At 62.0% G+C, this 56,903-nt stretch carries 51 protein-coding genes, 3 tRNA genes and 1 riboswitch (2 of these 55 cut by a window edge); of the genes, 10 read left to right on the plus strand and 44 right to left on the minus strand.

Features of this window, described 5'->3' with window-relative positions; translation table 11 throughout:
* A protein-coding gene (gene dnaE, locus M2267_RS14590) for a DNA polymerase III subunit alpha (protein ID WP_429115150.1) crosses the window boundary here: on the minus strand, positions 1-548 show its 5' portion. The gene continues 2,950 nt to the left of window position 1, outside the view; the window shows 548 of its 3,498 coding nt (coding positions 1-548); its start codon is at positions 546-548; its stop codon lies off the left edge, out of view.
* Between the two features lie 418 nt (positions 549-966).
* On the opposite strand from dnaE, the gene M2267_RS14595 reads away from it, so the two are divergent.
* Together M2267_RS14595 and M2267_RS14600 are read left to right on the plus strand one after the other, a co-directional pair.
* Positions 967-1,539, plus strand: a complete 573-nt coding sequence (locus M2267_RS14595) for a hypothetical protein (protein WP_429115151.1) — start codon at positions 967-969, stop codon at positions 1,537-1,539.
* A gap of 80 nt (positions 1,540-1,619) precedes the next feature.
* Entirely contained in the window at positions 1,620-2,087 is a 468-nt protein-coding gene (locus M2267_RS14600; RefSeq protein WP_429115152.1) for a DUF5680 domain-containing protein, read from the plus strand.
* 168 nt (positions 2,088-2,255) lie between these two features.
* Here the strand turns inward: M2267_RS14600 and M2267_RS14605 are convergent, their stop codons facing one another.
* From M2267_RS14605 to M2267_RS14735, 27 genes are all read right to left on the minus strand, one after another.
* Positions 2,256-3,566, minus strand: a complete 1,311-nt coding sequence (locus tag M2267_RS14605; RefSeq protein ID WP_429115153.1) for a lipoprotein-releasing ABC transporter permease subunit — start codon at positions 3,564-3,566, stop codon at positions 2,256-2,258.
* A gap of 19 nt (positions 3,567-3,585) precedes the next feature.
* Positions 3,586-3,717 (minus strand): hypothetical protein, encoded by a 132-nt coding sequence (locus tag M2267_RS14610; RefSeq protein ID WP_429115477.1) that lies wholly within the window; start codon positions 3,715-3,717, stop codon positions 3,586-3,588.
* A 238-nt stretch (positions 3,718-3,955) separates the two neighbouring features.
* Entirely contained in the window at positions 3,956-4,642 is a 687-nt protein-coding gene (locus M2267_RS14615) for an ABC transporter ATP-binding protein (RefSeq protein ID WP_043627193.1), read from the minus strand.
* Between the two features lie 16 nt (positions 4,643-4,658).
* Entirely contained in the window at positions 4,659-5,969 is a 1,311-nt protein-coding gene (locus M2267_RS14620; RefSeq protein WP_402316589.1) for a lipoprotein-releasing ABC transporter permease subunit, read from the minus strand.
* 19 nt (positions 5,970-5,988) lie between these two features.
* Complete coding sequence (gene proS / locus M2267_RS14625) at positions 5,989-7,317, minus strand: proline--tRNA ligase (RefSeq protein WP_043626125.1); 1,329 nt, start codon at positions 7,315-7,317, stop codon at positions 5,989-5,991.
* 749 nt (positions 7,318-8,066) lie between these two features.
* The gene (locus M2267_RS14630) at positions 8,067-8,336 is read right to left on the minus strand and encodes a DUF1467 family protein (protein ID WP_043626126.1); all 270 of its coding nucleotides are present in this window, start codon (positions 8,334-8,336) and stop codon (positions 8,067-8,069) included.
* A gap of 130 nt (positions 8,337-8,466) precedes the next feature.
* Positions 8,467-8,871 carry a methylmalonyl-CoA epimerase gene (gene mce / locus M2267_RS14635; protein WP_043626127.1) on the minus strand — a complete coding sequence of 135 codons (405 nt, stop codon included), beginning with the start codon at positions 8,869-8,871 and terminating at the stop codon, positions 8,467-8,469.
* Between the two features lie 57 nt (positions 8,872-8,928).
* On the minus strand, positions 8,929-10,596 hold the full coding sequence (locus M2267_RS14640; protein ID WP_043626129.1) for a ribonuclease J: 1,668 nt from the start codon (positions 10,594-10,596) through the stop codon (positions 8,929-8,931).
* Positions 10,597-10,622: 26 nt separating this feature from the next.
* Positions 10,623-11,387 (minus strand): biotin--[acetyl-CoA-carboxylase] ligase, encoded by a 765-nt coding sequence (locus tag M2267_RS14645; protein WP_043626163.1) that lies wholly within the window; start codon positions 11,385-11,387, stop codon positions 10,623-10,625.
* Positions 11,387-12,829, minus strand: a complete 1,443-nt coding sequence (gene nuoN / locus M2267_RS14650; RefSeq protein ID WP_192447269.1) for an NADH-quinone oxidoreductase subunit NuoN — start codon at positions 12,827-12,829, stop codon at positions 11,387-11,389. The genes M2267_RS14645 and nuoN overlap by 1 nt, the downstream gene beginning before the upstream one ends.
* Positions 12,830-12,848: 19 nt before the next feature.
* Complete coding sequence (locus tag M2267_RS14655) at positions 12,849-14,360, minus strand: NADH-quinone oxidoreductase subunit M (RefSeq protein WP_192447270.1); 1,512 nt, start codon at positions 14,358-14,360, stop codon at positions 12,849-12,851.
* Positions 14,360-16,351 carry an NADH-quinone oxidoreductase subunit L gene (gene nuoL, locus M2267_RS14660; protein ID WP_429115154.1) on the minus strand — a complete coding sequence of 664 codons (1,992 nt, stop codon included), beginning with the start codon at positions 16,349-16,351 and terminating at the stop codon, positions 14,360-14,362. Before nuoL ends, M2267_RS14655 begins: the two co-directional genes overlap by 1 nt.
* A gap of 7 nt (positions 16,352-16,358) precedes the next feature.
* The gene (nuoK, locus tag M2267_RS14665) at positions 16,359-16,667 is read right to left on the minus strand and encodes an NADH-quinone oxidoreductase subunit NuoK (protein ID WP_034803568.1); all 309 of its coding nucleotides are present in this window, start codon (positions 16,665-16,667) and stop codon (positions 16,359-16,361) included.
* 28 nt (positions 16,668-16,695) lie between these two features.
* Positions 16,696-17,310: an NADH-quinone oxidoreductase subunit J gene (locus tag M2267_RS14670; RefSeq protein WP_043626138.1), complete on the minus strand. Its 615-nt coding sequence runs from the start codon at positions 17,308-17,310 to the stop codon at positions 16,696-16,698.
* Between the two features lie 138 nt (positions 17,311-17,448).
* Positions 17,449-17,940 carry an NADH-quinone oxidoreductase subunit NuoI gene (gene nuoI / locus M2267_RS14675; protein ID WP_025426590.1) on the minus strand — a complete coding sequence of 164 codons (492 nt, stop codon included), beginning with the start codon at positions 17,938-17,940 and terminating at the stop codon, positions 17,449-17,451.
* 64 nt (positions 17,941-18,004) lie between these two features.
* Positions 18,005-19,048, minus strand: coding sequence for an NADH-quinone oxidoreductase subunit NuoH (gene nuoH / locus M2267_RS14680; protein ID WP_034803570.1), 1,044 nt, complete (start codon positions 19,046-19,048; stop codon positions 18,005-18,007).
* A gap of 20 nt (positions 19,049-19,068) precedes the next feature.
* Entirely contained in the window at positions 19,069-21,150 is a 2,082-nt protein-coding gene (gene nuoG, locus M2267_RS14685) for an NADH-quinone oxidoreductase subunit NuoG (protein ID WP_043626144.1), read from the minus strand.
* A gap of 111 nt (positions 21,151-21,261) precedes the next feature.
* The gene (locus tag M2267_RS14690; protein ID WP_043626146.1) at positions 21,262-21,912 is read right to left on the minus strand and encodes an NADH:ubiquinone oxidoreductase; all 651 of its coding nucleotides are present in this window, start codon (positions 21,910-21,912) and stop codon (positions 21,262-21,264) included.
* A gap of 6 nt (positions 21,913-21,918) precedes the next feature.
* Positions 21,919-23,223: an NADH-quinone oxidoreductase subunit NuoF gene (nuoF, locus tag M2267_RS14695; protein WP_043626148.1), complete on the minus strand. Its 1,305-nt coding sequence runs from the start codon at positions 23,221-23,223 to the stop codon at positions 21,919-21,921.
* Positions 23,224-23,234: 11 nt separating this feature from the next.
* Positions 23,235-24,365, minus strand: a complete 1,131-nt coding sequence (locus M2267_RS14700) for an NADH-quinone oxidoreductase subunit E (RefSeq protein ID WP_429115155.1) — start codon at positions 24,363-24,365, stop codon at positions 23,235-23,237.
* 16 nt (positions 24,366-24,381) lie between these two features.
* On the minus strand, positions 24,382-24,639 hold the full coding sequence (locus tag M2267_RS14705; protein WP_043626153.1) for a hypothetical protein: 258 nt from the start codon (positions 24,637-24,639) through the stop codon (positions 24,382-24,384).
* On the minus strand, positions 24,639-25,829 hold the full coding sequence (locus M2267_RS14710; RefSeq protein WP_043626155.1) for an NADH-quinone oxidoreductase subunit D: 1,191 nt from the start codon (positions 25,827-25,829) through the stop codon (positions 24,639-24,641). The genes M2267_RS14705 and M2267_RS14710 overlap by 1 nt, the downstream gene beginning before the upstream one ends.
* Positions 25,830-25,886: 57 nt before the next feature.
* Positions 25,887-26,492: an NADH-quinone oxidoreductase subunit C gene (locus M2267_RS14715; protein WP_043626158.1), complete on the minus strand. Its 606-nt coding sequence runs from the start codon at positions 26,490-26,492 to the stop codon at positions 25,887-25,889.
* Positions 26,493-26,510: 18 nt separating this feature from the next.
* Positions 26,511-27,089 (minus strand): NuoB/complex I 20 kDa subunit family protein, encoded by a 579-nt coding sequence (locus M2267_RS14720; RefSeq protein ID WP_034803591.1) that lies wholly within the window; start codon positions 27,087-27,089, stop codon positions 26,511-26,513.
* Positions 27,080-27,445 (minus strand): NADH-quinone oxidoreductase subunit A, encoded by a 366-nt coding sequence (locus M2267_RS14725; RefSeq protein WP_034803593.1) that lies wholly within the window; start codon positions 27,443-27,445, stop codon positions 27,080-27,082. The genes M2267_RS14720 and M2267_RS14725 overlap by 10 nt, the downstream gene beginning before the upstream one ends.
* Positions 27,446-27,744: 299 nt before the next feature.
* Positions 27,745-27,821: transfer RNA gene (locus M2267_RS14730), tRNA-Asp, on the minus strand.
* A gap of 75 nt (positions 27,822-27,896) precedes the next feature.
* Positions 27,897-27,973: transfer RNA gene (locus tag M2267_RS14735), tRNA-Asp, on the minus strand.
* A gap of 459 nt (positions 27,974-28,432) precedes the next feature.
* Between M2267_RS14735 and M2267_RS14740 the strand changes: the two genes are divergently transcribed.
* Positions 28,433-28,508, plus strand: a tRNA-Val gene (locus tag M2267_RS14740).
* Between the two features lie 225 nt (positions 28,509-28,733).
* On the opposite strand, the gene M2267_RS14745 is transcribed toward M2267_RS14740, so the two are convergent.
* From M2267_RS14745 to M2267_RS14755, 3 genes are all read right to left on the minus strand, one after another.
* Positions 28,734-29,132, minus strand: coding sequence for a (R)-mandelonitrile lyase (locus M2267_RS14745; RefSeq protein ID WP_223726962.1), 399 nt, complete (start codon positions 29,130-29,132; stop codon positions 28,734-28,736).
* Positions 29,133-29,217: 85 nt separating this feature from the next.
* Positions 29,218-32,673, minus strand: a complete 3,456-nt coding sequence (locus M2267_RS14750; RefSeq protein WP_429115156.1) for an AAA family ATPase — start codon at positions 32,671-32,673, stop codon at positions 29,218-29,220.
* Positions 32,673-33,950 carry a metallophosphoesterase family protein gene (locus M2267_RS14755; RefSeq protein WP_429115157.1) on the minus strand — a complete coding sequence of 426 codons (1,278 nt, stop codon included), beginning with the start codon at positions 33,948-33,950 and terminating at the stop codon, positions 32,673-32,675. Before M2267_RS14755 ends, M2267_RS14750 begins: the two co-directional genes overlap by 1 nt.
* Before the next feature lie 379 nt (positions 33,951-34,329).
* On the opposite strand from M2267_RS14755, the gene M2267_RS14760 reads away from it, so the two are divergent.
* On the plus strand, positions 34,330-36,168 hold the full coding sequence (locus tag M2267_RS14760) for a HAMP domain-containing methyl-accepting chemotaxis protein (RefSeq protein ID WP_429115158.1): 1,839 nt from the start codon (positions 34,330-34,332) through the stop codon (positions 36,166-36,168).
* Between the two features lie 228 nt (positions 36,169-36,396).
* Positions 36,397-36,873 (plus strand): MarR family winged helix-turn-helix transcriptional regulator, encoded by a 477-nt coding sequence (locus tag M2267_RS14765; RefSeq protein ID WP_043611481.1) that lies wholly within the window; start codon positions 36,397-36,399, stop codon positions 36,871-36,873.
* A 94-nt stretch (positions 36,874-36,967) separates the two neighbouring features.
* Here M2267_RS14765 and M2267_RS14770 read toward each other — a convergent pair whose 3' ends face one another.
* The 9 genes from M2267_RS14770 to M2267_RS14810 all read right to left on the minus strand — a co-directional run bounded on the left by M2267_RS14770 (position 36,968) and on the right by M2267_RS14810 (position 49,577).
* Positions 36,968-39,175, minus strand: coding sequence for an esterase-like activity of phytase family protein (locus tag M2267_RS14770; RefSeq protein ID WP_429115159.1), 2,208 nt, complete (start codon positions 39,173-39,175; stop codon positions 36,968-36,970).
* Between the two features lie 67 nt (positions 39,176-39,242).
* The gene (locus tag M2267_RS14775) at positions 39,243-40,157 is read right to left on the minus strand and encodes a DMT family transporter (protein ID WP_429115160.1); all 915 of its coding nucleotides are present in this window, start codon (positions 40,155-40,157) and stop codon (positions 39,243-39,245) included.
* An 87-nt stretch (positions 40,158-40,244) separates the two neighbouring features.
* Positions 40,245-40,427: riboswitch (FMN riboswitch) on the minus strand.
* Between the two features lie 123 nt (positions 40,428-40,550).
* Positions 40,551-40,826: a DNA-binding protein HupB gene (hupB, locus tag M2267_RS14780; protein WP_034803616.1), complete on the minus strand. Its 276-nt coding sequence runs from the start codon at positions 40,824-40,826 to the stop codon at positions 40,551-40,553.
* Positions 40,827-41,046: 220 nt separating this feature from the next.
* The gene (gene lon, locus M2267_RS14785; protein WP_043611479.1) at positions 41,047-43,467 is read right to left on the minus strand and encodes an endopeptidase La; all 2,421 of its coding nucleotides are present in this window, start codon (positions 43,465-43,467) and stop codon (positions 41,047-41,049) included.
* A gap of 384 nt (positions 43,468-43,851) precedes the next feature.
* Complete coding sequence (gene clpX / locus M2267_RS14790) at positions 43,852-45,129, minus strand: ATP-dependent Clp protease ATP-binding subunit ClpX (RefSeq protein WP_043611478.1); 1,278 nt, start codon at positions 45,127-45,129, stop codon at positions 43,852-43,854.
* Positions 45,130-45,412: 283 nt separating this feature from the next.
* On the minus strand, positions 45,413-46,045 hold the full coding sequence (locus tag M2267_RS14795) for an ATP-dependent Clp protease proteolytic subunit (protein ID WP_034803630.1): 633 nt from the start codon (positions 46,043-46,045) through the stop codon (positions 45,413-45,415).
* 287 nt (positions 46,046-46,332) lie between these two features.
* Positions 46,333-47,892, minus strand: coding sequence for a phospholipase D family protein (locus M2267_RS14800; RefSeq protein WP_429115161.1), 1,560 nt, complete (start codon positions 47,890-47,892; stop codon positions 46,333-46,335).
* Between the two features lie 19 nt (positions 47,893-47,911).
* A complete protein-coding gene (locus tag M2267_RS14805) occupies positions 47,912-48,769 on the minus strand; it encodes an endonuclease/exonuclease/phosphatase family protein (RefSeq protein WP_043611476.1) in 858 nt (285 codons plus the stop codon).
* Between the two features lie 160 nt (positions 48,770-48,929).
* Complete coding sequence (locus M2267_RS14810) at positions 48,930-49,577, minus strand: VOC family protein (protein ID WP_429115464.1); 648 nt, start codon at positions 49,575-49,577, stop codon at positions 48,930-48,932.
* 198 nt (positions 49,578-49,775) lie between these two features.
* Here M2267_RS14810 and M2267_RS14815 point away from each other — a divergent pair, with 198 nt between their 5' ends.
* The gene (locus M2267_RS14815; RefSeq protein ID WP_429115162.1) at positions 49,776-51,014 is read left to right on the plus strand and encodes a cytochrome P450; all 1,239 of its coding nucleotides are present in this window, start codon (positions 49,776-49,778) and stop codon (positions 51,012-51,014) included.
* Positions 51,015-51,053: 39 nt separating this feature from the next.
* On the opposite strand, the gene M2267_RS14820 is transcribed toward M2267_RS14815, so the two are convergent.
* From M2267_RS14820 to M2267_RS14830, 3 genes are all read right to left on the minus strand, one after another.
* Entirely contained in the window at positions 51,054-51,398 is a 345-nt protein-coding gene (locus tag M2267_RS14820; protein WP_043611473.1) for a cupin domain-containing protein, read from the minus strand.
* A gap of 50 nt (positions 51,399-51,448) precedes the next feature.
* Positions 51,449-52,732: an O-acetylhomoserine aminocarboxypropyltransferase gene (locus tag M2267_RS14825; RefSeq protein WP_192447286.1), complete on the minus strand. Its 1,284-nt coding sequence runs from the start codon at positions 52,730-52,732 to the stop codon at positions 51,449-51,451.
* 203 nt (positions 52,733-52,935) lie between these two features.
* A complete protein-coding gene (locus M2267_RS14830; RefSeq protein WP_043611471.1) occupies positions 52,936-53,364 on the minus strand; it encodes a CoA-binding protein in 429 nt (142 codons plus the stop codon).
* 186 nt (positions 53,365-53,550) lie between these two features.
* Between M2267_RS14830 and M2267_RS14835 the strand changes: the two genes are divergently transcribed.
* Positions 53,551-54,387, plus strand: a complete 837-nt coding sequence (locus tag M2267_RS14835) for a DMT family transporter (protein WP_043611503.1) — start codon at positions 53,551-53,553, stop codon at positions 54,385-54,387.
* Positions 54,388-54,390: 3 nt separating this feature from the next.
* Here M2267_RS14835 and M2267_RS14840 read toward each other — a convergent pair whose 3' ends face one another.
* Positions 54,391-55,212, minus strand: a complete 822-nt coding sequence (locus M2267_RS14840) for an enoyl-CoA hydratase (protein ID WP_429115163.1) — start codon at positions 55,210-55,212, stop codon at positions 54,391-54,393.
* Between the two features lie 168 nt (positions 55,213-55,380).
* Between M2267_RS14840 and M2267_RS14845 the strand changes: the two genes are divergently transcribed.
* The 3 genes from M2267_RS14845 to rpsI all read left to right on the plus strand — a co-directional run.
* Positions 55,381-55,812, plus strand: a complete 432-nt coding sequence (locus M2267_RS14845; RefSeq protein WP_043611470.1) for a PaaI family thioesterase — start codon at positions 55,381-55,383, stop codon at positions 55,810-55,812.
* Between the two features lie 223 nt (positions 55,813-56,035).
* Entirely contained in the window at positions 56,036-56,500 is a 465-nt protein-coding gene (gene rplM, locus M2267_RS14850) for a 50S ribosomal protein L13 (protein ID WP_043611469.1), read from the plus strand.
* A 2-nt stretch (positions 56,501-56,502) separates the two neighbouring features.
* Positions 56,503-56,903, plus strand: partial view of a 30S ribosomal protein S9 gene (rpsI, locus tag M2267_RS14855; protein WP_043611468.1) — the 5' portion only. Its footprint extends 67 nt past the window's final position; only the first 401 of its 468 coding nucleotides appear in the window; the start codon lies at positions 56,503-56,505; its stop codon lies off the right edge, out of view.

Raw genomic sequence — 56,903 nt, forward strand, 5'->3', positions numbered from 1 at the left:
AGGGCTTCGAGGCGCGCTTCGGCGAGCGCCGTCGAGCTCGTCTTCATGGCGACATCCACCGGACCGCCGGATGCGCCGGTCAGCGCAATCAGCCCCTCGGTGCCGCACTCGGAAAGCCAGGAGCGGGTGATGCGCGTCGCCTGGCTGCCCTCGCCGCTGAGATAGGCGCGGCTGACGAGATCGACGAGGCGCGTATAGCCGTCATCGGTCGCCGCGATGAGCACGATCGACGGCAGCTTGGCAAGCTGGTGCCCATGGCCGCGTCGATCCCCCTCGGTCTCGTCTTCCATGTCGATCGACAGCTGGCAGCCGGTGATCGGCTGCAGCCCGTCACCGGCTGCCTTCTGCGAGAATTCGAGCGCTGCGAAAAGATTGTTGGTGTCGGCGATCCCGATCGCCGGCTGGTTATCGGCCACCGCCTTGCCGATGACCTTCTTCAGCGGCAGGGCGCCTTCGAGCAAGGAGAAGGCAGAGTGGACGCGCAGATGCACGAATTGCGGATCCGTGCCGAGCGCCTCACTCGATGCTGCCTTGCTGTCGTCTGCCATTGTCGCACCCTGATTCCTGTCCACTCGGAAGGATATCCCGTTTATCACCCGCCATGTCCAGATTCCCCTGGCATGTCGTCCCCCTTATTCAACGGGGATGAGGCGCTTTGCGGAGGTGCTTGAGAGAAAATATCGACGCCCGCCTTCAGAGGCCGAGCGCGATGAAAGAGATGCTTGCGATGAACAGGCTCATCGACGCGAAGGCGGCGAGGTCACGAACAAAATCAGTCATAACATGGCTCCTTTTCCGTTATGTTTTTACTTTGTTCCATTTTTGTTCACGCGTCAAGCAATGCACAGGCGTTCTGTTCACGATGGTTAATACGGCGCGTGAATGCGGGTTAACCGGTGGGCAAGCCGCTTGAGGAAAGTGCCGCGCCCGCATATCAAGGGGAACAACCACGCGGAGCGCTCCGACATGCTTGCACGCCTGATTCTCCCCTCTCTGCTACTGCTTCCTGCCGTTGCTTCGGCGGCCGACGCAATCGACCCCGCCCGTATCGTCTCTGCGACGACCGGCGACTGGGACAAGGACGGTTCTTCCGATCTCGCGCTGATCGTGCGACCGGCCGAAGGCAGCGACGAGGACAACGGCGTCCTACTCTACCTCACCGGCGACAACGGCGCGCTGGCATTGAAATCGGCCATTCCGAACAAGGTCTGGGGTCAGTTCGAACTCGTCGGCCAAGCGCCCTCGATCGAAGCGCTGCCGAGCGGCTCGCTGCTCATCACCAGTCACAACGATGCCATCGGGCGTGACCGCTGGGAACAGAAGCTGACGGTCGCCTATCGCAACTTCGACTTCGTCGTGGCGGGCTACACCTACTCGTCCTACGATACGCTCGATCCCGACAACACCGCGCAATGCGACCTCAATGTGCTGACTGGCAAGGGCAAATCCAACGACAAGCCAGTCGAAGCCAAAGGCGAGCTCATCCTCCTCAAGGACTGGACCGACGATCGCGGGCAGAAGGCTTGCGGCCTGCAATAATTGGGTGAATGTTCCCTATTTGTTCTTTACAACCTCGACGGACCGCTGCATCCTTTTGCGCGAACGTATGAGGAACAATCATGGCCGCGCTCGAACCACTCAAAGAATTCATCGTCGAAGCAAAATCAAACACCTATGTCGGCGGCGGCGGGTGGCGCTCGTCGTCACGCCCAAGTTCCCACGATATCGGCTATGAACGGGATCGCTGGCGCTACCTCGACAGCTATTTCGGCGGGACCGATTTCGCAGGCCAGGAAACCGTTTGGCAGGATGATCGGCCGCAGTGGGCGATGAACTACTTCGGCCGGATCATCCGTCCTGACCTCATCAACGGCGAAAAGGCAGGTGTCGTCATCAAGGCGGCACTTCAGGCGATGTACCGCGACAAGCGGCATTTCCTCGGCGGCACGGAGTTCCGGCACGCCCATGGCTACTATATCGACAACAGCCGCGGCGATACCGCACATTTTTCCGGGCACGAGGTCATCTTCGTCGATGGCGAGGAAGCCTATGAGCTCGACTATCGCGGCGGCCTCATCAGGCCATAGGGCAAGACCCTACGGCCTGTGGCGCAGGAGCGAGCAACGGTCTGCGACGCGGAAGGATCGCGGCGCGCTTTCGGCGCCCTGTGCAGTGGAAGCGCTTGTGACGGTGGCGGTCGCTCGTCGCAAGCGCGCGTTCATTCAAGAGATGCCGTTGTCTGTCGTGGGGTCGGGTCAATCGTAACGCAGGGCCTGCACCGGATCGAGGCGCGAGGCGCGCCAGGCCGGAAAGATCGTGGCGAGGAAGGAAAGGGTCAGCGCCATGACGATGACAAGCGCGGTCTCATGGGCGTTCATGTCGGCCGGAAGCTGGTTCAAGAAATAGAGTTCCGGGCTGAATATCGTCGTCCCGGAGATCCAGGAAAAGAACTGCCGGATGGATTCGATGTTGAGGCAGACGACGACGCCGAGCGCCACGCCCGCGACCGTTCCGGCAACACCGATTGCAGCACCCGTCATGAAGAATATGCGCATCACCGAGCCCGACGTCGCGCCCATTGTTCTGAGAATCGCGATGTCGCTGCCCTTGTCCTTCACCAGCATGATCAGGCCGGAGACGATGTTGAGCGCCGCGACCAGCACGATCAACGACAGGATCATGAACATCACGTTGCTCTGGACCTCGAGCGTCGAGAGGAAGGTCCTGTTGCGGTCGCGCCAGTCGGTGATGAAGATCTGCCGCCCGGCCGCATCCTCGATCGGCTGGCGCAGCTCGTCGATGGCTTCAGGACGCTCGACGAAGATCTCGATCGACTGAACCAGTCCCTCGGCGTTGAAGAACAGCTGCGCTTCCTCGAGCGGCATGAAGAGGATCGTCGCATCATACTCCGACATGCCGATCTCGTAGATCGCCGAGACGGTGTAGGCTTTGACGCGCGGGTTCATGCCGAGCGGCGTCACGTCGCCATTGGGCGAGGTCAGCGTGATCGTTCCGCCGACCTGAATGCCGAGCTGTTCGGCCATGCGCGAGCCGATCGCGACACCTGTGCCGGAGGCAAAGCCGACGAGATCGCCGGACTGGATATGGTCGGAAACCGACTTCATCTTGCTTAGGTCGTCGGCGCGGATGCCACGCACCAGAGCACCCGTCGAGCTGTCGCCGACACCCTGCGCCAGAACCTGCCCCTCGACCATCGGGATCGCCATGGTGACGCCCTTGACGCCCGAAAACTTCGTCGCGAGGTCAGCGTAATTGTCGAGCGGGCCATCGATCGGCTGGACGATCATGTGGCCGTTGATGCCGAGAATGCGGGAGATGAGCTCGGTGCGAAAGCCGTTCATCACAGCCATGACGATGATCAGCGTCGCCACACCGAGCATGATGCCGATGAAGGAGAAGCCGGCGATGACAGAAATGAAGGCTTCCTTGCGCCTGGAGCGCAGGTAACGCCACGCCACCATGCGCTCGAAGGCGGAAAAGGGTCGGCTGGAGGACTTTTCAGGCTGCGTTGCGGCCTGCACCTGATCTTGCACCACGGCGGTCATCCTGCCTTCCCTTGCCTCATCACTTCGCCGCGATCAGCTTGTTGATCGCAGCCTCGACGGTCAGCGTCTCGTGGTCCTCTATTTCGACCTCGCCATTGGCAATCGAACGCGAACCAACGATCGCGTGAACCCGCACAGCGCCCGCTCGCAAGAGGTATCGCCGACCTAGATTGCGCGGCGATGACGTCGAGACCCGCCGTGTGCAGCGGGATCAGGGACGGTTTCATCTCTTCCGCCTGCACGATAGCGGCGCCGGGCGACTGCTGGCAGCGGACTGGCTGAGGAACAGCCAAGCAGGAAAGCGCACGTGGCATTTCAACGGAACAGCGGTTTCCCGCAAGTAACTGGCGAGCGACAGGCCCGGAAGGCGGCGTACACGCCGCCAGACATCAGGCCATCTCGACGACCTTGCCGTCCTCGATCGTCACGCGGCGATCCATCAGCCCGGCGAGTTCATGATTGTGCGTGGCGATCAAGGCCGCGAGCCCTGACTGGCGGGCGAGCGCTTCCAGCGCCTCGAAGACGTAACCGGCGGTTTCCGGGTCGAGATTGCCCGTCGGCTCATCGGCAAGCAGCACGAGCGGCGCGTTGGCGACGGCGCGCGCGATTGCGACGCGCTGTTGTTCGCCGCCCGAAAGCTCCGCCGGACGATGTTCGGCGCGGTGGCCGATGCGCATATAATCGAGCAGAGCCTTCGCCCGTTCCGCGGCTTCCTTCTTTGGCAATCCCCCGATCAACTGCGGCATCATGATGTTTTCAAGTGCCGTGAACTCAGGGAGCAAATGGTGGAACTGGTAGACGAAACCGATCTCGTTGCGACGGATCGCCGTGCGCCGGTCGTCGTTAAGCCCGCCGCAGGACACCCCGTTGACCAACACCTCGCCGGCATCAGGGCGTTCCAACAGGCCCGCGACATGCAGCAGCGTCGACTTGCCGGTTCCCGAAGGTGCGACCAGCGCGACGGTCTCACCACTTCTCAGGGTGAAATCCGCGCCCTTGAGGATGGACAGAAAGGTCTCGCCTTCCCCGTAGTGCCGTTCGACGCCGGAGAGTTGCAGTGCCACACGCGCATTCATTCAAGTGTCGTCCTTGTCATTCGTAACGCAGGGCCTGCACCGGATCGAGGCGCGAGGCGCGCCAGGCCGGAAAGATCGTGGCGAGGAAGGAAAGGGTCAGTGCCATGACGATGACGAGTGCGGTCTCGTCGGCGTTCATGTCGGCCGGAAGCTGGCTAAGGAAATAAAGCTCAGGGCTGAAGAGCGTCGTTCCCGAAATCCAGGAAAAGAACTGCCGGATGGATTCGATGTTGAGGCAGACGATGACGCCGAGCGCCACGCCCGCGACCGTTCCGGCAACACCGATTGCAGCACCCGTCATGAAGAAGATGCGCATCACCGAGCCCGACGTCGCGCCCATGGTCCTTAAGATCGCGATGTCACTGCCCTTGTCCTTCACCAGCATGATCAGGCCGGAGATGATGTTGAGCGCCGCGACCAGCACGATCAGCGTCAGGATCATGAACATCACGTTGCGTTCCACCTGGAGCGCGGAGAAGAAGGTCTTGTTGCGGTCGCGCCAGTCGGTGATGAAGATCTGCCGGCCGGCCGCATCCTCGATCGGCTGGCGCAGTTCGTCGACGACATCGGGATGTTCGACGAAGATCTCGATCGACTGGACCAGTCCCTCGGCGTTGAAGAACAGCTGCGCTTCCTCGAGCGGCATGAAGAGGATCGTCGCATCATACTCCGACATGCCGATCTCGTAGATCGCCGAGACGGTGTAGGCTTTGACGCGCGGGTTCATGCCAAGTGGCGTCACGTCGCCATTGGGCGAGGTCAGCGTGATCGTTCCGCCGACCTGAATGCCGAGCTGCTCGGCCATGCGCGAGCCGATCGCGACACCTGTGCCGGAGGCAAAGCCGACGAGATCGCCGGACTGGATGTGGTCGGAAACCGACTTCATCTTGCTCAGGTCGTCAGCACGGATGCCACGCACCAGGGCGCCGGTCGAGCTGTCGCCCACACCTTGCGCCAGAACCTGCCCCTCGACCATCGGGATCGCCATGGTGACGCCCTTGACGCCCGAGAACTTGGTCGCGAGGTCAGCGTAATTGTCGAGCGGGCCATCGATCGGCTGGACGATCATGTGGCCGTTGATGCCGAGAATGCGGGAGATGAGCTCGGTGCGAAAGCCGTTCATCACGGCCATGACGATGATCAGCGTCGCAACGCCGAGCATGATGCCGATGAAGGAAAAGCCGGCAATGACGGAGATGAAGGCTTCCTTGCGCCTGGAGCGCAGGTAGCGCCACGCCACCATGCGCTCGAAGGCGGAAAAGGGTCGGCTGGAGGACTTTTCAGGCTGCGTTGCGGCCTGCACCTGATCTTGCACCACGGCGGTCATCCTGCCTTCCCTTGCCTCATCACTTCGTTGCGATCAGCTTGTTGATCGCAGCCTCGACGGTCAGCGTCTCGCGCTCGCCGGTCTTGCGATCCTTGAGCTCGATTTCACCATTGGCAATCGAGCGCGGTCCGACGATCACCTGAACCGGCACGCCGATCAGATCGGCCGTTGCGAACTTGGCACCAGCGCGGTCGTCGCGATCGTCGAGAAGCACGTCGAATCCGGCATTTCCGAGTTTCGAGTAGAGCGTCTCGCAGGCGCCGTCGCAAGCGGCGTCGCCTGCTTTCATGTTGATGATCACGGCATCGAACGGCGCGATCGACTTCGGCCAGATGATGCCGTTGTCGTCATGCGAAGCTTCGATGATCGCCGGCACCAGACGGGTCGGGCCGATGCCGTAGGAGCCCATGTGCACAGCGTGCTCCTTGCCGTCGGGGCCGAGCACCTTGGCGCCCATGGCTTCGGAGTACTTGGTGCCGAAATAGAAGATGTGACCGACTTCGATGCCGCGGGCCGACAGACGGTCGCCTTCGGCCACAGCGTTGAAGGCCGCCTCGTCGTGCATTTCCGACGTGGCCGCATAACGCGAGGTCCACTTGTCGAAGATCGTCTTCAGGCCGGCGACGTCATCGAAATTCGTGTCTTCGCCCGGAATGTCGAAGCCGAGGAAGTCCTTATGGCAGAACACTTCGGACTCGCCGGTGTCGGCGAGAATGATGAATTCGTGGCTGAGGTTGCCGCCGATCGGGCCGGTATCGGCACGCATCGGAATTGCGCGAAGGCCCATGCGCGCGAAGGTGCGAAGGTAAGCGGCAAACATGCGATTATAGGCGTGCTCGGCCCCTTCCCGATCGAGATCGAAGGAATAGGCATCCTTCATCAGGAATTCGCGCGAGCGCATGGTGCCGAAGCGCGGACGGATCTCGTCACGGAACTTCAGCTGGATATGATAGAGGTTGAGCGGCAGGTCGCGGTAGGACTTCACGTAGGAACGGAAGACGTCCGTGATCATTTCCTCGTTCGTCGGACCGTAAAGCATCGGCCGGTCCTGGCGGTCCTTGATGCGCAGCATCTCCTTGCCATAGGCGTCGTAGCGCCCGCTCTCCTGCCACAGCTCGGCAGACTGGAGGGTCGGCATCAGAAGCTCGATCGCGCCGGAGCGGTTCTGCTCTTCGCGGATGACCGCATTGACCTTGTCGAGAACCCGCTTGCCGAGTGGCAGCCAGGTATAGATGCCCGAGGATTGCTGCCGGACCATGCCCGTGCGGAGCATGAGACGGTGGGAAACGATTTCCGCTTCCTTAGGATTTTCCTTGAGGATGGGCATGAAAAAGCGGGACAGGCGCATGACGGGTTCCAGAACTTGATGAACGTCGCACTATCGGCGGATTCGGGCGAAATGACGTTGAGCGAGATGCCGGCTTCACCTTTTGATTGATAAAGGCGACCGCTGCTTCTCGGGTCGGACTCTCCATTTTCCATCACCGGCGCAGCCGGCAGGAACCTTTACGAGCCTTGCGTTCATAGCTGCTTCGCAGGCGGAAGAAAACCCTGCTCTCCGTTGTCACGGGCAGAGAAAGCATCCACGGATTTTCAGGGGGAATGCGACGCCGATCCTGCGTCAAAAGAGCACGCTAGTAACAAGATTACGACAGTAATTGTCAACGGGAATATTTTACCCGACTGTAGCAAAAATGCAAAAAAACAGGATGACAGAGCCCAATGTTTGGGCTAGTTTCGGCTCACAAAACAGGCATGAAGACTAAATTCTTGCCGACTTTCGCGGTCAAGTCTTGGGAGGATAAGATCTTAGGCGCGCTTCGTCGCTGCCGCCGGAAACGGATTAAAGATCACGCGAAACTTGAAAAACAAGGCTTTTAGCCTTGTTTTTTTTTGCTTTTCAGCAAGCAGCATCCCCGCGAAGCACCTTGCAAAATTGAACTATGTCAATTTCACGGCGGTCAATCCTACAATTGCCCGGGTCTTGTGCGCAGGCATGCGCGAAGGCGCCGTCAAGGCATGGATGTGCCCATCAGATTGCAGAGAATTTGTCGCAACGAGAACGATCGCCCTCGGGTGGCGGCGACGATGAACTTATCAATAGAATTTTGGGTAGAAACGCGGAATGGAATCGATGCCGTAGCCCAGCCTGACGGACAGGATATACCAGGCGAGTTGAATGACGGCCGCAATTATGGTCGTCAGAAGCACGACCCGCTTGGCATTGAACTTCGCCGGCGCGCTCTCGACACTGCCCGGAACGACGCTGTTTTCTTCCGCCTGGGTGCGAACGCCCAAGGGCAGCACGGCAAAGAGCGTAATCCACCAGATGATGAAGTAGATGGCAAAGGTCGAAAAAAGCGGCATTTCAAGCTCCCGGTGAAGGCGATCGGCAAGACGACGGGCAACCCCGTATTCGCCGCGACTTCCGCGACATTCCGTCCGCCTTATAGCGCCGCCGGCCCGATCGCACAAACCGTCATCGCGCGATCAACTGTCACACCTCTTCGAGTTCGATCAGCGTACCCTGAAAATCCTTGGGATGCAGGAAGAGCACCGGCTTGCCGTGCGCGCCGATCTTCGGCTCGCCATCCCCCAGCACCCGTGCTCCGGCGGCGCGCAACGCGTCGCGCGCCGACAGGATGTTCTCCACCTCGTAGCAGATGTGATGCATCCCACCCGACGGGTTCTTCGCCAGGAAAGCAGCGATCGGCGAGCCCTCGCCGAGCGGCTCAAGCAGCTCGACCTTGGTGTTGGCAAGCGTGACGAACACGACGGTGACGCCGTGTTCTGGCAAAGCCTGCGGCTCGGTGACGGAGGCGCCGAGCGTCGAGCGATAGCTTTCGGCGGCGGCGTGAAGATCCGGCACGGCGATGGCGATGTGGTTCACTCTTCCAAGCATGGCGATCTCCCGCTTTGACGTCCGGCCTCGCTTACAAGGTCGCGCGCGACGGGCCAATCAGACTTTGGTGACAAACACCGTGACGATCGGCTTCTTGCCCCAGATCTGGTTGGCGGTGCTGCGTACGGCGCGGCGGACCGCCTCCTGCAGCATCGCCAGATCCTTGCGCTTGGCCCGCGGGATGCTCTCGACGGCGCCGAGAATGGCGTCGTAGAGCGTGTCCTCCATGTCCTCACCCTCGTCGTCGAACTCCGGCAAGCCGATCGCGACGATATCCGGGTCGCCCAGGAAATCGTAGCGGCTGTCGAGAACGACGTTGACGGCGACATGGCCGGCGAACGAGAGCTTCCGGCGTTCGCCGATGCCCATCTCCTCGAAGTCGCCGATGAGGCTGCCATCCTTGTAGATGCGGCCGTGGGGCGCTTCGTCAATTACTTCGGCGGGACCTGGCGCAAGACGCAGCATTTCGCCGTTCCGAAGACGCGGAACGCTGGCGATGCCGGACTGGCGACCCAGCTCGCCGTGCGCCGTCAGATGCGCCGCCTCGCCATGAACAGGCACAAGGATCTGCGGCCGCAGCCACTGGTACATCTGCTGCAGCTCGGTGCGACGCGGGTGGCCGGACACGTGTACCAGCGCTTCGCTGTCGGTGATGATGTGGATGCCCTGTTCGACGAGGCCGTTCTTGATGTCGTTGATCGCCTTTTCGTTGCCCGGGATCGTGCGTGAGGAAAATACGACCGTGTCGCCAGCCGAGAAGGCGACATTGCGCATCTCGTCGCGGGCGATCTTGGCGAGGGCTGCCCGCGGCTCGCCCTGGCTGCCGGTGAGGATCACCACGACCTTGTCGCGCGGCACGTAGCCGAACTCGTCTTCGGCGAGGAAGGGCTTGATGCCTTCCATCAGCCCAAGGTCCGTAGCGACGGCGACGACCCGCTTCATCGAACTGCCGAGCAGGAGCACATCCCTGCCCGCCTCTTCGGCCGCTTCAGCGATCGAGCGGATGCGTCCGACATTCGAGGAGAACGTCGTGATCGCCACCCGGCCCTCGGCGCTGGCAATGATCTTCGTCAGGCTTTCGGAAACCTCCTGCTCCGACGGCGAAACGCCGTCGCGCATCGCGTTGGTGGAATCGCAGACGAGCGCAAGCACACCTTCATCGCCGATCTGGCGGAAACGTGCCTCGTCGGTCAGCGGTCCAAGCGACGGGTGCAGATCGATCTTCCAGTCGCCGGTATGAACCACGGTGCCCGCCGGCGTGCGGATGATCAGCGACATCGGTTCAGGGATCGAATGGTTGACGCCGACGGCCTCGATCTCGAAGGGGCCGACATTGATACGGTCGCCCTGCTTGAAGATGGTGACGGGGATTTCGCCCCGGCTCTTCTCGAAATCGCGCTTGGCTTCCAGCATGCCCGCCGTGAACGGCGAGGCGTAGACCGGAACGTTCAGCCCCGGCCACAGGTCGTTCAGGCCGCCATAGTGGTCTTCGTGGGCATGCGTGATGATGATGCCCTTGAGATTGCGACGTTCCTCGGCAAGAAAGCCGATATCGGGGAGAACGAGGTCGACGCCCGGAAGGTCGGGCCCCGGAAACGTCACACCGCAATCGACCATGATCCACTGGCGGCTTCCCGGCCGCCCGTAGCCATAAAGGCCGAGGTTCATGCCGATTTCACCGACGCCGCCGAGCGGCAAGAACACCAGTTCTTCTTCCTGCGCCATATCGTGATGCGCCCCTGTTTCCAAATTTATCCGAAAAATACGTCGCCGGCGGCAATCGCCTGCGTCATGCCGTTGCCGGTGTCGAGCACCAGCCGTCCGGCCTCATCAATACCGGCAAAGCGCCCTGAAAGCGACCGGTCCGGCAGGTTCACGGTTATCGTTTCACCAATGCCGCGGGCTGCTGCCCGCCATTGTTCGATCGTCGCGGCGATACCGACGCCCCGATCCCAGACCTGCAGGGTCTCCGCCATCGTCAGGAACAGGCGCGCAAACAGTTCGTCGGGCGAAACCGACGCACCTTCGTTGGCCAGGGACGTCACGGGATAGAGCCCTTCGTCCGGCTGGACAGCGATGTTGATGCCGCAACCGATGACCAGCGCCCGGCGCCCATCTGGGAGGCTTTCGCCTTCAAGCAGGATACCGCAGGTCTTCTTGCCGTCGATCAGGATGTCGTTCGGCCACTTGATCTCGACAGGCGCCGAACCCGGCGGCATTACCTGACGGATTGCCCTGTGAACGGCGACGGCAACGGCAAGCGGCAGCGAATGCAGCTGCTCGACCGGAGCCGGCTCGATGAGGAGAAGCGAAGCGTAGAGATTACCCGGTTCGGAGAACCATGCCCGGCCGCGACGTCCGCGCCCGCCGGTCTGCCTGATGGCCGTGACCCAGAGATTGCCCGGGTCACCCTGGCGCGCACGCGCCAGGCATTCGCTGTTGGTCGACCCGACCGCATCGAGAGCGACGTGCCGGAAGTCGTCGAGCGAGATCCGGCCGCCGCTTTCAAAGGCGATCAAAAGAAGGTCCGCGCCGCGACTTCAGCGGCGTTTCCGAGCGGGCCGCCGATCAGGACGTATCCGAGAACGAACAGGCCCGAGAGACCGAAGACCAGCCGCAGTTCGCCGGCGGTGCGGGCAAACTCGCCCTTGGCATCGTCGAACCACATCACCTTGATGACGCGCAGGTAGTAGTAGGCGCCGACAACCGATGCGAGAACGCCGATGATGGCGAGTGCATAGAGCTGAGCTTCGATGGCCGCCATGAAGACGAAGTACTTCCCGAAGAATCCTGCCATCGGCGGGATGCCGGCGAGCGAGAACATCAGGACGGTCAGCACAGTCGCCATGAAGGGGTTGGTCTGCGACAGACCGGCGAGGTCGTCGACGTTCTCGACGTTTTCGCCTTCCTTGCGGCGCATCGCCAGGATGCAGGCGAAGGTGCCGAGCGTCATGACCATGTAGATGAGCATGTAGAGCAGCACGCCGCGAACACCGGCCATGGAGCCGGCGGCAAGGCCAACCAGCGCGTAGCCCATGTGGCCGATCGAGGAATAGGCCATCAGGCGCTTGATGTTCTTCTGGCCGATCGCCGCGAACGCGCCGAGCAGCATCGATGCGATCGAGATGAAGACGATGATCTGCTGCCAGTCGGCAACGACGGGCTCGAAGGCGTTGATGACGATGCGAACGAGGATCGCCATGGCCGCGACCTTCGGTGCCGCCGCGAAGAAGGCGGTGACCGGCGTCGGCGCGCCTTCGTAAACGTCCGGCGTCCACATGTGGAACGGCACGGCCGAGATCTTGAAGGCAAGACCGGCGAGCACGAAGACGAGACCGAAGATCAGGCCGAGCGAGCGGCCTTCGGCCGTCAGCGCAGCCGCGATCTGGGTAAAGCCGGTGTGGCCGGTGAAGCCGTAGATCAGCGACATGCCGTAGAGCAGCATGCCCGAAGAAAGCGCACCAAGGACGAAGTACTTCAGGCCGGCTTCCGTCGAGCGCACGCTATCGCGGTTGATGGCGGCAACGACATAAAGGGCCAGCGACTGCAGTTCCAACGACAGGTAGAGCGACATCAGGTCGTTGGCCGAGATCATCAGGAGCATGCCGAGCGTTGCCAGCACCAGGAGCACCGGAAACTCGAAACGGTCGATCTGGGCGGAGCGCGCATGACCGACCGTCATCACCAGGGCGGTGATGGAGCCGATCAGGGCAAGAACCTTCATGAACTTGGCGAAAGGATCCGACAGGAAGGCGCCGCCATAGGCTTCGCCTTCACCGGTCTTCAGAACGAGCCAGAGGCCGGCGATGATCAGAACGGCAACCGCAAGACCGGTGACCGTCGACGCCGACTTCTCGCCGGAAAACACGCCAATCATCAGCAAGGCCATCGCGCCGACCGCGAGGATCAGCTCGGGGATCGAGAGTTGCAGGCTTGCAAGGAGGGTTTCAGCAGTCATGTCCAATCACGTCCTGTGGTCATTGCACCGAAAGCGCAACGTTTTGCGCTGCCTGCAGGGCTGCGGAGTAGTTGTTGACGAGCAGATCCACGGAGGCCGCGGTCGCATCGAAGATCGGTGCCGGGTAGACGCCGAAGAAGATCGTCAGGATCACCAGCGGATAAAGGATGGCCTTTTCGCGCGGCGACAGGTCGAGCAACGCCTTCAGGCTTTCCTTTTCCAAGGCGCCGAACACGACCCGGCGATAGAGCCAGAGCGCGTAAGCCGCCGACAGGATCACGCCGGAGGTGGCAAAGAGCGCAACCCAGGTGTTGGCACGGAAGGCGCCAACCAGGGTCAGCACTTCACCCACGAAGCTGGACGTGCCCGGCAGGCCGACGTTCGCCATGGTGAACACCATGAAGGCGACGGCATATTTCGGCATGTTGTTGACGAGGCCGCCATAGGCGGAGATTTCGCGGGTGTGCAGACGATCGTAGACAACGCCGACGCAAAGGAAGAGCGCGCCCGAGACGATGCCGTGCGACAACATCTGGAAGATCGCACCCTGAACGCCCTGAACGTTTGCCGCAAAGATACCCATTGTCACATAGCCCATGTGTGCCACCGACGAATAGGCGATCAGCTTCTTGATGTCGGTCTGCATCAGCGCCACCAGCGAGGTGTAGATGATGGCGACGACCGAGAGCGTGAAGACGAACGGCTGGAAGTAGTCGGATGCCAACGGGAACATCGGCAGCGAGAAGCGCAGGAAGCCGTAACCACCGAGCTTCAGGAGCACGCCGGCCAGGATGACCGAGCCCGCGGTCGGTGCCTGAACGTGCGCGTCGGGAAGCCAGGTGTGGACCGGCCACATCGGCATCTTCACCGCAAAGGATGCGAAGAAGGCGAGCCAAAGCCACGTCTGCATCTGGCGCGGGAAGTTATAGGCGAGCAACTGCGTGATGTCCGTCGTACCGGCCTGCCAGTACATCGCCATGATCGCAAGCAGCATCAGCACCGAGCCGAGCAGCGTATAGAGGAAGAACTTGTAGCTGGCGTAGACGCGGTCCTTGCCGCCCCAGACACCGATGATGAGGAACATCGGAATGAGGCCGGCTTCGAAGAACACGTAGAACAGCACGATATCGAGCGACACGAAGACGCCGATCATGAACGTTTCCAGGACCAGGAACGCGATCATGTATTCCTTGAGCCGCTTCTCGATCGACAGCCAGCTTGCAAGCACGCAGAACGGCATGAGGAAGGCCGAGAGCACGACGAACAGCATCGAGATGCCGTCGATACCCAGATGATAGGAAATACCGGTGCCGAGCCACTCATGCTTTTCGATCATCTGGAAGCCGGGGTTCGAGGCATCGAACTGGTACCAGATGTAGACCGACACCGCGAAGGTGAAGATCGTCGTCAGCAGCGAAACGTTCAGGATATTCCGGCGGCCGTAGGCGCTGTCTTCTCTGACAAGCAAGAGAAGCAGAACGCCGACGAGCGGCATGAAGGTGACCGCGGAAAGTACGGGCCAATCGGTCATCAGAAGGAACTCCTGAACATCATCCAAGTAACAAGCGCGGCAATGCCGATGAGCATCGCGAACGCGTAGTGATAGAGGTAACCAGTCTGCAGGCGGACAACGCGGTCAGTGACGTTGAGCACGCGAGCGGCAATGCCGTTCGGGCCATAGCCATCGATCACGCGGCCGTCGCCTTCCTTCCACAGGAAGGTGCCGAGCCACTTGGCCGAGCGCACGAACAGGAAGTCGTAGAGCTCGTCGAAGTACCACTTGTTCAAGAGGAACTGGTAGAGGCCGCGATGCTGTTCTGCCAGATACTTCGGCAGTTCCGGCCGGCGGATATACATGTACCAGGCGGTGAAGAGGCCGAGTGCCATGGCGCAGAACGGGCTCCACTTAACCCACGTCGGAACGTGATGATACTCATGTAGGATTTCGTTTTCCGCCGAGGTGAAAAGCGCACCCTTCCAGAACTCGGCATAGCCTTCGCCGAAGAAATGATCGTGGAAAAGCCAGCCAGCGAACACCGCGCCAATGGCCAGGATGTAGAGCGGCACCAGCATGATCTGGGGCGACTCGTGCACGTGATGCATGACATCAGAGGAAGCGCGCGGCTTGCCGTGGAAGGTCATGAAAGTCAGGCGCCATGAATAGAAGCTGGTGAAGAGCGCGGCGATCACCAGCAATGCAAAGGCAAAGCCGGACACCGAGCTATGGGCGGCAAAGGCGGACTCGATGATCGCGTCCTTCGAGTAGAAGCCAGCCAAGCCAATCAGTCCAGGAATGCCAACGCCGGTCAGAGCGAGCGTACCAATCAACATCGTCACATAGGTAACCGGAATGTGCTTCCGGAGACCACCCATGTAGCGCATGTCCTGTTCGCCATCGACGGCGTGGATCACGGAGCCCGCACCCAAGAACAGCAGCGCCTTGAAGAAGGCGTGCGTGAACAGGTGGAAGATGGCCGCGCCATAGGCGCCGACGCCGAGCGCCACGAACATGTATCCGAGCTGCGAGCAGGTCGAATAGGCGATGACGCGCTTGATGTCGTTCTGGACGAGGCCGACGGTCGCCGCGAAGAAGGCGGTGATCGCACCGATGATGGTGACGACGGTCAGCGCATCCGGCGACAGTTCGAACAGCGGCGACATGCGTGCAACGAGGAAGACGCCGGCGGTAACCATGGTTGCGGCATGGATAAGAGCCGAAACCGGGGTCGGGCCTTCCATGGCGTCCGGAAGCCAGGTGTGCAGCAGGAACTGCGCCGACTTGCCCATGGCGCCGACGAAGAGCAACAGGCAGGCAGCCGTGATCGCATCAGCCTTGTCGAGATGCATGCCAAACAGCGTGATGGCCGCCTCCCCTGCTGCGGCGCCTTCGGCCGGCAGGTAGGTCTGGGCAGCAGCGAAGATCGTCTCGAAATTGACCGAGCCGAACAGCACGAAGACGAGGAAGATGCCAAGCGAAAAACCGAAGTCGCCGACGCGGTTGACGATGAAGGCCTTCATCGCCGCAGCGTTCGCAGACGGCTTCTTATACCAGAAGCCGATCAGCAGGTAGGATGCGAGACCCACGCCTTCCCAGCCGAAGAACATCTGAATGAGGTTGTCCGACGTGATCAGCATCAACATCGCGAAGGTGAACAGCGACAGGTACGCGAAGAAACGCGGACGATGCGGATCGTGGTGCATGTAGCCGATCGAATAGACATGCACGAGCGTCGACACGGTGTTGACGACGACGAACATGACCGAGGTCAGCGTATCGACGCGGAACGCCCATTCGACATCGAAGCTGCCGGACTGGATCCAGCGCAGCACCGACACCTTGATCAGTTCCTGCTCGCCGAGCGCGACATGGAAGAAGACGAACCACGACAGTCCGGCGGTGATGATCATCAGCCCGCTGGTGACGAATTCGGAAGCCTTGGCGCCGATCGAATTGCCGAAAAGGCCAGCGACCAGAAAGCCGATCAAAGGCAGGAAGACGATAGCCTTGATGATGGTATCCATAGCCCAATCAGCCCTTCATCATGTTGACGTCTTCAACAGCGATCGAGCCGCGGTTGCGGTAGAAGACGACGAGAATTGCAAGTCCGATGGCCGCTTCCGCAGCCGCGACGGTCAGGATGAACAGGGCAAAGACCTGGCCAGTGATATCGTTCAGGAACGCCGAGAAGGCGACCATGTTGATATTGACCGCAAGAAGAATGAGTTCGACCGACATCAGGATGACGATGACGTTCTTCCGGTTCAGGAAGATGCCGAAGACGCCCAGCGTGAACAGGATGGCGCTGACGGTGAGATAGTGGGAAATTCCGATTTCCATTTTTTTGTTCCTCGATCTCGCGTCCGACTTAGATGCCCTGGCCGGGCTTGACCGAGACCACTTCGACGGCGGTCTCGGGCGTGCGGGCAACCTGTTGCGGGATGTTCTGGCGCTTGACGTTGTCGCGGTGGCGCAGGGTCAGCACGATCGCGCCGATCATGGCGACGAGCAGGACCAGGCCGGCGATCTGGAAGAAGTAAACGTAGTGGGTATAGAGCACGTCGCCGAGCGCCGCCGTGTTCGTGCGGTCGGCGACCGCCGGGATCGGCATCGAAATCGACTTGGCGATCTCCGGCGAGAACGTCGCACCGCCAACCACGATGATGAGCTCGGCTGCAAGGATCAGACCGATCAGCGCGCCGACCGGCGCGTATTCGAGCACACCGGCCCGCAGTTCCGCGAAGTCGATGTCGAGCATCATGACCACGAACAGGAACAGCACCGCGACCGCGCCGACATAAACGACCAGCAGGATCATCGCGAGGAATTCGGCGCCGGTCAGCAGAAACAGACCTGCCGAGTTAAAGAAGGTCAGGATCAGGAACAGAACCGAATAAACCGGGTTCCTGGCCGCAATGACCATGAATGCCGACGCCACCGCGATGAAGGCAAAGAGATAGAAAAAAAGAACCTGCAGACCCATGATCGGTGCCTTCTTCGTCTTGCACGGTGTGAGGCGCTTCTGGCCCCACTCCACAGGCAAAGCCGGACACGCGTCCGGCCGTTGCCCAAACCTATGTCACATGCACCGCCCTCCCCGGGGCGGCACTACGCTCTGGCCTCAGCGATAGGGCGAGTCCATTGCGATGTTGCGTGCGATTTCCCGTTCCCAACGGTCGCCGTTGGCGAGGAGCTTGTCCTTGTCGTAGTACAGCTCTTCGCGCGTCTCGGTGGCGAACTCGAAGTTCGGGCCCTCGACGATGGCATCGACCGGACAGGCTTCCTGGCAGAAACCGCAATAGATGCACTTCACCATGTCGATGTCGTAGCGAACCGTACGGCGGGTGCCGTCGTTGCGGCGCGGGCCGGCTTCGATGGTGATGGCCTGTGCAGGACAGATCGCCTCGCACAGCTTGCAGGCGATGCAGCGTTCTTCACCGTTCGGATAACGGCGCAGCGCATGCTCGCCGCGGAAACGCGGGCTGACCGGCCCCTTTTCGAAGGGGTAGTTCAACGTCGCCTTCGGCTTGAAGAAATAGCGCATCGACAGAAAGAACGCGCCGACGAATTCCTTCAGGAACAGCGAGCTGACGGCTTGCGAAAGACCGGCCATCATTTACCTCCAGAGTTGCCGGCCTGGGAGCGGCCGGCGGTATGCTGCCAAACGTGAGCCATCGTCATGCGGCTCCCGTCAGCTTGAGAACGAACGCAGTGATCACGACCATTGCGAGAGAGATCGGCAGGAAGACCTTCCAGCCAAGACGCATCAGCTGGTCGTAACGGTAACGCGGCACAAAAGCCTTCACCATCGCGAACATGAAGAACACGAAGGATGCCTTCAGCACGAACCAGATGATGCCGGGAACCCAGTTGAGGAACCAGACGTCGACCGGGGGAAGCCAGCCACCGAGGAACAGGATCGTCGTCAGCGCGCACATCAGGCAGATGGCGGCGTATTCGCCGAGCATGAACATCATGTAAGGCGTGGAGCCGTACTCGACCATGAAGCCGGCGACGAGTTCGGATTCCGCTTCCGGAAGGTCGAAGGGCGGGCGGTTCGTTTCGGCCAGCGCCGAAATGAAGAACACGATGAACATCGGGAACAGCGCCAGCCAATGCCAGTCGAGGAACGACGCCGGCAGGCCGAGGTTCGTACCGATGCCGCTCGACTGCGCGTTGACGATGTCCGTCAGGTTCAGCGAGCCTACGCAGAGCAGAACGGTGACGATGACGAAGCCGATCGAGACTTCGTAGGAAACCATCTGTGCCGCGGAGCGAAGCGCGCCGAGGAAGGGATATTTGGAGTTCGACGCCCAACCGCCCATGATGATGCCATAAACTTCAAGCGAAGATATGGCGAACACGAAGAGGATACCGACGTTGATGTTCGCGATCACCCAGCCGGCGTTGAGCGGGATCACCGCCCAGGCGGCGAGCGCCAGCGTCACGGAGACGAGCGGGGCGAGCAGGAAGATCGCCTTGTTGGCGCCGGCGGGAATCACCGGCTCCTTGAAGACGAACTTCAAAAGGTCGGCGAAGGACTGGAAAAGTCCCCACGGGCCTACCACATTCGGACCACGGCGGAGCTGAACTGCAGCCCAGATCTTACGGTCGGCGAGCAGGATGTAGGCGATGAAAAGCAGCAGCGCGACCAGGAGCAGCAGCGACTGGGCGACCATGATGATCGCGGGCCAGACATAGGTCGAAACGAAAGCGTCCATGATACTCTATTCCCTCGCGCTCATTCCGCCGCAGCTTTGAAATTGTTGCGTGCCAAAGCCGAGCATTCGGCCATGACGGCGGATGCGCGCGCTATCGGGTTCGTCAAATAGAAGTCTTTGACCGGAGACGCAAACACGGATTTGCCCATCTCACCGGCTTTTTGACCAAGTGCGGCAATTTCGTCGCCGTTGCCGGTCGCGATTGCGTCGATATCGGCGAAATGCGGGTGGGCCGCATAGAGCTTCGAGCGCAATTCGCCAAGCGAATCAAAGGGCAGCTTCTTGCCGAGCACGTCGGAAAGCGCGCGGATGATCGCCCAATCCTCGCGGGCATCGCCCGGTGCGAAGCCGGCGCGGTTGCCGACCTGAACGCGGCCTTCGGTGTTGACCCAGGTACCGGACTTTTCGGTGTAGGTCGCGCCTGGCAGGATGACGTCGGCTGCATGTGCGCCGTTGTCGCCGTGCGAGCCGATATAGACGGTGAAGCCGGACTTGCGTTCCGCAAGGTCGATCTCGTCGGCGCCGAGCAGGAAGAGAACGTCGGAGGCGGTGACCATCTCGGCCGCCGTCTTGCCGTTCGCGCCCGGAACGAAGCCGAGGTCGAGACCACCGACGCGGGAAGCGGCCGTGTGAAGAACGGCAAAGCCGTTCCACTCGGCGGTGACCGCACCGACGGCGCCCGCGAGCTTGGCGGCGGCGGAAAGAACGGCAGCGCCGCCCTCCCCTGCAACAGCACCCTGGCCGATGAGGATCATCGGGCGCTGCGCCTTCTTCAAGGTCGCTGCAAACTTGCCCTTGCCCGAGACGAGCTCGGCCAGCGTTTCGGTGCCGGCGCCGAGATATTCGTATTCATAGCGCAGTTCACCCGGCTCGCCGATCACGGCGATCGGGAAGTTGCCCATGCGGTAGCGCTTGCGGATGCGGGCGTTGAGAACAGACGCCTCGAAGCGCGGGTTGGAGCCGATAACCAGAAGCGCGTCAGCGCTTTCGATGCCAGCGATCGTCGGGTTGAAGAGGTAGCTGGCGCGGCCGAGCGACGGGTCGAGTGCGGCACCATCCTGGCGGCAATCAACGCTTTCGGAGCCGAGGGCTGCAATAAGCTGCTTCAGCGCGTACATTTCTTCGACCGAAGCGAGGTCGCCGGCAATGGCGCCGATCTTGTCGCCGGAGGTCTGGGCAACGGCCGCCTTGACCGCCTGGAAGGCTTCGCCCCAAGTCGCCGGCTGCAGACGGCCGTCCTTCTTGACGTACGGACGATCGAGACGCTGCGTCTTCAGGCCATCCCAGATGAAGCGGCTCTTGTCGGAGATCCACTCTTCGTTGATGTCCTCGTTGACGCGCGGCATGATGCGCATGACTTCGCGGCCGCGGGTGTCGACGCGGATCGCCGAGCCGAGCGCGTCCATCACGTCGATGGATTCGGTCTTGTTCAACTCCCACGGACGGGCGGTGAAGGCAAACGGCTTCGAGGTCAGCGCGCCGACCGGGCAGAGGTCAACGACGTTGCCCTGCAGCTCGGAGGTCATCGCCTGCTCGAGATAGGTGGTGATTTCGGCGTCTTCGCCACGGCCGATCAGGCCAAGCTCGGCAATGCCGGCAACTTCTGTCGTGAAGCGAACGCAGCGCGTGCAATGAATGCAGCGGTTCATCACGGTCTTGACGAGCGGGCCGATATACTTGTCTTCGACCGCGCGCTTGTTTTCCTGGTAGCGCGAGCTGTCGATACCGAAGGCCATGGCCTGGTCCTGCAGGTCGCATTCGCCGCCCTGATCACAGATCGGGCAGTCGAGCGGATGGTTGATCAGCAGGAATTCCATCACGCCTTCGCGCGCCTTCTTGACCATCGGCGTGGTCGTGAAGACTTCCGGGGCTTCACCGTTCGGGCCCGGACGGAGGTCGCGCACGCCCATGGCGCAAGAGGCGGCGGGCTTGGGCGGCCCTCCCTTCACCTCGATCAGACACATGCGGCAGTTGCCGGCGACCGAAAGCCGCTCGTGGAAACAGAAGCGCGGAACTTCAGCCCCGGCCTCTTCGCACGCCTGAAGCAGCGTGAAATGATCCGGTACCTCGATCTCTTTTCCGTCGACTTTCAGCTTTGCCATCTTCGTACTCAATCCTGTCTTCCGTCCGTCGGCCCATCGGCGACGGACAATTCCAACACAGCCTTGCTGCTTGCGGGCGATGGCCGTCTCCGGTCCCCCACCCCTATTGTCTCAAGCGCCTTTCAGCGCCTTGGCCTGTCCAACCCAATCGTCCCGCTTGATCCGCCCGCCGAAACCGAGTTCGTCGTCGAAGCGGGCGACGTCCGCCTCGCTCCAACCGGCAATGTCGGCAAAGCCGCTGATCCCTTTAGCGTTCAGCACCTGCTCGAGCTTCGGGCCGATGCCGGAGATCCGCTTGAGGTCGTCGGTGGCTTTCGCCTTGGTGCGCGTCGCGCGAACCTTGACCACCTTTTGAGCGGCACCCTTCTCGATCACCGGCTTTGCGGCTGCGCGCTTGGCAAGCGCGGGCGGCTTGGCGACCGGTTTCGGCTTTGCTTCGGCCTGCATCGTCTTTGCGACGACTGCAGGCGCCGCGTCAGACGCCGCGGGCTCTACCCGCTTCTGCGCTGCCTCGACGGCCCCTTGCATCGCGCCGATCATGGCGCCTGCAATCTGGGTCGTGAGACCGAAGCCGATCGCGGTCGCTGCCGCAACTGCGGCTGCCGGATGGACCATCAGCGGATGCAGCGGCACCTGGGAAAGGCCCTTCATCCATTCGCCCATGCCGAACGGATCGGCCGGATCGCCGCCAAGCGGACGCGCGAACGGAATGCCTGCTTCGGCCTGTCCCTTCATCTGTCCCTCCCCGCGTGCGCCGGCCATCGTGCCTTACTCCGCCGCTTCCAGAACCGCACCATGCGACGAGGCATTGCGGGTGTATTCGTCGATGCGCGCTTCCATCTCCGGACGGAAATGCTTGATCAGGCCCTGGATCGGCCAGGCGGCTGCGTCGCCGAGCGCGCAGATCGTGTGGCCTTCCACCTGCTTGGTGACGTCGAACAGCATGTCGATCTCGCGCTTCTGGGCGCGACCCTGAACCATGCGTTCCATGACGCGCATCATCCAGCCGGTGCCTTCGCGGCACGGCGTGCACTGGCCGCAGCTCTCGTGCTTGTAGAAGGCCGAAAGACGCCAGATCGCCTTGATGATGTCGGTCGACCGGTCCATCACGATGACGGCGGCCGTTCCAAGGCTGGAGCCGACCTCGCGCAGGCCGTCGAAATCCATGATCGCGTCCTTCATCTGCGCGCCAGGCACGCAAGGAACGGACGAACCGCCGGGGATGACAGCGAGCAGGTTGTCCCAGCCGCCGCGAATGCCACCACAGTGCTTTTCGATCAGCTCATGGAACGGGATCGACATCGCGTCTTCGACCGTGCACGGACGGTTGACGTGGCCGGAGACCGAATAGAGCTTGGTGCCGTGGTTGTTCGGACGGCCGAAGCTCGTGTACCAGCCGGCCCCGCGACGCAGGATCGTCGGGGTGACCGCGATCGACTCGACGTTGTTGACGGTCGTCGGGCAGCCGTAGAGGCCCATGTTTGCCGGGAACGGCGGCTTCAGGCGCGGCTGGCCCTTCTTGCCTTCGAGGCTTTCGAGCAGCGCGGTCTCTTCGCCACAGATATAGGCGCCGGCACCATGGTGCACGTAGATGTCGATGTCATAGCCGAGCTTGTTGTTCTTGCCGAGCAGGCCGTAGGCGTAGCACTCGTCGATCGCCGCCTGCAGCGCCTCGCGCTCGCGGACGAATTCGCCGCGCACGTAGATGTAGGCGACATGCGCACCCATCGCGAAGGAAGCAATGACGCAGCCTTCGATCAGCGTGTGCGGGTCGTGACGCATGATGTCACGGTCCTTGCAGGTGCCAGGCTCGGACTCGTCGGCATTGACGACGAGGTAGTGCGGACGGCCGTCGCTTTCCTTCGGCATGAAGGACCACTTGAGGCCCGTCGGGAAGCCGGCGCCGCCACGACCGCGAAGGCCGGAAGCCTTCACTTCGTTGACGATCCAATCACGGCCCTTTTCGAGCAACTGCTTGGTGCCGTCCCAGTGGCCGCGCGCCATGGCGCCCTTCAGGGACTTGTCCTTGAGGCCGTAGATGTTGGTAAAGATGCGGTCTTCATCTCTGAGCATAATTCACCTCTTTACCGCGGCTTCTTGCCGAAGACCTTGATGTATTCGGCTTCGCCGCCCTTGGCGAGCGCCTTGGCCTGCTTGACCCAGTCGTCGCGTTCGATGCGGCCCTTGAAATTCAGGTATCCGTCAACCCACTCGCGCTCCGCCTTCTTCCACGAAGCAACTTGCGCGTAGGTGTAGATGCCCAGTTCGTTGAGCGTACCTTCGATCTTCGGACCGACGCCCGAAATCAGCTTGAGGTCGTCGACAGCTGCCGGCTTCTCGATGCCGGCCGGACGGTTCTTGTCCTCCAGCGACGGCTTGCCGGAAACGGCGGCGGCCTTCGCCGGCGTCGACTTGTCGACGGTGTCGCCTTCGACCTTGGCGTTGGCAGCGGCCTCGCCCTTTGCCGTCGCCGGCGTCTTCAGCGAAGCATTGGTCTCGCTCGCTGCGGTCTTGACACGGCCGGCGTTCGACGGCGGAACCGAAACGGCCGGAGCATCGCTTGCCTTCTTGGCAGCGCCGGGCGCAGCCTTGGCCGAAGCAGAGCCTGCCATCATCAGCGTCGTCGGGCCACCCTCGGGTGCGGAATAGATGCGATCGATCTGCGGACCGGGGGTAACTTCAGCACCCTTGCCTGCTTCAAACCGGTCGATGATCTGCTCGAGTTGCTCGGGCGTCAGGTCTTCGAAGGTGTCCTTGAAGATCATGACCATCGGTGCGTTGACGCAGGCGCCCTGACATTCGACTTCTTCCCAGGAGAGCGTGCCGCTCTCGTTCAGGGTGAAGGGATCATGGGCAATCTTGCTCTTGCAGACCTTGATCAGGTCTTCGGCGCCACGCAGCATGCACGGTGTCGTGCCGCAAACCTGAATGTGGGCGCGCGTGCCGACCGGCTTCAACTGGAACTGGGTGTAGAAGGTCGCAACTTCGAGCGCGCGGATATACGGCATGCCGAGCATGTCCGCGATCGACTCGATGGCGGCCTTCGTAACCCAACCGTCCTGGTCCTGGGCGCGCATCAACAACGGGATGACGGCAGACTGCTCACGGCCCTTGGGGTATTTGTTGATCGTTTCCTTCGCCCAGGCGGCGTTCTCCTTGCTGAAGGCAAAGCTCGCTGGCTGGACGGTGTCTTCGGCTAGTCGACGAACGGACATTCTAGTGGACACCTTATCAGTTAATCGAACCGCACCGCGATTTCGTCACCGAGACGAATTCGCAGGCATAGGCTGACTGGTCTTTCTGCAAAAATACGATGTAGCGCGTGCCATTGGCGACCGCGGCCTTGATCTCGTAGCCCTTGGCCACAAGATCGGCCATCGAGCCCCCGCGCATGCCGCCCGACGTCGCGCCGCTATCGACCTGCTCCTGTGCGGAAGCGGTCGATGCGAGTGCGAGAAGAGCGAGCGTGGCCAGGGGCGCGAGACGCATCAGCGGTCCACCTCACCGAACACGATATCGAGGGAGCCCAGCACGGCCGAAACGTCGGCAAGCTGGTGTCCCCGACAGAGGAAATCCATCGCCTGGAGATGCGCATAACCCGGAGCGCGGATCTTGCAGCGATAGGGCTTGTTGGTGCCGTCGGAGACGAGATAGACGCCGAATTCGCCCTTCGGCGCTTCGACGGCGGCGTAAACGTCGCCGGCCGGCACGTGGTAGCCTTCGGTGTAGAGCTTGAAGTGGTGGATGAGCGCTTCCATCGAACGCTTCATCTCGCCGCGCTTCGGCGGAACGATCTTGCCGTCGAGCGACGAAACCGGGCCGACCTTGGCGTCGCCGAGCAGGCGATCGACGCACTGGCGCATGATGCGCGCCGACTGGCGCATTTCGATCATGCGGATCAGGTAGCGGTCGAAGCAGTCGCCGTTCTTGCCGATCGGGATATCGAACTCCATGTCCGAATAGCATTCGTAGGGCTGCGAACGGCGCAGGTCCCAGGCAGCGCCCGAGCCACGCACCATCACACCCGAGAAGCCCCAGGCCCAGGCATCGTCGAGCTTGACGACGCCGATGTCGACGTTGCGCTGCTTGAAGATGCGGTTGCCGGTCAAGAGTTCGTCGATATCGTCGACGGTCTTCAGGAACGGATCGATCCACTTGCCGATGTCTTCGACGAGTTCGTGCGGCAGGTCCTGGTGGACGCCGCCCGGACGGAAATAGGCCGAGTGCATGCGGGCGCCGCAGGCACGCTCATAAAACACCATCAGCTTTTCGCGCTCTTCGAAGCCCCAGAGCGGCGGCGTCAGCGCACCGACGTCCATCGCCTGCGTGGTGACGTTCAGAAGATGCGACAGGATACGGCCGATTTCCGAATAGAGAACGCGGATGAGCTGGCCGCGGATCGGAACTTCCGTGCCCGTCAGCTTCTCAACAGCCAGAGCGAAAGCGTGCTCCTGGTTCATCGGCGCCACATAATCGAGGCGGTCGAAATAGGGCACGGCCTGCAGATAGGTCTTGGTCTCGATCAGCTTCTCGGTGCCGCGATGCAGCAGGCCGATATGCGGATCGACGCGCTCGACGATTTCGCCATCAAGCTCGAGCACCAGACGAAGAACGCCGTGGGCCGCCGGATGCTGCGGGCCAAAGTTGATGTTGAAGTTGCGGACGTTATGTTCGGTCATACCGATTGCTCCAGGCCGGACGGCAGCCGTTCACCGGCTACCGCGGACCATTTAGTCTCACCGTGCTTTCGCCTTCTCGTCGCCGGGCAGCACGTAGTCCGTGCCTTCCCAGGGAGAGAGGAAGTCGAAGTTGCGGAATTCCTGCTTCAGTTCGACGGGTTCGTAGACGACGCGCTTTGCTTCGTCGTCGTAACGCACTTCGACAAAACCGGTGACCGGGAAGTCCTTGCGCAGCGGGTGTCCTTCGAAACCGTAGTCCGTCAGGATGCGACGCAGGTCAGGGTGGCCGGTAAACAGGATGCCGTACATGTCGTAGGCTTCGCGCTCGAACCAGTCGGCACCGGGATAAACCGGCGTGGCCGACGGAACCGGCTCATTCTCGCCGGTTGCGACCTTGATGCGCACGCGCAGGTTCTGGCGTGGCGACAAGAGATGATAGACAACGTCGAAACGGTCCGGCCGCTGCGGCCAGTCGACGCCGCAGACATCGACGAAATTGACGAAGGCGCACTGCACATCGTCACGAAGGAACGTCAGCAGCGCGATCAGGTTCGCCGATGTCGTCGTCAGCGTCAGCTCGCCATAGGCCAGCGATGCGTCGGAGATCAGCGCGCCGCGCGTTTCGCGCAGGTAGGATGCAAGCTCATTCAGGGCTTCACTCATATCAAAGACCCCCTGCCCTTAGCGCTCGATCGTGCCGGTCCGGCGGATCTTCTTCTGCAGCAGGAGCACGCCGTAAAGCAGCGCTTCTGCCGTGGGAGGACAGCCTGGCACGTAGATGTCGACGGGAACGACGCGGTCGCAGCCGCGAACAACCGAATAGGAATAGTGGTAGTAGCCGCCGCCATTGGCGCACGAGCCCATCGAGATGACGTAACGCGGCTCCGGCATCTGGTCATAGACCTTGCGGAGCGCGGGCGCCATCTTGTTGGTCAGCGTGCCGGCGACGATCATGACGTCGGATTGGCGCGGCGAGGCGCGCGGCGCAAAGCCGAAACGCTCGGCGTCGTAACGCGGCATCGACATCTGCATCATCTCGACCGCGCAGCAGGCGAGACCGAAGGTCATCCACATCAGCGAACCGGTACGGGCCCAGTTGATGAGCTCGTCGGTCGAGGTGACCAGAAAACCCTTGTCGGCGAGCTCATTGTTGATCTCGCCGAAGAATGCGTCATTGCTGCCAATCGGCTTGCCGGTGGAGGGATCGATGATCCCTTTCGGCTTGGGCGCAACGAGCGTGGTGCCGGAGGTCAGTTCCATTCCAGCGCTCCCTTCTTCCATTCATAGATAAAGCCGATCGTCAGCACACCGAGGAAGACCATCATCGACCAGAACCCGAACCAGCCGAGTTCATGGAACGACACCGCCCAGGGGAAGAGGAAGGCGACTTCAAGGTCGAAGATGATGAAGAGGATCGACACGAGGTAGAAGCGGATGTCGAACTTCATGCGGGCGTCGTCGAACGCATTGAAGCCGCACTCGTAGGCCGACAGCTTTTCCGAATCAGGAGCCTTGAAGGCGACGGCGAAGGGAGCAATCAGAAGCGCCACACCGATCACCAATGCGATTCCAATGAAAATCGCGATCGGAACGTAGGAACCGAGAAGTTCAGTCATTGTTATCCGTCCCTGCCTGCGGGAGGGCGCATGGGAGAGCGCCAGAACAACAAATCTCGCAGGCCGAAAAATATGTTGCAACGCCGGAGTGGTTAGCGCAGCCCGCGCCGTCGCGCAAGCCTTGAGGGGCCATTTAAACCGCTTCGCACCACAGGATCAGACGGGTGATACCGACAAAGCGCGGATTTGCGGGCCGACGCGAACTTTACGGTAAAACAAAGCGAGACGAGACAGATTGCCGCAGCGCACAATCCGGCCCTAAGGCCGACGCGATTTGCAGTAAAGGAGGAGAGAAGAAATGGCGCGAGTGACGGGGCTCGAACCCGCGACCTCCGGCGTGACAGGCCGGCACTCTAACCGACTGAGCTACACCCGCGCATGATGACCGCGAACGATCATTAGTACCACCATCGGCCCTCGATGAGAACCTAAGGCAATTCCAGATCAAGAGTGGCGCGAGTGACGGGGCTCGAACCCGCGACCTCCGGCGTGACAGGCCGGCACTCTAACCGACTGAGCTACACCCGCATCATCTTGACTTGGTCGAGGCGTTTCCGCCCCGCATCGAGCAGCAGCGCCGTTCGATGAGCGGCTAACTAAGCGGTTCGGATTGGGGTGTCAAGCGTGTTTGAAGACAAATCCGTGACGGAATGAAAATTGATCCACAGGGCAATAAAACGATCGAAATCAGAATGGACCAATGACGCCTGCCGCCACCGACCCATCGCCCCTACCCCCACCATGCTTTCGCCCATGCGCGTACAGGGAGGCTGATTCCGGATCTTCTTCCCTCCCTCCCCCCGCGCGTCGTTGCGGGGGCGCCATACGCGTATTTTGTCCACAAGCACGAAGCCCGCAGTTTCAGGGGGTCGCGCAATCGCCAACAAAAAAAATCAAAAAAACGATACAAATGCTCTTGCGGTTTTTTTCGGTTACGCCTAGATCACGGCCACCGACGCGGCGGACTGATCCGGTCCAAACGCGGAAGGGCGATTAGCTCAGTTGGTAGAGCGCCTCGTTTACACCGAGGATGTCGGGAGTTCGAGTCTCTCATCGCCCACCATTTTCTCCCAAAGAAAAACATCACCGAACCCCCCGCATTTGTCGCTCACGTTATCGCGTGACGTTTGCGATCTGCCTTTCGTTCTGAGTTGCTTTCGCTTTAGAACTCGGCCGTCAGCGGCCGGGAATCAGGGATTCGACGGCCCGATCGCGATACCCGCCACCGTCACCCTCACCTGAAGCAGCACGACCGCCAAATTCCAATGTGTCGGCAGGCGCAGCGGCGCTAGCCGCCGCGATACTGCTCGTCGCTGACATGCTCCAGCCAATCCACAGCCTTGCCGTCGAGCGCTTCCTGGATCGCGAGGTGGACCATAGCTGTATCGGGCGCTGCACCGTGCCAGTGCTTTTCGCCCGGCGGGAACCAGACGACATCGCCCATGCGAATCTCCTGCACCGGGCCACCCCAGCTTTGCACGAGGCCACGGCCGGCGGTGACAACCAGGGTCTGGCCGAGCGGATGCGTATGCCAGGCCGTGCGCGCGCCGGGCTCGAAGGTGACGCTGACGGCGCGGACGCGCGCCGGTCCAGCGGCCTCGATTACCGGGTCCTGGCGTACCGTGCCGGTGAAGTATTCCGCCGGAGCGCGCATCGAAGGTCTCGATCCACCGGGTATGATGTCCATCTCTCGTTCCTCCGATTTTCGTATGTGCGCTCGTCGTCAGCAGAAATGCGCTACGGCCAACGGCCCGACCTCATCCGCGAGCCTATCATAACCTGTGAATCGTCACAGTCGGACAGGCCTCACGGGCGATCTCGCAAAGATGTTCGTGGTGCGTCAGATAGATCACCTGGCCGACACGCGCCATTTCGGCCATCTGCTCGAAGGCGCGGCCTGCGCGCCCGTCGTCAAAGGTCTCCATAATGTCGTCGGCGATGAAGGGCAGCGATTCGCGGGTGGCGGCGATTTCGTGATAGCCGGCGATCCTGAGTGCCAGATAGAGCTGAAAGCGCGTGCCCTTGGAAAGGTCCTTTGCAAGCTTCGATCCGCCGCCAGCGGCGTTGGCGATCAGAAACTCCTGCCCCTTGTCAGATTGTGCCGACAGGCCGGAATATTCGCCACCGCTGATGCGGCTGAAGGTTTCCGACGCACGGCGCATCATGGCGCTGCGATGCTTCTCGCGGAAAAGTCGAAGTGCAGTCTCGGCCGCGATAACGCCGGCCCGAAGCCGCAGGTAGGCAAGCGCCTTGCTTTCGATCTCGAGCAGCAGCGTCCGCCGTTTTTGGTCGAGCTCGGCGACCGTGTCGCCGCCTTCGACAGCTGAGAGCGCCTTTTCCTTCTCCCGCATGTCCGTGTGCAATTCGCTGACGTCGCGGTCGGCTTCCTCGAGCGCCCCGTCGAGCCGCACCAATTCCAGCCGCACGGCCGCATCATCGAGTTCGGAGAGTAGCGCCTCGGCCTCAGCGCATTCGGCAACGCCAAGGCGCTGCGCGAGATCCGCTTCCGATTCGACGATGCGCTGGCGTAGCCGTTGTTGTTCTCGGGCGGCTTCAAGAAACTGACCTGCCTCGTCGAGCGTCTCACAATCGAAAAATTCAAGGACAAGCCGTGTGCGCCCGACAAGAAATTCCTGCTCCGACCTCACACCACGCCGTTCATCCTCAAGGCGGGCGAGTTCCAATACAAAAGTCGCTCTGCGATCGGAAAGCCGCTGCGCCTCCGCTGCGCGCGCCTTGAGCGCCATGTAGGTCACGAGCGTATCGTCCACGCTTGGCTCTCCGGCGAGCTCGGCAATGACACTCTGGAAGGCAAGCTGGTCCTTGCGCATGCCGGCGATGCGATATTCGAGGTCGGCCTGACGCTGCGTAAGCTTGTCGAGTTCCTGCAGGATCGCAAGCATAGGGCCGACCTGAGCCGGCACGAGCGGTTCGTCGCGCGCGCCCAGCCAGTTCCTCGAGAGAAGCGCCGCCCATTGCTCCTGCCAGTCGGTCATCTCGCCCTCCGCAAGAGCAAGGGCCGATTGCCGGGCCTCAAGGACCATTTTGGCGCGCTTTGCCATGTCGCGGGCCGCACCGAGGCTACCGGCGAGCGCCTGTGCCTGCGATACCGCCTGTTCGGCAATCAGCAGAAGGCCGTCGAGCCGTTCCGGCAGGCGTCCCGTCATGTCGATTGCCAGGAGTTCGTCGCGTAGCCCAGCGATTGCCTCGCCCTCTTCGGCATGGGCGCGATCGATCTCCATTTGCGCGGAGCGCAATTGTGCCCGTAATTCGAGTGCCCCATGGCGGACCACCAACCAGGTCTCCAGTTGCGGCAGGCTCGTGCCGCTCGGTAAGCCACAGTCAGCGACACCTGATGCCAGCAGCTCCGCCTGCATGGCCGCATCCGTCCGAGCTTGCCTCTCCTGCTCACGCAAGACGTCTACTCGCGCCCGTCGTTCGGCAATCGACAGCGCCAGGCCGCGCATGTCGGCAAGCCTGCTCGTCTCGGAGAGGCGCATCGCCGTGGCTTCGTCGTCCTCGGCCATGACGCGTTCGAAGGCTGCTGCCGTCTCAACGACAAGCCGGGCCGTGTGCGCGCGCCAAGCCTCGTCACGGCGGCGACGCAATGCTGCGGCCGAACCGTCGTCCAGGGCGCTGCCGGTCGCAGAAATCCCGGCAAGCCGCGCCTCGTCGCCTGCAAGCAGCTCCCGCTCGCCGGCCATGCGGTCGGCGAGACGTTCTTGACGCTCCTGCTGGGCCGCCATCAACCTGCGCCACCCATCCAGTGTCGCGGGTGCCGGAACACCGAGTGCGTGCAGATCGTCGACGCTTCCGGCAAATGGCTTCAGCAGCACGAGCTTGTCAGCAAGTTCCGCAGCCAGCCGAGCCTTCGACGCCTCGGCCACCTGCCTGCGCACGACACAATCCCTGCGTCGCGCGTGTGAGACCTGCGCGGCAAGAGCGGAGACGTCCACTGCCCCCTGCTCCTCGAGCGTCGCCAGCTTGTGCTCGGCATCCCGGCTTGATTCGACGGTGATCTGCAGTTCCTGTCGAGCCGAGGCCAGGCGCTCGACGAGCGCAGAGTGCCGGCGGGCAAGATCCTGAAGGTCGGCTACCGTACCCGCCGGCAACAGAAGAGCTGCGGGGTCGCGGTCAGCGGGCTCGCCAAGCCGCAGCAGGCAGCCAAGTATTTCTGCCTCAGCCCTTGCCAGATCGTCCTGCCTGGATGGCATATCCCGCGCCGCAGTCACATAGCGCGCATCGAGAGCGGTCTCCTGAAGGGCTGCAAGGCGCTCCATCAGGAGAAGATCCGCCTTGTCCACCTGCACCGCTTCCAGCGCATCGCGGCGATGCTGCGTTTCACTGCTGTTCTGCTGCAGCCTGATCGCAATCTCCGTCTCCTGACGCTGGAGCACCGGCAGCTCGCTCACCCAAGCCGCGGGCGGTACAGGCAACGGCGGAGCACTCGCCAGCTCCGCACGAAGCGTCTGCAGCCGGCCGAAATACGGCAGCGCCTCGATCTCGGCTTTATGGCGCGCGCGCGCCAGTCTCAGCTCGGTGCGACGCGTGTTCGCCTCGTCGTGACGTTCGCGTGCCTGCGTCAGCGTCTTGCGCAGGGCTGCATACTCCCGCGCATTGATATCGAGTGCATTGCGTTCGGTCCTGAGCGCGTCCAGTTCGGCCTTCAGCTCCGCAAGTTGATGCTTGCGTGCCTGCGGCCGGTAGAAGGCGTCGGCCCTCGCTCGCAGGGCTGAAAGAATGGCGGCACTGTCCGGCAAGCCGGAGCTTGCGGAAAACAAGAGCGACCCGAGTTCGCCCTCGCTTTTCAGGATCGCCTCGCCCCCATTCTCGATGCTCTCGTCGTCCAGCGAGAACATCATCTGGTAGGTGTCGCGATCGATCGCGCCGAGCGCTCCGGAAAACAGGTTGTCGGGCAAGGGCTGCTCGTCAAGGCCGACCAGCGAGTTCGTCTTTCGCTTGATCCGGAAGACGCGATCGCTGCGGCCAGCCGCTTCGATCGTGCCGCCCACGCGCATCGTCTGGTATGGGTGCAGGAAGCCGTAGGGGCTCGAATGCTCGATGCCGAAGAGCAGGTCGAGGAAGGCTGAGAACAGGGTCGACTTTCCAGCCTCGTTCGGGCCGTAGACGATGTGGAGATCGGGCGTGCCGGGCACCCTGTCGCCGAAGTCGAGGCGGCGATCGGTGAACTTGCCGTAGCGGACGAGATCGAGCGCGCTGAGCCGCATCAGTGGCCACCCTCGCCGGCGCCGCCATGAAGATGGGCGAGCACCTCGGCGGTTCCCGACACGCCGGCTTCAAGCGCCAGCCGCGCGACCGCCTCTTCGTCCGGCGCCAGCGATTGGCGAAGCTCGGGCGGAAGCTGTTGCAAGACATCTTCCACGGCTGCCAGCACGTCCTGGCGAAACCCGTGCGCCGGCAGGACGTCCGTTTCGACGAGTGCGGCCAGCTCTTCGACGGGATCGAGCATGGTGCCCGGCTTTTCGGTCCGGGCATTACCACAGGTGAGCTCGACCTTCTCGATCCAACATCCGGCGATGCCAGCGGCGATGTTGTCGATCTCCGCCCGCAGCAGGTCGGCGTCGCGGCGAAGGCGCCAGGCCAAGGGCGTCGCGCCAGCGAGCGCCAAGCGCAGGATGACGTTCTCCGCCGCAGTTTCACCACAGATGCGCGACAGCGCCTGCCTGACGGCATCGAGCATATCGCGCCATTCCGTGATGCCCGTCAGATCGACACGAAGGCGTTCAAAGCTGGCAATGCCGATCGCCCGCTCGGCAACACTGAGGCGGCCATCCTCGTCGACCGTGACGAGCGACACGCTCTTCACGCCGACCTCGTTGATGTCGCGGCCCTGCGGCATGCCCGGCATGACGATGAAGGGCTCTGCCGCATGGACCTGCCGCTGATGGATATGGCCGAGCGCCCAGTAATCGAAACCATGGGCAACGAGATCGGCGACGCTGCAGGGGGCATAGAGATCATGACCGGCGGCGCCGGCGAGGCTCGTGTGCAGCATGCCGATGTTCACCGCGCCGGGCACCGGCGGCTGGAAGGCCGGAAGCAGGCTTTCGGGCGCATGCGGGCTGGCGAAGCTTACCCCGTGCACATAGACGTCACGACCGCTTGCCAGTGTCTTGGCGACCACCGCCTTTGCCCTGCCCTTGAAGACGTGGGCCGATGGCGGCAGGGTCAGCTCGTTGGTGACCTGTGACTGGGCGTCGTGATTGCCGCGGATGATGAAGACGCGGATGCCGTGTTCGTCGAGCCTGCGCAGCTCCCGGCCGAGAAAAAGAGCCGTGTTCATCGACGTCTGGCTGCCGTCATAGAGGTCGCCGGCAATCAGCAAGGCATCGGCCTCTTCGGCGATGCAAAGATCGACGATCTTGACCAGGGCCTGCCGTGACGCCCCGCGCACGATCTCTGCGAGATCGGCGTTTCTAAGAGCGAGGCTGCGGAGGGGCGAATCGAGATGCAGGTCTGCGGTATGGACGAAACGGAAGGGCATGGCCGACCATGGCCGCCCCGCCATCGCCCGTCAATCAGCCGTCATGCGTCATCCACTTGCCAGATGCGCAGCCCGCCGGAAAGCATATTTCGGACGCCTGAAGTAAAGGCAACGCTAATACAGATGCGACCGGCGGCAATAGTTAACATCGTCCGCTCCAGACATCGCGGCGCTACCTGCAAATATCAGATTATACTCACTTTAATCGATTAGGGCTTTTGTAACATCTTGTTCGATAGGTTTGCCCCGGCTGCGTTTCACGCGCGGCCAGGCACCGGAATGATTCCTGCTTCGGCTATCCGCTCCGTCATGACGATCAAGAGCCGGAATGACTTAATTCAAGTACAGTTTTACGGACGGCCGTCCTTCCGGGGGTACCATGTCACGGCTCAAGATTTCCCACACGCTTATTGCCCTTTTCCTCGTGGTTGCCGTTATCGTCTCGGCACTTGCCGTTTCATCGCTCGGCGGTATCAAGATGATGAACGAGCGCAACAACGAGATCGCCACCACCTGGCTGCCGCGCGTCTCGCTTTCCCGCGCGCTCGAAACGCAGCTTTCCGATACCCGCATGGCGTTCGCCCGCCATCTGATTTCCCTGACCCCGTTTGAAAAGAAGGCGGCGGAGAAGGTCATCGGCGAGACCGTCGCAGGCTTCAACAAGCTCGCCGACGAATATTCGAGCCTGATGGTCACCGATGCCGACAAGGCGGGGCTCGACAATGTCCGGACCGCCTACCAGGCCTATCTCTCGGTCGCCGAAGGCATGGTCAAGCTCTCCAACAACCTCGAGAACATGAAGGCGCAGAGCGTCTTTAAGGTCGAGATGCGCGAGACGGAAGGTAAGGTCGACGAAGCGATCAAGGAAATGCGCGCGCTGAACCTCGCGGGTGCAGATGCCGCCGTAGCCGCAAGCTCGGCGACGCATGACCAGATCCGCATGATCGAGATCGGCGTCATCGCCCTTGCCGCCGTCATCGTGCTCGGCGCCATCCTCTATGCCGTGCGCGGCATTGCCCGCCCGATCCAGATCATCACCCGATCGATGGCGCGCCTCGCCGAAGGCGACACCGACAGCAGCATCCCCTATGGCGCCCGCAAGGACGAAATCGGCGAGATGGCCCGTGCCGTCGAGGTCTTCCGCCAGGCGGCGATCACCAATCAGCATCTCGAAGCCGACGCCCAGACGCAGCGCGCCAAGGCGGAAGCCGAGCGCCTGCGCGTGACGGAAGAAGCGGAAGCAGCGGCCCAGCGCCGCCTCCAGGAAGCAACAGCCGGTCTTGCCACCGGCCTGCGCCGCCTCGCCTCGGGCGATCTCGCCTTCCAGCTCAACGAACCCTTCTCGCCCGATTTCGAGCAGTTGCGTCACGACCTCAACCAGGCCGTCGCCCAGCTCGCCGACACGCTTGCCGCCGTCTCGTCAGCCTCGGGCAGCATCGACAGCGGTGCCCGCGAAGTCAGCCAGAGCGCCGACGACCTGTCGCGACGGACGGAGCAGCAGGCGGCCTCGCTGGAAGAGACCGCAGCCGCGCTCGACCAGATCACCGTCAATGTCGGCAATTCGTCGAAGCGCACCCACGAGGCCCGCACCGTTGCCGGTCAGGCCAACGAAAGCGCCCGCAAGTCCGGCGCGATCGTCTCGGGTGCGGTCGACGCCATGGGCCGCATCGAGCATTCGTCGAGCCAGATCTCCAACATCATCGGCGTGATCGACGAGATCGCTTTCCAGACCAACCTGCTGGCTCTCAACGCCGGCGTCGAAGCTGCCCGCGCCGGTGATGCCGGCAAGGGCTTCGCCGTCGTCGCCCAGGAAGTGCGCGAGCTTGCCCAGCGCTCGGCCAACGCGGCCAAGGAGATCAAGGACCTGATCCGCAACTCCGCCGTCGAAGTCGAAAGCGGTGTCCGGCTCGTTCGCGAAACCGGCGAAGCTTTGCGCACGATCGAAGGCTTCATCGTCACGATCAACCAGCACATGGACGCGATCGCCGTCTCGGCGCAGGAACAGTCCGCCGGGCTTTCCGAAGTCAACACGGCCGTCAACCAGATGGACCAGGTCACCCAGCAGAACGCGGCAATGGTCGAGGAAGCCAACGCGGCAAGCGCCCAGCTTGCGCAGGAAGCCGGCCGCCTGCGCGAGCTGATCGCACGCTTCACGCTCGCCGAGGCCGGTGGTCACGGTTACGCCCAGTCGACCGGCGCATCGCGTTGGGCCGCCTGATCGCGACCCGAGGCGACGCGCAAGTCGTGTGACGCGCAAACGGTCGCCGATCGCGAGAATTTCTTGCCGAACAAAGTGAAACGGCCGCCAGAAATGGCGGCCGTTTCTTTGTGGGCGACGGAGTTACCGTGAAACGCCGGAGGTTTGTGTCGACAAATGCGGCAATTATAACTATCACTAATGTTACTGCCATTTCACATGGCACCTCATGAAATTCCAGCGACGATCATGAAGAAGACATTCGAAGTATCCGATAGACTGTTCGAGCTTTACCACCGGGTTCACCGGCTGGTGAACGAATCGATGACCGAGGAAGGCGTGTCGCTGGCGCGCAGCAAGTTCCTCTTCTTCCTCAGCAAGCTCGGCCCCTGTCGCTCGACCGACATCGCCTGTGCGCTGAACTTCGCGCCGCGCACGGTCACCGAAGCGATCGACGGCCTGGAGCGTGACCGCCTGGTCATGCGCAAGCCCGATCCCGAGGACCGGCGCGCCAAGATCGTCTCGATCACCGAAACCGGCCGCATCGTTCTGGAAGCCGCCGAACATCCCCGCAAACAGCTGCTCGAGGAAATCTTCTCCGCACTCGACGATGAAGAACTCGACGCGCTCTATGACATCGTCGGCAAGCTGGTCGACCGGACGGACGAGATCCGCAAGCGCAAGGATGAGGCCGAAGAGGCGGCGCAGGTCGCGATCGCCCGCTAGGCGCAGGCCGCCTTTCGCAAATCACCAGTGCCGAAACAGAAAGAGGCCGGGACATCATGTCCCGGCCTCTCCCGTTTTCTCCGGGCGGTAACGCTTACATCGCGTTGATGGCGCCAATGGAGAAGAACAGGGTTTCGCCGGAGGAGTCGTCGACGCCGTCATTGTCGGTGACGACATAGCCGTTGCCAGCGGCATCGACGGTGAAGCCTTCGACCTTGTCGACGACGTAGCCGTTCAGCGCCTTCAGTTCCGGAATGAGGTCACGAACCTCTTCCTTCTTGACGACAGGCAGTTCACCGCCAAGGGCAGCCGGCTTCAGTTCCGACAGCGCAACGCGATAGATCTTCTTGAGCTTGGCAGCCTGGCCGATCAGGTTGTCGCGCTCGATGATGTAGGCGTAGTCGCCGTGAACGGAGATTTCCGACAGGCCAACCCAGCCGTCACCGGCCTTTTCCAGCGGGTAGCGCACCGCGCCCCATTCTTCGCTCTTCGGGTTGTAGGAGACGAGCTTGACGAAGCCCTTTTCGTCATCCTTCCACTCGCGCTGAACAGCCATCCACAGCGTCTGCTCGTCGCCTTCGCCGACAACGGTGATGCCCTCGAAGCCGAAGCGGGTTTCGCCGGCGCGCAGCGCTTCCGGCAGGGCGATTTCCTTCTTGATCTCGCCCTTCTTGTTCACGTGGAAGATCGCGTGGCTGTAGAGCTTGTCGGAGTTGCCTTCCGACGCGAGCCAGAAGCCCCCTTCCCCGTCATTGGCGATGCCTTCGATGTCGAGCTTCTGGGCCGGCGCACCGTCGCGGGTGATGGCGAGCGCTTCGGTGATCAGTGCCGGCTTCTGGGTCGCGTCGATGGTGAAGATCGTCGGCTGCGACGAATAGACCGAATCATTGACGGCGCGCAGGAAGCCGGGCTTGTCGGCGACGGCAACGAGACCGGAGAGCGCACCGAAGCCGATCGGCAGGCCGTCCTTCTCGGCGGAGCGGATCTGCGGATAGGCTGCTTCGCCCTCAGCACGCTCATAGATCATGACGTGCGAGCGTGCGCCGCCATCCTCGACGAGATCGACTTCGTTTGCGGTCGCAAAGAGATTGCGCGACGGGATCGCGACGGCGCCTTCCGGCGAAATGCCCGACGGCAGAAGCTGCAGCAGTTCGGGCTCGGCGCCCGTGTCCTTGTAGACGCCGACGATCGAAGCGCGCTCGGCCAGCACGAAGAACAGGTTGTCGTCGCCGAACTTCGCCGCTTCCAGGCCCTCGGGCTCGACGCCCTTGGCCGAAGAGCGCTTCTCGGGATAGTGGCCGATCGCGGCGACTGCATGCTCGAAGCTGGCGCCCGCCTCATAGAGAACCTTGCCGGTCGTGTCGAAGATGGTGAAGCCACGCGCGCCGCCTTCATAGTCGCCTTCGTTGGCAACGACGATGCGGTTGTCGTCAAGCCACTTCACCGCATCGGGCTCGCGCTTGCGGCCCGGCTGCTCGTCCTTGAAGGCAATCGCGCCGTTGCGCTTGGTGTCGATGTTCTTGAGGTCGACAGTGCCGGCAGAGAAATGCGTCTTCACCGTTCCCGTCTTGCCGTCGATGATGACGATGTGGTTGTTCTCCTGCAGCGTCAGGGCGATCTCGTCCTTGCCGTTGAAGGAAACGAATTCCGGCTCCGGATCTTCACCGGCGATTTCAGCAAGACCGGTCAGCGTCACGCGCTTCAGCGAACCGCAATCGGCAACACCATCCTTCAGCGACAGGATAACGAGGTCGCCGGCCGGCATCTGCGGGATCTTGCCATCGTTCAGCTCTTCATCGCGCTCGTTTTCGATCGCAATGGCAGCTAGCGTGCGGTCCTTGTTGACGGCGATCGAATCCGGCTGGCCGCCGAGATCACAGGTCGCATCGACTTTCTTCGACGCCAGGTCGACAATCGCCAGAAGCCCCGACGGCTTGACGAAGCTCTCGCGCGTGTTGACCGCGACGAGTGCCTTTGCACCGGCGATGGTGACCGAAGTCGGCTCGCCGTCAAAGGAAACCGTGCCGGCTGCCTTGGGCGCCTTGGCATCGGTGATGTCGATCAGGCCGACGCGCTTGCCCGGGCTGTCGGAATAGACGAGCAGATTGCCGTCTTCGCTGGCCGTGATGATTTCGGCGGATGTCGGCGCCTTGCGCGCATCGCCTTGCGGCAGGTTATCGGCAACAGCAAAGGATGCAATGCGGTTGAAGACGGGCTCGGCCGCCGCAGGAAATGCTGCGGAGGCAAGAAGAACGGCCGCGAGCGCGGTCACGCGCGAAGTGATGGTCATGAAATCCCCCATGTGCGAACACTGAAAACATGGGGGTTCTGCGCGATGCCGATGACAGCCGAATGACAACGCTCGGGTTTTACACCGTTCCGGTTGCGGGAGCGGTGCGCTCGCGCCGCATCTCGTTGCGCATGATGAACAGCGAAGCGCCAAGGATCAGCACCGCGCCGACCCAAAGATACCCCGTCGGCGCGTAACCGAAGACCAGCCAGCCGGCAAAGACGTTGAGCGGCAGCTTCAGGTCGTCGAAGGGCTGCACATAGGCGGCGTCGGCAACCGTATAGGCAAGCGTCAGCAGATATTGGGCGACGACGGTGAGGATCCCGGCGAGCAGCAGGAAGCCGAGCGCTGCGCCATCGGGCACGGTGAAACCGGCCGAAAGCGCGATGGCGCCGTTGATCGGCGTCAGAAGCACGAGCAGCCAGACCGTGATCGTTTCGGGGCGCTCAAGACTGGTGAGGCTCTTGGTGATGAGCGACGAAGCCCCCCACAAAAGCGCCGACAGGATCGGCAGAAGGGCGGCCCAGCTGAAACTGTCCGACCAGGGTTCGAGAATGATCATCGCCCCGGCGAAGCCAACCGCGGTTGCCGCCCAGCGCGCCGCGCCGACACGTTCGCCGAGAAACAGGCGGGCGCCGAGGATGATGAAGAACGGCGAGGTCATGACCAGCGCGATCGCCTGCCAGATCGGCACGTGCGCTAGCCCCGAGACCCAGGCCCCGACCCCGAAGGCGGCCAGCACCACGCGCACGACGTGGCGCCAGGGATAGTCGGTGCGCATGGCCGACAGCCCCGCGCGTCGCAGAAACGGCAGCGAGAAGAGGAAGGCGAAGGCATATTGCCAGAACGCCATGGCGGTGGCCGGGAAACCGAGCTTCATCGTCAGCCATTGGGTGACGACATTGAGGCCGGCAAAGGCGATCCCGGCCAGAACCATGAAGCCGGCTCCGGCCATGGCGCGCAAGGAGGAAAAACCGAGGGAAGTCTGATTCATGTCATGCACCCTGAAAGCGGACCAAACACAAATCAGGACGCATGAGCGCACGACACGACGCCGGGCATCCCTGCCCTTCGTGCCGGCGACCATTCTCTTTCATCCGGACTATGACCGTCGGCTCCGGAGTTGCACCGGATCTGCTGACCCTCCCCCAAAAAATCGAGGAGAGGCGCTCGCGGGCTTGGGCCATCTTCGTGCGCCTTCAAGACGCCGCGCTCTCATGCCCTTACCGCCGGTGGGGACTTTCACCCCGCCCTGAGAATGGGCAAGCCCTAGAGCAAATGGCGGGTACCCGCAAGGGCTGCCCCAAAATGCGAAAGGGTCCGGCTTGCGCCGAACCCTCGAATACCTGGACTGCCGGCCTCGTGTCCGGCCGCCAAGCAAATCTCATCAGCCGTTGACGGCATCCTTCAGGCCCTTGCCGGCCGTGAACTTCGGCACGTTGCGTGCCGGGATGTCAACTTCCGCACCCGTGGACGGGTTACGACCCTTCGAGGCTTCGCGGCGCGAAACCGAGAAGTTGCCGAAGCCGACCAGGCGAATGTCGCCGCCGTTCTTCAGCTCAGCCTGGATGGTCTCGAAAACTGCATCAACTGCAGAAGATGCGTCGGTCTTGGAAAGTCCGGCCTTCTCAGCAACGGCAGACACGAGCTCATTTTTGTTCATGTTTCCACCCCTTTCAGATTGGTTCGAAACGACTGTGTTTTAAGGCGCGGCGGCTTGCGCTTCGCCCGCGTCTTGCCTTTCCCAATTGCGCCTAATCCCTTGGAATGCAAGGCTTGCAGGGCGCTTTTACAACAAAAAAGACCGGCCAATGGCCGGTCTTCCCAATTTTTCTGCAAAATGAGCGCCGCGCGAGCCGGCGGCGCCCTTTTTCGAGCACCCGTTAGTGGGCGATCGAAGAGCCTGCTTCGTCCTGCGAATCAACCGGTGCAACGGTTGCCGGCTCGTTTGCCGGGTCCCATTCGATCGGTTCCGGCATGCGCACCAGAGCGTGTTCGAGCACTTCGCCCATCCGCGAAACCGGGATGATTTCGAGCGCGTTCTTCACGTTGTCCGGGATCTCGGCGAGATCCTTGGCGTTCTCTTCCGGGATCAGCACCTTCTTGATGCCACCCCGAAGCGCTGCCAGGAGCTTCTCCTTCAGACCGCCGATCGGCAGCACGCGGCCCCGCAGCGTGATCTCGCCGGTCATGGCGACATCCTTGGAGATCGGGATACCGGTCATGATCGACACGATCGTGGTTGCCATCGCGACACCGGCCGACGGACCATCCTTCGGCGTCGCACCTTCCGGCACGTGCACGTGGATGTCACGCTTGTCGAACAGCGGCGGCTCGATTCCGAAGTCGATCGCGCGCGAGCGGACATAGGACGCCGCTGCCGAAATCGATTCCTTCATCACGTCGCGCAGGTTGCCGGTGACGGTCATGCGGCCCTTGCCGGGCATCATGACGCCTTCGATCGTCAGCAGCTCGCCGCCGACCTCGGTCCATGCGAGACCGGTGACAACACCGATCTGGTCGTCACGTTCGGCTTCGCCGTGGCGGAAGCGCGGAACGCCCAGATAGTCGTTGATGTTGGCAGCCGTCACTTCGACCTTCTTGGCCTTGCCCTTGATGATCTCGGTCACGGCCTTGCGGGCGAGCTTCATCAGCTCGCGCTCGAAGTTACGCACACCGGCTTCGCGGGTGTAGGTCTGGATGACCGCCATCAGCGCGCCGTCGGTGACCGAAAACTCCTTCGGCTGCAGCGCGTGGTCGCGGATCGCCTTCGGCAGCAGGTGCCGCTTGGCGATTTCCAGCTTTTCCTCTTCGGTGTAGCCGGCGATGCGGATCACTTCCATGCGGTCCATCAACGGCGCCGGGATATTCAGCGTGTTGGCGGTGGTGATGAACATCACGTTGGACAGGTCGTATTCGACTTCCAGGTAGTGGTCCATGAAGGTCGAGTTCTGTTCCGGATCCAGCACCTCGAGCAGCGCCGACGACGGATCGCCGCGGAAGTCCTGGCCCATCTTGTCGATTTCGTCGAGCAGGAACAGCGGGTTGGACCGCTTCGCCTTCTTCATCGACTGGACGACCTTGCCCGGCATGGAGCCGATATAGGTGCGGCGGTGGCCACGGATTTCGGCTTCGTCACGAACGCCGCCGAGTGCCATGCGCACGTATTCGCGGCCGGTCGCCTTGGCGATCGACTTGGCGAGCGAGGTCTTGCCGACGCCCGGAGGGCCGACGAGGCACAGGATCGGGCCCTTGATCTTGGTCGAACGGGCCTGCACGGCGAGATACTCGACGATGCGTTCCTTGACCTTGTCGAGGCCGAAGTGATCGACGTTGAGCACTTCCTCGGCATGGTTCAGGTCGGTCTTGATCTTCGACTTCTTGCCCCAGGGCAGACCGAGCAGCCAATCCAGGTAGTTGCGAACGACGGTGGCTTCCGCCGACATCGGGCTCATCTGGCGCAGCTTCTTCAGCTCCGCGTCAGCCTTTTCGCGCGCTTCCTTGGAAAGCTTGGTCTTGGCGATACGCTCTTCGATCTCGGCCATCTCGTCGCGGCCGTCTTCGCCGTCGCCGAGTTCCTTCTGGATCGCCTTCATCTGTTCGTTGAGGTAGTATTCGCGCTGGGTCTTCTCCATCTGGCGCTTGACGCGCGAGCGGATGCGCTTTTCCACCTGCAGGACGGAGATCTCGCCTTCCATGAAGCCGAGCGCCTTTTCCAGGCGCATCTTCACGCTGGTGGTCTCCAGCATTTCCTGCTTTTCGACGATCTTGATCGAAAGGTGCGAAGCCACCGTGTCGGCCAGCTTCGAATAGTCCTCGATCTGGCTGGCAACACCGACGACCTCGGGGGAGATCTTCTTGTTGAGCTTCACGTAGCTTTCGAACTCGGAGACGACCGAGCGGCTGAGCGCCTCGATCTCGACCGGGTCTTCCTCCGGCTCGCTCAGCGTGTGCGCGGCAGCTTCGTAGAATTCTTCGCGCGGCGTGTAGCCGTCGATCTTGGCGCGCGCGCGGCCTTCGACCAGCACCTTGACGGTGCCGTCGGGCAGCTTCAGCAGTTGCAGGACGTTGGCGATGGTGCCGACTTCGTAGATCGCGGACGGTTCCGGATCGTCGTCGGTGGCGTTGATCTGGGTGGCAAGCATGATCTGCTTGTCGGTGCCCATGACTTCCTCAAGCGCACGGATCGACTTTTCGCGGCCGACGAAAAGCGGCACGATCATGTGCGGGAAGACTACGATGTCGCGGAGCGGCAGGACCGGGTAGGTCGCGCTTTCAGTCGCCGGTGACGTTTTGTTCGTCATGTCATTTCCTTTCCGTCCCGATTTCGGGCCCGTTTCCGGGAGCCCTACAGGCACTCCCGGCTGTCATATTTTCCACATGAAAGTGGAGTGCAACCGCGTCCATTTCAAGGCTCGACGCAGACATCCACAAACTGTGGCCGGGTCCCTCTGACTACGCATCAATGCTGTTGCGGACCTTGCGACGGACTACAAGCTCTTGGACCGCAACCATTAAGGTCCTTCATTGAATCGTCACATCATTGCGTTGTTTGCGGCACTTTAGCAACAATCGAATTGTGAAATCTGCGCCCCTGCGTTCGTGTCTCAACAGCTAAGTGTGAAGACATGAAGTAGACATGAAAAAGCCCGCACGAGGCGGGCTTCTCAAAGGATATTTCAGGACGCTCAGGCCGAAACGTTGGTCTTTTCGTCCGACCGTTCCGAGTAGATGTAGAGCGGCCGGGCAGAGCCCTTGACCACCTCGTCGGAGATGACCACTTCGCGCACGCCTTCGAGCGTCGGCAGCTCGAACATGGTGTCGAGCAGGATCTTTTCCATGATGGAGCGAAGGCCACGGGCACCCGTCTTGCGCACGATCGCCCGGCGGGCAATCTCGCGAAGCGCGTCCTCGTGGAAGGTCAGTTCCACGTCTTCCATCTCGAACAGGCGCTGGTACTGCTTGATCAGAGCGTTCTTCGGCTCGGACAGGATCTGGATCAGCGCATCTTCATCGAGATCTTCGAGCGTCGCCAGAACCGGCAGACGACCGATGAATTCCGGGATCAGGCCGAACTTGACGAGATCTTCCGGCTCCAGTTCGCGCAGGACTTCACCGACGCGGCGATCTTCCGGCGAGCGGACCGTTGCGCCGAAACCGATCGAGGTCTTCTCGCCACGGGCGGAGATGATCTTGTCGAGGCCGGCAAAGGCGCCGCCGCAGATGAACAGGATGTTGGTCGTATCCACTTGCAGGAATTCCTGCTGCGGATGCTTCCGGCCGCCCTGCGGCGGCACCGAGGCAACCGTGCCTTCCATGATCTTCAGAAGCGCCTGCTGCACGCCCTCGCCCGATACGTCGCGCGTTATCGACGGATTGTCGGACTTGCGCGAAATCTTGTCGACTTCGTCGATATAGACGATGCCGCGCTGCGCGCGCTCGACGTTGTAGTCGGCGGCCTGGAGCAGCTTCAGGATGATGTTCTCGACGTCTTCACCGACGTAACCGGCTTCGGTCAGCGTCGTGGCGTCGGCCATGGTGAACGGCACGTCGATGATACGGGCGAGCGTCTGGGCGAGATAGGTCTTGCCGCACCCCGTCGGGCCGACCAGCATGATGTTCGACTTCGCCAGTTCGACGTCGCTGCCCTTGGCGGCGTGCGCCAGGCGCTTGTAGTGGTTGTGAACGGCGACCGACAGGATGCGCTTGGCCTGCTGCTGGCCGATGACGTATTCGTCCAGAACCTTGATGATTTCCTGAGGGGTCGGAACACCGTCGCGGGACTTGACCATCGAGGTCTTGTTCTCTTCGCGAATGATGTCCATGCACAGTTCGACGCATTCATCGCAGATGAATACGGTCGGTCCGGCAATCAGCTTGCGGACTTCGTGCTGGCTCTTGCCGCAGAACGAACAATAAAGTGTATTCTTCGAGTCACCGCCGTTGCTTCCGCTGACCTTGCTCATTTCGACTTCCTTCCAGCACGCCGGACACTTTCAAGATAAGTATCGCGGACCACTCAATTTGCCCTGCGCCTCAACCTCACGCAGGGCTTCCGGGAGTACTTGCCGCCCCTGGCGAAGACGCCCGACGCGGCCGCAACGACTCTCCCAACTCGAACCAACACTACGCCGTCAGATTCCAACATAGCATTAATGGTTCATATTACCGGCTTTACCCTGTCGATAAAGCCCTTGAGCCATTACAATTGTGTCACAATTACATCTATCCCGACACAAATGCGCGTTATCAGGCCTGCTCGCCGCCTTCGATTTCTTCGCGCGAGGTCAGCACCTTGTCAACCAGGCCCCAGCTCAGAGCTTCGTCCGCGTTCATGAAATGATCGCGATCGAGCGTCTGCTCGACTTCCTCGTAGGTGCGGCCGCAATGCTTGACGTAGACCTCGTTGAGGCGACGCTTCATCTTCAGGATGTCCTTGGCGTGACGCTCGATATCCGAGGCCTGACCCTGGAAACCGCCCGAAGGCTGGTGAACCATGATGCGCGCGTTCGGCGTGGCGAAACGCATGTCCTTGTGGCCGGCGGCCAGGAGCAGCGAGCCCATCGAGGCGGCCTGACCGACGCAGAGCGTCGAAACGGCCGGCTTGATGAACTGCATCGTGTCATAGATCGCCATGCCCGACGTGACGACGCCGCCCGGCGAGTTGATGTAGAGCGCGATTTCCTTCTTCGGGTTTTCCGCTTCGAGGAAAAGAAGCTGGGCGCAGACGAGCGTTGCCATCTGATCTTCGACCGGGCCGGTCACGAAGATGATGCGCTCCTTCAGAAGGCGCGAAAAGATATCGTAGGAACGTTCACCGCGGTTGGTCTGTTCAACAACCATCGGCACCAGTGCCAGGGCGGTATCAACGGGATTTCTCATATCGAACCTTCATCAATCGGGTTCGCAAAACCTTTGCGAACCGGGAATCACGGGATTTGCCTTCTGCTCCTACATAGAGTGTCAACACCCTGCACTTCAAGTCGCGAAGCTTCGATAAGCTTAATCGAAGGCACTGTTCGCCTCGAAGTTTGGCCGTCCTCCACACATGGTTGGCGATAGAGCATTTTTCGCGCAACGTCCTCGACCAAGACCGCACACCCAGACGCTGCGCACAGGGATCAACGATATCGGTAAACGAAGCGCAAATGAGGCAAGCAAGCCACGGGTCACAGCTGCGACTCGATCGGCAGAATGCGGATCAGCCCGGCGATCATGCGCCTTGTTAGGCTCGCATCCGGCTCATGGCGCACCAGCCGCTCGGAGCCATTGGCGCGATCGCGCCAGATGAGGCGTGATCCTTCGATGTCGACCCGGTAGCTGATCGACGGCGAGGTTTCCTCCTCGAACATGGAAGCCAGTTCGCCGGCAAGTGCCGCATCCTGAAAGACCACGCCCATTTCCGTATTGAGCGAGGCTGAGCGCGGATCGAAGTTCATCGAGCCGACAAAACCGTTCAGGCCGTCGACCACGAAGGCCTTGCTGTGCAGGCTCGCATTGCGGCGTCCAAACAGCGTCATGCGGTGCCCCTCAGCAACATCGCCCTGCTCCTTCAACTCGAAGAGCGCGACGCCGGCCCGGATGAGCTTGCGGCGATATTTGACATAACCGCCGTGAACGGCGGCAACGTCGGTCGCCGCAAGCGAATTGGTAAGCACCGCGACGCGAGCGCCGCGCGAAACGATGGCGGCGAGCTCCCGTGTGCCGGCAACGCCGGGAATGAAGTAGGGCGAGATGATCCTCAGATCCCGCGTGGCAGCCTCGATCAGCGGAAAGAGCTCGCGCAACAGCCAGTTCTGGCGTCGCTGCATCAGCGCCTTTTCCGGCGGATCGGATGCCAGCCGGATATCGGAACTCCAGTGAAGCTGTCGCGTGCCGTGGTAGATCTCCGCATCCTCCATCGCCTTGTCGACGCGCTCCAGATAGAACCGACCGGCCGGCGTGCGGGCCAATCCGTCGACGGCCTCGCGTAGCGCGGGCAAATACTGCTTGCGCGGCGTGCGCAGCGCAGCGATCGGAAGCACGGAGGCACTGTTCCAGTAGCGGTCGAACATGGCAGATGCCTGTTCCAGCACGGGTCCGACCATCCAGACATCGAGATCACGGAAATTGGAGAGTTCGGCGGCATCGAAATAGGCGTCGCCGATATTGCGGCCGCCGGCGATCGCAACCCGGCCGTCGGCCACCCAGAGTTTGTTGTGCATGCGGCGCGTGGCGCTGAAAGCGCGGATCGCCATTTCGAAGCCGCGGCGAAAGCGATCGGTGCGCGCCCGGCTCGGATTGAAGAGCCGCACGTCGATATGGGGGTGGGCGTCGAACGCAATGCACATGCGGTCGTGGATGCCGGCATTGATGTCGTCGAGCAGCAGCCGGACGCGCACGCCGCGGTCCGCAGCCGCCAGGATCTCGCGGGCAAGAAGAAGTCCGGTCAGGTCGCCCTTCCAGTAATAGTACTGCAGGTCGAGGCTGCGTCCGGCGCGCCGTGCCGCGTGCGCGCGCGCAACCAGGGCCTCGATATTGTCGGAAACCAGCGCCACGCCATTGGCACCCGCCTGGGCGTCAACGAGCGGCGCCAGATAACGGTCTAGCTCCGTGCCTGCATCGGCCAACGGAAGGGCGCTTGACGGCGGCCCGTGTGGGCGTCGGCCGAAGCGGCCGTAGATGTAAAGCACGGTCGCCACGAGCAGTCCGAGGATGGCGGCAATGGTGAACAGGACAGAGGACCACATCGAAAACTCGTCCGCGCCGTCAGGCCGACCCCGCGCGACCCGCTTCCACCCGCTTGCCGTCTCTTGGCTCCGGCTGCACGGCCTTCAGGTCGATCGAGGCCTTTACGGGCAGATGATCCGAGGCGATCCGCGCCAGCGGCGAGTCGTGCACCGCGACCGACGTCACCAGATGGTGCGGATTGCCGAGCACACGGTCGAGCGGTAACAGCGGGAAGCGCGAGGGAAAACTGGCGACCGTCGCATGGGACGGATCGAATACCGGGCTGAGGAAGGACAGCGACGAACGCCGCCCCATCCGCCATTCGTTGAGATCACCGATGAGCAGGGTTGGCCGCCCGTTGGCATCGGACGCCGCCTCGAGGATCGCCTCGGCCTGCTGGGCGCGCGAATGCCGGAGAAGGCCGAGATGGGCGGCGATGATGCGCAGCGGCCCGACTTTCAGGTCGAGATCGACGACCAGCGCACCGCGCGGCTCGACGCCAGGGAGCTTCAACTGCCGCACGTCGGAAACGGCGCCCTCGCGCAGCAGCAGGACGTTGCCGTGCCAGCCATGCCCCTTGGTCGAAAAGCCGGAAATCGGCACCGAAACAAGATGGGCCTCGCGGCGCAGGTGCTCGAGATCGAGAAGACCGGCGCGCTCACCGAAGCGCTGATCGGCCTCCTGAAGCGCCACGATATCGGCACCGAGTTCACCGATGACATTGGCGGTGCGGCCGGGGTCGAAGCGCCCGTCGGTGCCGACGCATTTGTGGATGTTGTAGGAGGCGATGACGATATCGCCGCGGCTGACCGCGGCTTCGCGGTGAACGACGGTGGGACGTCTCTTGCGGATCGCAGCGACGATCCCCGCCGATAGACTGGACTGGTTTTTTCCCATGCCGCTCCCTGCTTGCTGGCCGCATCATGCGCAAATAGGTCGCCTGGTGCCATAGAAAAAGGGAGGAAAGCGGAAGTTTGTTCCCCGCGGATGGCGCACCGGAAGACGTGGGCGCCGGCGGCGAACGCACGCTACCGGCGCCCCCTTCCTGCTTTTCAGTTCAGTCGGCCGGCCCTGCAAACAGGACCAGGTTTCCGTCGGGATCGAGCACGATAAACGTACGCGCACCCCAGGGTTCCGTGCGCAACGCTTGATGAAAAGAGACCCCGGCCGATTGGTAGGCCAGGTACAATTGTTTGATGTCATTGGCGGTATCGAGGGCGATGGAGGCGGAAAGCAGGTGCTCGCGCTGTCGGATGTCGCCGACGAAGACGGGTTCGCAGACGAGACGCAGGGCAAGCCGAGCATTGTCCCGGATCACCTGCCCATAGAAGGGCGGATCGCCGTAGACGAAATCGACCGCAAAGCCGAGCTTCCCGGTGAAGAAGTCGCACGCGGCCCTTATATCGGCAACGAACAACTGTGCGGCTGTCGATTGCAGCACCGGCTGCGGTGTGGCGGGTTTCAATTGTTTGGTCATTGTCAGGGCTCCTGATTTGAGCGCCTGCCAGCTTTCGAACCCCGATTGACGCGCGACGAGTTCCTGCGCGTCGGCGAGCTTGAACTCAGCCATCAGAATGGCGCGATCGTCAAGATCGCGGAAGCGCGGCAAGGCAGCCCTGATCTCGGCCGCGACCGGATAGTACTGGTCGCGATGCCATCTGAGGTATTGCTTCGCCTGCTTCTTCAGGTTTTCAAGGTTTGGCATGGGCGCAACTACGGTCTGTGTTCCGTAGGCGGGCGTTGCCCTTTCAGCTCTCTGCCGATGCGCCCTACGCAGCCAGGAGAGATTGGCCGCCATGGCACGTGCTGTCAACGCCCCGACGGGTGCGACATCCACGCTTGCCGGCCGAACCGCGATTCCCTTAGACATAGGGGCCTTTGAAGTCCGCGAAGAGCCCCTGCCATGCCTGCCATTTCCATCGACCGCACGCTGAGGCGCGTTTCCATCGACGCGCGCGATCCAGCCTTCTACCGTGACCCGCTCGCAGCCTATGCCGAGATCCATGCGCAGTGCCCGGCCTTCTTCTGGGAGGAACGGCAGCAGTGGTATTTCGCTGGCTACGACCAGGTGAACGCGCTTCTGCGCGACCGGCGTTTCGGCCGGCAGATCCTGCATGTGGCGACGCGCGACGAACTTGGACTACCGGCGCCGAAACCGCATTTGAAGGAATTCGACGCGCTCGAGGAACATTCGCTGCTGGAGCTCGAGCCGCCCGCACACACCCGACTGCGCACGCTCGTCAACCGCGCCTTCGTCTCGCGGCAGATCGAACAGCTGCGGCCAGACATCGAGCAACTGTCCCAAACCCTGATAGACGGCTTTGCCGATAACGGCGAGGTCGAACTGCTGAAGAGCTTTGCCGAAACGCTTCCCGTGACGATCATCGCCCGCATGCTCGGCATTCCCGTCGAGGCAGCGCCCGATCTGCTCGACTGGTCGCATCGCATGGTTCGGATGTATGTCTTCAACCCCAGCTACGAGACCGAACTCGACGCAAACCAGGCTTCCGCGGATTTTGCCGATTATCTGCGCGGCATCATCGCCGAGAAGCGCCGCACCCCCGCGGACGACCTGCTGACACACATGATCACCTCCGAAAAGGATGGCGAGCGGCTGTCGGACGCGGAGCTGGTCTCGACCACCGCCCTCCTCCTCAATGCGGGTCACGAGGCGACCGTGCATCAGATCGGCAATGCGGTGAAGACGATCCTGCAATCCGGACTTTCGGCGAAAGACCTCTTTGCGACGGACGCGGCAACCGCGCTGACGGTGGAGGAATGCCTGCGCTTTGCCGCACCGCTGCATATTTTCCAGCGTTACGCGCTGTCGGATATCGAACTCGATGAAGGCGTCACGCTGCGGAAGGGCGACAAGGTCGGCCTGCTGCTCGGAGCGGCGAATGTTGACCCGAAGAAGTTCACCGACCCGAACGCCTTCCGACCGACGCGCGACGAAGGCGCCAATGTCTCCTTCGGAGCCGGCCTGCATTTCTGCATCGGCGCGCCGCTCGCCCGGCTGGAACTTAATCTGGCGCTGCCGATCCTGTTTCGACGCCTGCCGGGCATGCGGCTAAAGACCGAGCCCGAGGTCAAGGACGCGTTTCATTTCCACGGACTGGAACGCCTCGACCTCGTCTGGTGAGCAGCACCGAAGCCCTATGGGTCTCCGGTGCCACAGCGATTAAAGGCGGATGACATAGTCCTTGCGGGTCGTCTCCACGACTTCCCAGGTGCCCTCGAACCCGGGACGCAGGATCATGCTGTCGCCGGCGCGCAGATGCGCCGCTTCGCCACCATCCTGCGTGAGGATCGAATAGCCGGAGAGGATGTGGAAATACTCCCACTCCTCATAGACGATCCGCCATTTGCCAGGCGTCGATTCCCAGACCCCGGCATAGAGGCCACCTTCGGCCTCCTCCAGGTTCCAGGTCTTGAACTGCGGCGCGCCTGAGATGAGCCGGTCGGCCGCCGGCGTACCGGTTTCGGCCTCGACGGTGGACAGGTCGAACTTCTGCATATTCGTCATCTTGGCACCCTTGCGAAGGGCGCGCTGGCGCGCCCTTCTCGGCTAGAGTTTCAGAGCTTGGCCAGCGCCTGTTCGAGGTCGGCGATGATGTCGGAGACATCCTCGATGCCGACCGAGAGGCGCACGACGTCAGGGCCGGCGCCGGCCGCCACCTGCTGCTCGGGCGTCAGCTGGCGGTGGGTGGTCGAGGCCGGGTGAATGACAAGCGAGCGCGTGTCGCCGATATTGGCGAGGTGCGAGAACATTTCCAGCCCTTCGACGAAGCGCTTGCCCGCCTCGTAGCCACCCTTGAGGCCGAAGGTGAAAACGGCACCGGCGCCCTTCGGCGAATAGCGCTGCTGCAGCGCGTGGTTCGGGTCGTCCTCTAGCCCGGCATAGTTGACCCACGAAATCTTGTCGTGCGTCTTCAACCACTTGGCGACAGCAAGCGCGTTGTCGCAATGGCGCTGCATGCGCAGCGGAAGCGTTTCGGAACCGGTCACCAGCATGAAGGCATTGAACGGCGAGATCGCCGGGCCGAAGTCGCGAAGGCCGAGGACACGTGCGGCGATGGCGAAGGCGATGTTGCCGAAGGTCTGGTGCAGCACGACACCGGCATATTCCGGACGCGGCTCAGACAGCATCGGGTATTTTCCGGACTTCGACCAGTCGAAGGTGCCGCCATCGACGATGACGCCGCCCATGGAGTTGCCGTGGCCGCCGATGAACTTCGTCAGCGAGTGCACGACGATATCGGCACCATGCTCCAGCGGCCGCAGCAGGTAGGGCGTCGCCATGGTGTTGTCGACGATCAGCGGCAGGTCGTGCTTGCGGGCGACCTCGGCGATCGCAGCGATATCGACGAAGGTGCCGCCGGGATTGGCGAGGCTCTCGATGAAGATCGCCTTGGTGCGCCGATCGATCTTCGCCTCAAAGGAAGCCGGATCGGCAGGGTCGGCCCAGCGGACCTGCCAGTCGAAGGACTTGAAGGCGTGACCGAACTGGTTGACAGAGCCGCCATAAAGCCGATTTGCGGCGATGAAGTTGTCGCCCGGGCTCATGATCGTGTGGAAGACGAGAAGCTGTGCCGCGTGGCCGGAGGCAACGGCGAGTGCCGCAGTGCCGCCTTCTAGCGCGGCGATACGCTCTTCGAGCACTGCCTGCGTCGGGTTCATGATGCGGGTGTAGATGTTGCCGAACTGCTGCAGGCCGAAAAGCGCCGCGGCATGGTCGGTGTCGTTGAAGACGAAGCTCGTCGTCTGGTAGATTGGCGTCGCCCGTGCACCCGTGGTCGGGTCGGGCTGCGCCCCCGCATGAATTGCGAGCGTGTTGAAACCAGGATTGTCTTTCGTCATTTCGTCCCTCCCATGACCAGAGCGCGGCCGCCAGCCGGCGCGCCGGGGCGCTCTATCACCTTGAATCTACGCGTGAACCGCTATCGTGCTCGCACGGTTGAGCGCGCAAGCCGCGGCACTATTCCAGAGCCTACGCATGCGGTCAAAGAGGATTTTTCAAGAACTGACGGTTGTGTGGTCCGCCGGCGATGCGCCGACCGTGATCAGCCGATCAGACGCGGGTACTCGATCGCCGGACAGCGGTCCATGACCACCTTGATGCCGGCGGCTTCCGCTTTCGCCGCAGCAGCATCGTTGCGCACGGAGAGCTGGCCCCAGATCGCCTTCGGCAGCGTCTCCAGCGCGAGAATTTCATCGACGAGCGCCGGCAAGGCGTCGGCAGCGCGGAAGACGTCGACCATGTCGATCGGCTCCTTAATATCGGCAAGCCGGCCGACCACGGCCTGGCCCTGGATGCTCTTGCCGACATGCCCGGGATTGATCGGGATCACCCGGTAACCCTTGCGCAACAGAAACGCCATGACCCGATGGCTCGGACGCTCAGGATTGGGCGAAGCGCCGACAAGGGCGATCGTCTTGGTCTCGCGCAGGATGTCGGCGAGATAATAGTCCGGGTAAGCGTCGTGGTTCATCTGCGGCTTCGGATCCGTTCGTGTTAAACGGTCGTATAATGATGGCGAGGCCGGCCAAGTCAACCGTGCAGGCCGATCGTTCCCCGCCAAAGATTGCCGCTTCTGCAAGACTTTCCGGTTGCTTTTGCGCCCGTGCGGCGCGACAAGCATCACAAAGCCTGCCACATCGTTTTCCGAGGTCTCATCTTGCCCGTTGAAGTCATTGCGCTCGTCCTGTTCGGGGCGTTGTTGCACGCGACCTGGAATGCGTTGGTCAAGGCGGGAACGGAAAAGTCGCTCGACGCTGCAATGATCGCGCTCGGGGCCGCAGCCGTCGCCATCCCCTTCCTGCCGTTCATGCCGTTGCCCAAACCGGAAGCGTGGCCATATATCCTGGTTTCGGCACTGTTCCAGTTCGCCTATTTCCAACTCGTCGCCGCATCCTATCGCGCCGGCGACATCGGCCTTGTCTATCCGCTGATGCGCGGCGCGGCACCGTTGATCGTCGCGATGACCAGTGGGGCGTTGATCGGCGAAAAGCTCACCTTCGGGACGATGATCGGTATTCTAACGATCTCTGCCGGTGTGCTGACGCTCGCCTTCGAGTCGCGCAAGGGCGGCAAGAACGCGATCGTGCTTGCGCTGCTTAATGCCTGCGTCATCGCAAGTTACACCTTTGTCGACGGTATCGGCGCGCGCGTTTCAGGCAACGCCATCTCCTACACGCTGTGGATGGCGCTGCTGCCGCCGGTTCTGCTGTTCACCTGGGCTTTTGCCCGGCGTGGCATCAAGCCGGTCGCCCGCCACGTCTACAAGAACTGGTGGCGGGGCCTTATCGGCGGCGCCGGCTCGATCGGCGCCTATGGACTGGCGCTCTGGGCCATGACCAAGGCGCCGGTCGCAACCGTCGCAGCGCTCCGCGAAACCTCGATCCTCTTTGCCGTGGTGATCTCGGTCGTGTTCCTGAAAGAACCGGTCAGCGTCTGGCGCATCGCGGCTGCCTGTGTGATCGCGCTTGGCGCCCTGCTCCTGAAGCTCGCCTGAGCGTCAGTCTTCCTTCCATTCCGGCATGCGCTTGCCGAGGAATGCGCCGATACCGTCCTCGGCATCGCGCGCCAGCATGTTCTCAACCATGACGCCGACGGCATAGTCGTAGGCCTCTGGCAGGTCCATCTCCGCCTGGCGATAGAAGGCCTCCTTGCCGATCTTCAGCGCCTGCGGCGACTTCGAGGCAATGACTGCGGCGTATTTGTCGACCACCTGGCGCAGATACTGCTGCGGTACGATGCGGTTGACGAGACCGAAATCCTTGGCGGTCGAAGCGTCGATGGTCTCGCCGGTCAAGAGCATTTCCATCGCCTGCTTGCGATGTGCCGCACGCGTGAGCGCGACCATCGGCGTCGAGCAGAAGAGACCGATGTTGACGCCGGGTGTGCAGAAGGTGGAGCTGTCGGTGCAGATCGCAAGGTCACAGCTGGAAACCAGCTGGCAGCCGGCTGCCGTTGCCAGGCCGTCTATCTCGGCGATGACGGCCTGCGGCAGCCGTGTGATTTTCAGCATGAGATCGGCGCAGAGGCGGATCGTCCGCTCGAAGAAGGCCCGGCCCCGGTCGTCGTCTTCGCGGTGCGCGGTCATTTCTTTCAGATCGTGACCGGCGGAAAACAGCTTGCCGGTCGCGGCGAGCACGACCACCCTGATGTCCTTGGAGGTTGCGACCGCATCGAACTCGGCGTGCAGCGCCTCCATCATGGCAATCGACAGCACGTTGGCCGGCGGGTTGTTGAGCGTCAGCCGCAAGACGGGCCCCGAACGTTCTTTCTGCAGCAGGCCGTTCGGCTCTTCCTTCTTGAACGATACGACGTCGGCCATCTTCTTCTCCTGGAACTTGAACTTTGGCTTGGTGGTACGCCGGCAGCGCGTGCCGTGCAAGCCGACAGGCACACCCCCTGACGCATTCCGCCTACGACCATTTTCCGCCTTGCGTCGGGCCATCAGTCGGTTTCAGGTGGCGGGCAGACATGTTGAAGGATGCAATGCATGACCATCGAGCCGATCATGACCGTCGACGACCTCAACCGGTTTCTCGACACGGATTTCCCGCAGGTCCACACTGACGGCAAGGTCTTCCATGTCACGGCGGTCGGTCCGGGCTTTGCCACCATGCGGCTCGATCCGAACGAACGGCATATCCGGCCGGGCGGAACCGTATCCGGCCCTACCCTGTTCGCGCTCGCCGATGTTTCCGCCTATATCGCGCTGATCGCCCATATCGGGCCGGTTGCGCTTGCCGTCACCACCAATCTCAACATCAACTTCCTGCGCAAGCCCGAGCCGGAACCGCTCGAATGCACCTGCCGGATCCTCAAACTCGGCAAGCGGCTTGCCGTTCTCGACGCATCGATCGTCAAGGTTGGCGACGACGACCTCGTCGCGCACGCCACGGCGACCTATTCGATTCCGCCGCGATAATTTGTGGTATCAAAATACCTCACTTGCAACATATTGTTTTTACTTGATTTTATTTCCGTAGCGCAGATTTCGCGTTCTTGACGCTTGTTTCGCACTTGCGTATAAGCTGCCGCAGATCGCGGTCCTTACGGGCCGCTTTCTCTTTTGCCCGGGAAACTGGGCAAAACCAAGCAACAAGAAACGCCCAGCGGTTCGCCGCTCGGGTCCAAAGAAAGATTTTGATATGGCAACCTTCGTTCAGAAGCCTGCAGAGGTGGAGAAGAAGTGGATCATCATCGACGCCGAAGGCCTCGTTGTTGGTCGCCTCGCTTCCCTCATCGCGAACCGCCTGCGCGGCAAGCACAAAGCTACCTTCACCCCGCATGTTGACGACGGCGACAACGTCATCGTCATCAACGCCGAGAAGGCAGTTCTGACGGGCAAGAAGTACACCGACAAGAAGTACTACTGGCACACCGGCTACCCCGGCGGCATCAAGGAGCGCACTGCGCGCCAGATCATCGAAGGCCGCTTCCCGGAGCGCGTCCTCGAGAAGGCCGTCGAGCGCATGGTTCCGCGCGGCCCGCTCGGCCGTCGCCAGATGAAGAACCTGCGCGTATACGCAGGCGCCAACCACCCGCATGAAGCACAGCAGCCGACCGTCCTCGACGTCGCCAAGCTGAACAGCAAGAACACAAGGAGCGCCTGATAATGGCTGACCTTTCCGCTCTCAAGGACATCGCCACGACCGCGGAACCGGCTGCTCCGGTTCACGTCAAGAAGGTCGACGCCCAGGGTCGCTCCTACGCGACCGGCAAGCGTAAAGACGCTGTCGCCCGCGTCTGGGTCAAGCCGGGCACCGGCAAGATCACCATCAACGGCAAGCCCTACGCGGCTTACTTCGCCCGTCCGGTTCTGCAGATGATCCTGCAGCAGCCGATCGTCGCAGCTGCCCGTGACGGCCAGTTCGACATCGACGCGACCGTTGCTGGCGGTGGTCTTTCCGGCCAGGCCGGTGCCGTTCGTCACGGCATCTCCAAGGCACTCACCTACTTCGAACCGGGCCTGCGCTCTGTCCTGAAGCGTGGTGGCTTCCTCACCCGCGACAGCCG

Origin of the sequence: Ensifer sp. KUDG1 (assembly GCF_050434285.1) — a bacterium.
In the GTDB taxonomy this organism is placed as follows: Bacteria; Pseudomonadota; Alphaproteobacteria; order Rhizobiales; family Rhizobiaceae; genus Ensifer.

Excerpts from the sequence above, each read along its gene's own strand:
- M2267_RS14595 (WP_429115151.1), top strand. The coding sequence starts at position 967 with ATGCTTGCACGCCTGATTCTCCCCTCTCTGCTACTGCTTCCTGCCGTT.
- M2267_RS14600 (WP_429115152.1), top strand. The coding sequence starts at position 1,620 with ATGGCCGCGCTCGAACCACTCAAAGAATTCATCGTCGAAGCAAAATCA.
- M2267_RS14605 (WP_429115153.1), bottom strand. The coding sequence starts at position 3,566 with ATGACCGCCGTGGTGCAAGATCAGGTGCAGGCCGCAACGCAGCCTGAA.
- M2267_RS14615 (WP_043627193.1), bottom strand. The coding sequence starts at position 4,642 with ATGAATGCGCGTGTGGCACTGCAACTCTCCGGCGTCGAACGGCACTAC.
- M2267_RS14620 (WP_402316589.1), bottom strand. The coding sequence starts at position 5,969 with ATGACCGCCGTGGTGCAAGATCAGGTGCAGGCCGCAACGCAGCCTGAA.
- proS (WP_043626125.1), bottom strand. The coding sequence starts at position 7,317 with ATGCGCCTGTCCCGCTTTTTCATGCCCATCCTCAAGGAAAATCCTAAG.
- M2267_RS14630 (WP_043626126.1), bottom strand. The coding sequence starts at position 8,336 with ATGCCGCTTTTTTCGACCTTTGCCATCTACTTCATCATCTGGTGGATT.
- mce (WP_043626127.1), bottom strand. The coding sequence starts at position 8,871 with ATGCTTGGAAGAGTGAACCACATCGCCATCGCCGTGCCGGATCTTCAC.
- M2267_RS14640 (WP_043626129.1), bottom strand. The coding sequence starts at position 10,596 with ATGGCGCAGGAAGAAGAACTGGTGTTCTTGCCGCTCGGCGGCGTCGGT.
- nuoN (WP_192447269.1), bottom strand. The coding sequence starts at position 12,829 with ATGACTGCTGAAACCCTCCTTGCAAGCCTGCAACTCTCGATCCCCGAG.
- M2267_RS14655 (WP_192447270.1), bottom strand. The coding sequence starts at position 14,360 with ATGACCGATTGGCCCGTACTTTCCGCGGTCACCTTCATGCCGCTCGTC.
- nuoL (WP_429115154.1), bottom strand. The coding sequence starts at position 16,351 with ATGGATACCATCATCAAGGCTATCGTCTTCCTGCCTTTGATCGGCTTT.
- nuoK (WP_034803568.1), bottom strand. The coding sequence starts at position 16,667 with ATGGAAATCGGAATTTCCCACTATCTCACCGTCAGCGCCATCCTGTTC.
- M2267_RS14670 (WP_043626138.1), bottom strand. The coding sequence starts at position 17,310 with ATGGGTCTGCAGGTTCTTTTTTTCTATCTCTTTGCCTTCATCGCGGTG.
- nuoI (WP_025426590.1), bottom strand. The coding sequence starts at position 17,940 with ATGGCCGGTCTTTCGCAAGCCGTCAGCTCGCTGTTCCTGAAGGAATTC.
- nuoH (WP_034803570.1), bottom strand. The coding sequence starts at position 19,048 with ATGGACGCTTTCGTTTCGACCTATGTCTGGCCCGCGATCATCATGGTC.
- nuoG (WP_043626144.1), bottom strand. The coding sequence starts at position 21,150 with ATGGCAAAGCTGAAAGTCGACGGAAAAGAGATCGAGGTACCGGATCAT.
- M2267_RS14690 (WP_043626146.1), bottom strand. The coding sequence starts at position 21,912 with ATGGCCGGCGCACGCGGGGAGGGACAGATGAAGGGACAGGCCGAAGCA.
- nuoF (WP_043626148.1), bottom strand. The coding sequence starts at position 23,223 with ATGCTCAGAGATGAAGACCGCATCTTTACCAACATCTACGGCCTCAAG.
- M2267_RS14700 (WP_429115155.1), bottom strand. The coding sequence starts at position 24,365 with ATGTCCGTTCGTCGACTAGCCGAAGACACCGTCCAGCCAGCGAGCTTT.
- M2267_RS14705 (WP_043626153.1), bottom strand. The coding sequence starts at position 24,639 with ATGCGTCTCGCGCCCCTGGCCACGCTCGCTCTTCTCGCACTCGCATCG.
- M2267_RS14710 (WP_043626155.1), bottom strand. The coding sequence starts at position 25,829 with ATGACCGAACATAACGTCCGCAACTTCAACATCAACTTTGGCCCGCAG.
- M2267_RS14715 (WP_043626158.1), bottom strand. The coding sequence starts at position 26,492 with ATGAGTGAAGCCCTGAATGAGCTTGCATCCTACCTGCGCGAAACGCGC.
- M2267_RS14720 (WP_034803591.1), bottom strand. The coding sequence starts at position 27,089 with ATGGAACTGACCTCCGGCACCACGCTCGTTGCGCCCAAGCCGAAAGGG.
- M2267_RS14725 (WP_034803593.1), bottom strand. The coding sequence starts at position 27,445 with ATGACTGAACTTCTCGGTTCCTACGTTCCGATCGCGATTTTCATTGGA.
- M2267_RS14745 (WP_223726962.1), bottom strand. The coding sequence starts at position 29,132 with ATGGACATCATACCCGGTGGATCGAGACCTTCGATGCGCGCTCCGGCG.
- M2267_RS14750 (WP_429115156.1), bottom strand. The coding sequence starts at position 32,673 with ATGCGGCTCAGCGCGCTCGATCTCGTCCGCTACGGCAAGTTCACCGAT.
- M2267_RS14755 (WP_429115157.1), bottom strand. The coding sequence starts at position 33,950 with ATGCCCTTCCGTTTCGTCCATACCGCAGACCTGCATCTCGATTCGCCC.
- M2267_RS14760 (WP_429115158.1), top strand. The coding sequence starts at position 34,330 with ATGTCACGGCTCAAGATTTCCCACACGCTTATTGCCCTTTTCCTCGTG.
- M2267_RS14765 (WP_043611481.1), top strand. The coding sequence starts at position 36,397 with ATGAAGAAGACATTCGAAGTATCCGATAGACTGTTCGAGCTTTACCAC.
- M2267_RS14770 (WP_429115159.1), bottom strand. The coding sequence starts at position 39,175 with ATGGGGGATTTCATGACCATCACTTCGCGCGTGACCGCGCTCGCGGCC.
- M2267_RS14775 (WP_429115160.1), bottom strand. The coding sequence starts at position 40,157 with ATGAATCAGACTTCCCTCGGTTTTTCCTCCTTGCGCGCCATGGCCGGA.
- hupB (WP_034803616.1), bottom strand. The coding sequence starts at position 40,826 with ATGAACAAAAATGAGCTCGTGTCTGCCGTTGCTGAGAAGGCCGGACTT.
- lon (WP_043611479.1), bottom strand. The coding sequence starts at position 43,467 with ATGACGAACAAAACGTCACCGGCGACTGAAAGCGCGACCTACCCGGTC.
- clpX (WP_043611478.1), bottom strand. The coding sequence starts at position 45,129 with ATGAGCAAGGTCAGCGGAAGCAACGGCGGTGACTCGAAGAATACACTT.
- M2267_RS14795 (WP_034803630.1), bottom strand. The coding sequence starts at position 46,045 with ATGAGAAATCCCGTTGATACCGCCCTGGCACTGGTGCCGATGGTTGTT.
- M2267_RS14800 (WP_429115161.1), bottom strand. The coding sequence starts at position 47,892 with ATGTGGTCCTCTGTCCTGTTCACCATTGCCGCCATCCTCGGACTGCTC.
- M2267_RS14805 (WP_043611476.1), bottom strand. The coding sequence starts at position 48,769 with ATGGGAAAAAACCAGTCCAGTCTATCGGCGGGGATCGTCGCTGCGATC.
- M2267_RS14810 (WP_429115464.1), bottom strand. The coding sequence starts at position 49,577 with ATGCCAAACCTTGAAAACCTGAAGAAGCAGGCGAAGCAATACCTCAGA.
- M2267_RS14815 (WP_429115162.1), top strand. The coding sequence starts at position 49,776 with ATGCCTGCCATTTCCATCGACCGCACGCTGAGGCGCGTTTCCATCGAC.
- M2267_RS14820 (WP_043611473.1), bottom strand. The coding sequence starts at position 51,398 with ATGACGAATATGCAGAAGTTCGACCTGTCCACCGTCGAGGCCGAAACC.
- M2267_RS14825 (WP_192447286.1), bottom strand. The coding sequence starts at position 52,732 with ATGACGAAAGACAATCCTGGTTTCAACACGCTCGCAATTCATGCGGGG.
- M2267_RS14830 (WP_043611471.1), bottom strand. The coding sequence starts at position 53,364 with ATGAACCACGACGCTTACCCGGACTATTATCTCGCCGACATCCTGCGC.
- M2267_RS14840 (WP_429115163.1), bottom strand. The coding sequence starts at position 55,212 with ATGGCCGACGTCGTATCGTTCAAGAAGGAAGAGCCGAACGGCCTGCTG.
- M2267_RS14845 (WP_043611470.1), top strand. The coding sequence starts at position 55,381 with ATGACCATCGAGCCGATCATGACCGTCGACGACCTCAACCGGTTTCTC.
- rplM (WP_043611469.1), top strand. The coding sequence starts at position 56,036 with ATGGCAACCTTCGTTCAGAAGCCTGCAGAGGTGGAGAAGAAGTGGATC.